Annotated in this window: 33 protein-coding genes; 16 read left to right on the top strand and 17 right to left on the bottom strand. The window is 71.5% G+C overall.

Annotated features, from left to right (window positions below; genetic code table 11):
- Positions 1-269: 269 nt before the first annotated feature.
- The 3 genes from ABZ621_RS35945 to thyX all read right to left on the bottom strand — a co-directional run bounded on the left by ABZ621_RS35945 (position 270) and on the right by thyX (position 3,902).
- Entirely contained in the window at positions 270-1,955 is a 1,686-nt protein-coding gene (locus tag ABZ621_RS35945; protein ID WP_360611145.1) for a ribonuclease J, read from the bottom strand.
- A 129-nt stretch (positions 1,956-2,084) separates the two neighbouring features.
- Positions 2,085-2,984, bottom strand: a complete 900-nt coding sequence (gene dapA / locus ABZ621_RS35950) for a 4-hydroxy-tetrahydrodipicolinate synthase (RefSeq protein ID WP_360611146.1) — start codon at positions 2,982-2,984, stop codon at positions 2,085-2,087.
- A gap of 177 nt (positions 2,985-3,161) precedes the next feature.
- The gene (gene thyX, locus ABZ621_RS35955) at positions 3,162-3,902 is read right to left on the bottom strand and encodes an FAD-dependent thymidylate synthase (protein ID WP_360611147.1); all 741 of its coding nucleotides are present in this window, start codon (positions 3,900-3,902) and stop codon (positions 3,162-3,164) included.
- 158 nt (positions 3,903-4,060) lie between these two features.
- Here thyX and ABZ621_RS35960 point away from each other — a divergent pair, with 158 nt between their 5' ends.
- Together ABZ621_RS35960 and ABZ621_RS35965 are read left to right on the top strand one after the other, a co-directional pair.
- On the top strand, positions 4,061-4,300 hold the full coding sequence (locus ABZ621_RS35960) for a hypothetical protein (protein ID WP_360611149.1): 240 nt from the start codon (positions 4,061-4,063) through the stop codon (positions 4,298-4,300).
- A 54-nt stretch (positions 4,301-4,354) separates the two neighbouring features.
- Positions 4,355-4,903, top strand: a complete 549-nt coding sequence (locus ABZ621_RS35965) for a hypothetical protein (RefSeq protein WP_360611150.1) — start codon at positions 4,355-4,357, stop codon at positions 4,901-4,903.
- Here the strand turns inward: ABZ621_RS35965 and ABZ621_RS35970 are convergent.
- The 6 genes from ABZ621_RS35970 to eccD form a co-directional block, all read right to left on the bottom strand.
- Positions 4,893-5,345, bottom strand: coding sequence for a hypothetical protein (locus tag ABZ621_RS35970; RefSeq protein WP_360611152.1), 453 nt, complete (start codon positions 5,343-5,345; stop codon positions 4,893-4,895). The genes ABZ621_RS35965 and ABZ621_RS35970 overlap by 11 nt on opposite strands.
- A 5-nt stretch (positions 5,346-5,350) precedes the next feature.
- Positions 5,351-6,103: a 4-hydroxy-tetrahydrodipicolinate reductase gene (gene dapB / locus ABZ621_RS35975; RefSeq protein WP_360611154.1), complete on the bottom strand. Its 753-nt coding sequence runs from the start codon at positions 6,101-6,103 to the stop codon at positions 5,351-5,353.
- Positions 6,104-6,126: 23 nt separating this feature from the next.
- A complete protein-coding gene (locus ABZ621_RS35980; RefSeq protein ID WP_360611156.1) occupies positions 6,127-7,506 on the bottom strand; it encodes a pitrilysin family protein in 1,380 nt (459 codons plus the stop codon).
- Positions 7,503-9,713: a polyribonucleotide nucleotidyltransferase gene (locus ABZ621_RS35985; protein ID WP_360611158.1), complete on the bottom strand. Its 2,211-nt coding sequence runs from the start codon at positions 9,711-9,713 to the stop codon at positions 7,503-7,505. The genes ABZ621_RS35980 and ABZ621_RS35985 overlap by 4 nt, the downstream gene beginning before the upstream one ends.
- A 273-nt stretch (positions 9,714-9,986) precedes the next feature.
- Positions 9,987-10,277, bottom strand: a complete 291-nt coding sequence (gene rpsO / locus ABZ621_RS35990) for a 30S ribosomal protein S15 (protein WP_128976159.1) — start codon at positions 10,275-10,277, stop codon at positions 9,987-9,989.
- 166 nt (positions 10,278-10,443) lie between these two features.
- Positions 10,444-11,949 carry a type VII secretion integral membrane protein EccD gene (gene eccD, locus ABZ621_RS35995; protein ID WP_360611161.1) on the bottom strand — a complete coding sequence of 502 codons (1,506 nt, stop codon included), beginning with the start codon at positions 11,947-11,949 and terminating at the stop codon, positions 10,444-10,446.
- Between the two features lie 272 nt (positions 11,950-12,221).
- Here eccD and eccCa point away from each other — a divergent pair, with 272 nt between their 5' ends.
- From eccCa to ABZ621_RS36020, 5 genes are all read left to right on the top strand, one after another.
- Complete coding sequence (gene eccCa / locus ABZ621_RS36000; protein WP_360611163.1) at positions 12,222-16,187, top strand: type VII secretion protein EccCa; 3,966 nt, start codon at positions 12,222-12,224, stop codon at positions 16,185-16,187.
- A 143-nt stretch (positions 16,188-16,330) separates the two neighbouring features.
- Complete coding sequence (locus tag ABZ621_RS36005; protein WP_360611165.1) at positions 16,331-16,522, top strand: hypothetical protein; 192 nt, start codon at positions 16,331-16,333, stop codon at positions 16,520-16,522.
- A gap of 332 nt (positions 16,523-16,854) precedes the next feature.
- Positions 16,855-17,355: a hypothetical protein gene (locus ABZ621_RS36010; protein WP_360611196.1), complete on the top strand. Its 501-nt coding sequence runs from the start codon at positions 16,855-16,857 to the stop codon at positions 17,353-17,355.
- A 17-nt stretch (positions 17,356-17,372) separates the two neighbouring features.
- Positions 17,373-19,640 (top strand): hypothetical protein, encoded by a 2,268-nt coding sequence (locus ABZ621_RS36015; RefSeq protein ID WP_360611167.1) that lies wholly within the window; start codon positions 17,373-17,375, stop codon positions 19,638-19,640.
- Between the two features lie 32 nt (positions 19,641-19,672).
- Positions 19,673-20,215: a hypothetical protein gene (locus ABZ621_RS36020; protein ID WP_360611168.1), complete on the top strand. Its 543-nt coding sequence runs from the start codon at positions 19,673-19,675 to the stop codon at positions 20,213-20,215.
- Positions 20,216-21,125: 910 nt separating this feature from the next.
- On the opposite strand, the gene ABZ621_RS36025 is transcribed toward ABZ621_RS36020, so the two are convergent.
- The 7 genes from ABZ621_RS36025 to eccB all read right to left on the bottom strand — a co-directional run bounded on the left by ABZ621_RS36025 (position 21,126) and on the right by eccB (position 28,538).
- The gene (locus tag ABZ621_RS36025; protein ID WP_360611170.1) at positions 21,126-21,422 is read right to left on the bottom strand and encodes a WXG100 family type VII secretion target; all 297 of its coding nucleotides are present in this window, start codon (positions 21,420-21,422) and stop codon (positions 21,126-21,128) included.
- 62 nt (positions 21,423-21,484) lie between these two features.
- Positions 21,485-21,847, bottom strand: a complete 363-nt coding sequence (locus ABZ621_RS36030) for a WXG100 family type VII secretion target (protein ID WP_043230526.1) — start codon at positions 21,845-21,847, stop codon at positions 21,485-21,487.
- Between the two features lie 86 nt (positions 21,848-21,933).
- Positions 21,934-23,238 (bottom strand): S8 family serine peptidase, encoded by a 1,305-nt coding sequence (locus ABZ621_RS36035; protein ID WP_360611173.1) that lies wholly within the window; start codon positions 23,236-23,238, stop codon positions 21,934-21,936.
- A gap of 25 nt (positions 23,239-23,263) precedes the next feature.
- Positions 23,264-25,078 carry a hypothetical protein gene (locus ABZ621_RS36040; RefSeq protein WP_360611175.1) on the bottom strand — a complete coding sequence of 605 codons (1,815 nt, stop codon included), beginning with the start codon at positions 25,076-25,078 and terminating at the stop codon, positions 23,264-23,266.
- A gap of 6 nt (positions 25,079-25,084) precedes the next feature.
- A complete protein-coding gene (locus ABZ621_RS36045) occupies positions 25,085-25,531 on the bottom strand; it encodes a hypothetical protein (RefSeq protein WP_360611177.1) in 447 nt (148 codons plus the stop codon).
- A 215-nt stretch (positions 25,532-25,746) separates the two neighbouring features.
- The gene (gene mycP / locus ABZ621_RS36050; protein ID WP_360611179.1) at positions 25,747-27,018 is read right to left on the bottom strand and encodes a type VII secretion-associated serine protease mycosin; all 1,272 of its coding nucleotides are present in this window, start codon (positions 27,016-27,018) and stop codon (positions 25,747-25,749) included.
- Positions 27,015-28,538: a type VII secretion protein EccB gene (gene eccB, locus ABZ621_RS36055; protein WP_360611181.1), complete on the bottom strand. Its 1,524-nt coding sequence runs from the start codon at positions 28,536-28,538 to the stop codon at positions 27,015-27,017. The genes mycP and eccB overlap by 4 nt, the downstream gene beginning before the upstream one ends.
- 181 nt (positions 28,539-28,719) lie before the next feature.
- Here eccB and eccE point away from each other — a divergent pair, with 181 nt between their 5' ends.
- The 9 genes from eccE (at position 28,720) to ABZ621_RS36100 (ending at position 40,730) form a co-directional block, all read left to right on the top strand.
- On the top strand, positions 28,720-30,084 hold the full coding sequence (gene eccE / locus ABZ621_RS36060; RefSeq protein ID WP_360611183.1) for a type VII secretion protein EccE: 1,365 nt from the start codon (positions 28,720-28,722) through the stop codon (positions 30,082-30,084).
- The gene (locus ABZ621_RS36065; protein WP_360611184.1) at positions 30,084-30,800 is read left to right on the top strand and encodes a hypothetical protein; all 717 of its coding nucleotides are present in this window, start codon (positions 30,084-30,086) and stop codon (positions 30,798-30,800) included. The genes eccE and ABZ621_RS36065 overlap by 1 nt, the downstream gene beginning before the upstream one ends.
- Before the next feature lie 151 nt (positions 30,801-30,951).
- Entirely contained in the window at positions 30,952-31,185 is a 234-nt protein-coding gene (locus ABZ621_RS36070; protein ID WP_189949914.1) for a DUF397 domain-containing protein, read from the top strand.
- Positions 31,186-31,609: 424 nt separating this feature from the next.
- Positions 31,610-34,759 carry an SCO5717 family growth-regulating ATPase gene (locus ABZ621_RS36075; protein ID WP_360611185.1) on the top strand — a complete coding sequence of 1,050 codons (3,150 nt, stop codon included), beginning with the start codon at positions 31,610-31,612 and terminating at the stop codon, positions 34,757-34,759.
- A gap of 200 nt (positions 34,760-34,959) precedes the next feature.
- On the top strand, positions 34,960-36,843 hold the full coding sequence (locus ABZ621_RS36080; protein ID WP_360611198.1) for a peptide ABC transporter substrate-binding protein: 1,884 nt from the start codon (positions 34,960-34,962) through the stop codon (positions 36,841-36,843).
- A gap of 2 nt (positions 36,844-36,845) precedes the next feature.
- A complete protein-coding gene (locus ABZ621_RS36085) occupies positions 36,846-37,907 on the top strand; it encodes an ABC transporter permease (protein ID WP_360611187.1) in 1,062 nt (353 codons plus the stop codon).
- Positions 37,904-38,788 (top strand): ABC transporter permease, encoded by an 885-nt coding sequence (locus ABZ621_RS36090; RefSeq protein WP_360611189.1) that lies wholly within the window; start codon positions 37,904-37,906, stop codon positions 38,786-38,788. The genes ABZ621_RS36085 and ABZ621_RS36090 overlap by 4 nt, the downstream gene beginning before the upstream one ends.
- Positions 38,785-39,753 (top strand): ABC transporter ATP-binding protein, encoded by a 969-nt coding sequence (locus tag ABZ621_RS36095; protein ID WP_360611191.1) that lies wholly within the window; start codon positions 38,785-38,787, stop codon positions 39,751-39,753. Before ABZ621_RS36090 ends, ABZ621_RS36095 begins: the two co-directional genes overlap by 4 nt.
- Positions 39,750-40,730, top strand: a complete 981-nt coding sequence (locus ABZ621_RS36100) for an ABC transporter ATP-binding protein (RefSeq protein WP_360611193.1) — start codon at positions 39,750-39,752, stop codon at positions 40,728-40,730. The genes ABZ621_RS36095 and ABZ621_RS36100 overlap by 4 nt, the downstream gene beginning before the upstream one ends.
- A gap of 90 nt (positions 40,731-40,820) precedes the next feature.
- Here the strand turns inward: ABZ621_RS36100 and ABZ621_RS36105 are convergent, their stop codons facing one another.
- Positions 40,821-41,756, bottom strand: a complete 936-nt coding sequence (locus tag ABZ621_RS36105; RefSeq protein WP_360611195.1) for a hypothetical protein — start codon at positions 41,754-41,756, stop codon at positions 40,821-40,823.
- Positions 41,757-41,961: the final 205 nt, after the last annotated feature.

A 41,961-nucleotide genomic window follows, 5' to 3' on the forward strand; every position in this document is an offset into this window, starting at 1 on the left:
GCTTCCTTCGTTTCCGACTCTATCAGATCTTTCCGATCCGATTTCCTCGGTGCTTTCCGGTCCCGATTTGTTTTTCTCGGGGCCTTCCGGCGCTTTCCGACTTTATCAGATGATCTCGGTCGGATTTTCCACCTCCCGTTCCGCCGTCCGAGCGCACTGCGGCGCTGGGGCTTCCCGTTCTGGTGGAGCCGTAAACGTACTGGAGCGGGGCGCCCCGATGCAAATCGAGGCGCCCCGCTCCGTGACGCTGCTGGTCAGGCCCTTCGGGCTCAGACCTCGACGACGACCGGGAGGATCATCGGCCGGCGGCGGTAGGTGTCGGAGACCCACTTGCCGACGATGCGGCGGATCAGCTGCTGGAGCTGGTGGGGCTCGACGACGCCGTCCTGGGCGGACTTGTTCAGCGCCTGCTCGATCTTCGGGAGCACCGCGTCGAACGCGGAGTCCTCGATGCCGGAGCCGCGCGCGTGGACGTGCGGGCCGCCGGTGATCTTGCCGGTGGAGGAGTCCACCACCAGGAAGACCGAGATGATGCCCTCCTCGCCGAGGATCCGGCGGTCCTTCAGGGAGGACTCGGTGACGTCGCCGACCGAGAGGCCGTCGACGTACACGTACCCCGCCTGGACCTTGCCGGTGATGCGGGCGCGGCCGTCGACCAGGTCGACGACGACGCCGTCCTCGGCGATGACGATGTGGTCCTTCGGGATGCCCGTCATCGCGCCGAGCTCGGCGTTGGCGCGCAGGTGGCGCCATTCGCCATGGACCGGCATGAGGTTCTTCGGCTTGCAGATGTTGTAGAAGTACAGCAGCTCGCCGGCCGAGGCGTGGCCCGAGACGTGGACCTTGGCGTTGCCCTTGTGGACGACGTTGGCGCCCCAGCGGGTCAGGCCGTTGATCACGCGGTAGACCGCGTTCTCGTTGCCCGGGATGAGGGACGAGGCCAGGATGACCGTGTCACCGGGGACGATCCGGATCTGGTGGTCGCGGTTGGCCATCCGGGACAGGGCCGCCATCGGCTCGCCCTGGGAGCCCGTGCAGACCAGCACGACCTCGTCGTCCGGGAGGTCGTCGAGGGTCTTCACGTCCACGACGAGGCCGGCCGGGACCTTCAGGTAGCCGAGGTCGCGGGCGATGCCCATGTTGCGGACCATCGAGCGTCCGACGAAGGCGACCCGGCGGCCGTACTCGTGGGCGGCGTCGAGGATCTGCTGGATGCGGTGCACGTGGCTGGCGAAGCTCGCCACGATGATCCGCTTCTGGGCGTTGGCGAAGACGTTCCGCAGGACGTTGGAGATGTCCCGCTCGTGCGCCGTGAAGCCGGGGACCTCGGCGTTCGTCGAGTCCGTGAGCAGGAGGTCGATGCCCTCCTCGCTGAGGCGCGCGAACGCGTGCAGGTCCGTGAGGCGGTTGTCCAGCGGCAGCTGGTCCATCTTGAAGTCGCCGGTGTGGACGACCATGCCCGCGGGGGTGCGGATCGCGACCGCCAGGGCGTCCGGGATGGAGTGGTTGACCGCGATGAACTCGCAGTCGAAGGCGCCCAGGCGCTCGCGGTGGCCCTCGGCCACTTCGAGGGTGTACGGGCGGATGCGGTGCTCCTGGAGCTTCGCCTCGATCAGCGCGAGGGTCAGCTTGGAGCCGATGAGGGGGATGTCCTGCCGCAGGCGCAGCAGGTACGGCACGCCACCGATGTGGTCCTCGTGGCCGTGGGTCAGGACGATGCCGACGACATCGTCGATGCGGTCCTGGATGGTGGTGAAGTCGGGCAGGATCAGGTCGACGCCGGGCTGCTCCTCCTCGGGGAAGAGGACGCCGCAGTCGACGATCAGCAGCTTGCCGTCGTACTCGAAGACGGTCATGTTGCGGCCGATCTCGCCCAGGCCGCCGAGCGGAGTGACGCGCAGGGCGCCCTGGGGGAGCTTCGGCGGGGCGCCGAGTTCGGGATGCGGATGGCTCAAAAGACTCTCCTCACCACACGCGCCACGTACCGGTCGGCACGTGGCGCGCATGACAATCGTGCACTTGCTGTTGTCGGTTTTCAGTTGTCGCGGTCTTGAGTTGTCACTGTTCAGTTGTGAAGTCGGATGTCAGAGGTCTACCCCGCCCGCGGCCAGGTCGACCTTGAGCTGCTCGGTCTCCTGGTCGGAAAGCTCGACGAGCGGGAGGCGCAGCGGACCCGCCGGGAGGCCCTGGAGGGCGAGCGCGGCCTTGGTGGTCATGACGCCCTGGGTGCGGAACATGCCGGTGTAGACCGGGAGCAGCTTCTGGTGGATCTCGGTCGCCTTCTCGTGGTCGCCCGCGAGGTGGGCGTCGAGGAGGGCGCGCAGCTCCGGGGTGACGACGTGGCCGACGACGGAGACGAAGCCGACGGCGCCGACCGACAGGAGCGGCAGGTTGAGCATGTCGTCGCCGGAGTACCAGGCGAGGCCGGAGCGGGCGATGGCCCAGCTGGCGCGGCCGAGGTCGCCCTTGGCGTCCTTGTTGGCGACGATCCGGGGGTGCTCGGCGAGCCGGACGATGGTCTCGGTGTCGATCGGGACGCCGGAGCGGCCGGGGATGTCGTAGAGCATCACCGGGAGGCCGGTGGCGTCGGCGATCGCGGTGAAGTGCCGGTACAGGCCCTCCTGCGGGGGCTTGTTGTAGTACGGCGTGACGGCGAGGAGGCCGTGGGCGCCGTCGCGCTCGGCGGCGCGGGCCAGCTCGATGGAGTGGTGGGTGTCGTTGGTGCCGATGCCGGCGACGACGTGGGCGCGGTCTCCGACCGCCTCCAGTACGGCGCGTACGAGCTCCGATTTCTCCGCGTCGCTGGTGGTGGGGGACTCGCCGGTGGTGCCGTTGACGACGAGGCCGTCGTTGCCTGCGTCCACCAGGTGGGTGGCGAGTCGCCGGGCGCCGTCGAGGTCGAGAGCGCCGTCCGCCGTGAAGGGCGTGACCATGGCGGTGAGGACCCGCCCGAAGGGGGTCTGCGGAGTGGAGATCGGAGCCATGGGTAACACGCTACTCGCTGCTCAGCGCCGGGTGTCCCCTCGGGGGACGTGAGAAGTGGAGCCCGGCACTGCCTGCTCGGGGGTTCAAGCAGTGCCGGGTCCGTTTGATCAGCCTAGATGAACTTCACGAAACGTCGCAATACGGACACTTCATGAGAGTGGACGAACATCTGTGCCCTACGGCGCGACGCGGCCGTTCTTGTTGAAGGCGGCGTGGGTCAGCGGCATCAGCCGGGCCCAGTGCTCCTCCATCTTCTCGCCGACCATCTCGATCTCCCGCTGCGGGAAGGACGGCACCGCGGCCAGCTCGTGCTGGGTGCGCAGGCCGAGGAAGTGCATCAGCGAGCGGGCGTTGCAGGTGGCGTACATCGAGGAGTAGAGGCCGACCGGGAGGACCGAGCGGGCCACCTCGCGGGCGACGCCGGCGGCGAGCATCTCCTGGTAGGTCTCGTACGCCCGGCGGTACGAGTCCTCCATCGCGCGGCCGGTCAGCTCGTGCTGGGCCTCGGTGCCCTCGACGAAGACGTACTTGCCCGGACGGCCCTCCTGGACCAGCTTGCGGGAGGCGTCGGGGACGTAGAAGACCGGCTGGAGCTCCCTGTAGCGGCCCGACTCCTCGTTGTACGACCAGCCCACCCGGTGGCGCATGAACTCGCGGAAGACGAAGATCGGGGCGCTGATGAAGAAGGTCATCGAGTTGTGCTCGAACGGGCTGCCGTGGCGGTCCCGCATCAGGTAGTTGATCAGGCCCTTCGAACGCTCCGGGTCCTTCTGGAGCTCTTCGAGGGACTGCTCCCCCGCCGTGGAGACCCGGGCCGCCCACAGGACGTCGGAGTCGGCCGCGGCGCTCTTGACCAGTTCGACGGTGACGTCGCTCCTGATGTCGATCTTCGCCGGCTCGGTGGGGGTGTCGGTCACCAGGAGTACCTTCCAGTCGTCTGTGGGGCGGGCCCAGGTTAGCGCGAGTCCGTCTGAAGGATGAGATTGGGCTGCTTCGGTGAAAAACGGCACCAAACCCTCTGTTCCCTCGTCTGTACCTCTGAGGCGCACGACGACCCATGAGGAGAGTGACACCCATGTACAGGCGGGACGAGGCCGTACCGTTCGCGTTCGTGGCGGAGGCCGACGATTTCCGCAGTAACGTCACTCCACCGCCTCGGGAGCGGCTCAGGCCCGGGCAGGTCGTCGGACGTACGCTGCTGGGACTGACCGTGGCCGCCGGACTCGTCGGCTCGCTCGTCCTCGGGATGCCCTCCCTCGACAGCACGGACTCGACCGCGCGCCAGCAGCAGTCCGAAGCCTCCGACAACCGCTGAGGTAGCCTCACCGGGCACTGCCCCTTCGAGCGTGCTTGTGAGTGAGGAACCGCCGTGCCCCTGCCCTTCCTGACGGCCGACCGTGCCTTCGACGCCGACGACGCCGTCGCGCTGCCGTTCGACGACCACGACCAGTGGCGCCGTCCGTACCGTCCGGGGCCCTACCGGGTCGGTGCGGCGGCGCTCGCGCTGCTGCTCGCCTCGTTCGTGCTGCTCGCCGCGGTGATCATCGCCGCCGCGGGCGCCGTCGGCGGGGCCGGCGTCACCTTCGGCTTCGCCGTGCTGATCATCCTGGCCGCGCTGCGCCTGCTGCGCATGGGCACCTGGGTGAGCCGCGCCGGCGTGCGCCGCGTCGCCTTCCTCGCCACCCACACCACCCCCTGGCCGAAGGTGGCCGCGGTCCGCACCGTGCAGCAGCCGGTGCGCTGGCTGAACTTCCCCCGGACGGTCCAGGGCCAGGCCCTGCTCCTCGACCGGACGGCCGGCGAGCAGCTGGTGCTGCTCACCGACCACAACGCCGACTTCCTCTCCCGGATCGAGGCCTTCGACCGGGCCGCCGACACCGTCGAGGCCTGGTACGCCGAGTACGGCGTCAGGCGCTGACCGTCCGGCCCTCGTGGAGGGCGATGGCCCGCTGCATCGCCTTGCGGGCCCGGGGGGTGTCGCGGGCGTCGTGATAGGCGACCGCGAGCCGGAACCAGCAGCGCCAGTCCTCCGGGGTCTCCTCCGTCTCGGCCTTGCGCCGGGCGAAGACCTCGTCCGCGGAGTCGCGGTCGATCCGGCCGCCCTGGGTGCGCTCCAGCTCGTCGACGGGCAGTCCGCCCTCGGCCTCCAGCTCCGCTGCCAGCCGGTTGGCCCGGCGCGCGAAGCTGGTGTTCTTCCACAGGAACCAGCCGCCGACGCACGGCAGCAGGAACGCCACCGCGCCCATGCCCATGGCCACCGGCTCGCCGGTCAGGAGGAGCAGGACGCCCTCCATCGCCACCACCCCGAAGACGAGCACGAGGACGGTGGCGAGGAAGACGTACGTGATCTTGCCGCCCATGACCGTCAGCCCAGGTCCAGGAAGTGCTCCAGGCCGAACGTGAGGCCCGGGGTGCTCACCACGCGGCGGGCACCGAGCAGCACGCCCGGCATGAAGCTGGAGTGGTGCAGCGAGTCGTGGCGGACGGTCAGCGTCTCGCCCTCGCCGCCGAGCAGCACCTCCTGGTGGGCCAGCAGGCCCCGGAGCCGTACCGCGTGGACCGGCACGCCGTCCACGTCGGCGCCGCGGGCCCCGTCGAGGGCGGTCGCGGTGGCGTCCGGCTGAGCGCCCAGACCGGCCTCGGCGCGGGCCTTGGCGATCAGCTGGGCGGTACGGGTGGCGGTGCCGGAGGGGGCGTCCACCTTGTTCGGGTGGTGCAGCTCGACGACCTCGACCGACTCGAAGTACGGGGCCGCGAGCTGGGCGAACCGCATGGTGAGGACCGCGCCGATGGAGAAGTTCGGGGCGATGAGCACGCCGGTCTCCGGGGAGGCGGCGAGCCAGCCGTTCAGCCGCGCGAGGCGGTCCTCGGTCCAGCCGGTGGTGCCGACGACGGCGTGGATGCCGTGGCCCACGCAGTACTCGAGGTTGGCCATGACCGAGTCGGGGGTGGTCAGCTCGACGACGACCTGGGCGCCCGCCTCGGTGAGGGCCGTCAGCTCGTCGCCGCGGCCCAGGGCCGCGACCAGTTCCATGTCCTCGGCGGCCTCGACGGCCTTCACGGCCTCGGAGCCGATACGGCCCCGGGCGCCGAGGACCGCCACGCGCAGCTTGCTCATCGCACTTCTTCCTTAGGGGGTGGTCAGGAGACGGCCTGGTGGAGGCGGTCCGCCTGCTTGTCCTTCAGCGGGCCTATCACCGAGAGCGACGGCCGCTGGGTCAGCACGTCCCGGGCGACCTCCCGGACCTCGTCCGGGGTGACGGCCGCGATCCGGGCGAGCATGTCGTCGACCGACATCTGGGTGCCCCAGCACAGCTCGCTCTTGCCGATCCGGTTCATGATCGCGCCGGTGTCCTCCAGACCGAGGACGGTGGAGCCGGAGAGCTGGCCGACGGCGCGGGTGATCTCCTCGTCGGTGAGGCCCTCGGCGGCGACCTTGGCGAGCTCGTCCCGGCAGATCTTGAGCACGTCGTGGATCTGGCCGGGGCGGCAGCCCGCGTAGACGCCGAAGAGGCCGCAGTCGGCGAAGCCCGAGGTGTACGAGTACACGCTGTAGGCGAGACCGCGCTTCTCCCGGACCTCCTGGAAGAGGCGGGAGGACATGCCGCCGCCGAGGGCGGTGTTCAGCACGCCGAGCGCCCAGCGGCGGTCGTCGGTGCGGGCCAGGCCCGGCATGCCGAGGACCACGTGCGCCTGCTCCGTCTTCCGGCCGAGCAGCTCGACCCTGCCGGCCGTGCGGATGGCCTTGCGGCCGTCGCGCGGGGCGACCGGGGCAGCGTCGGTACGGGTGAGGGCGCCGGCCTTCTCGAAGGCGCGGCGGACCTGGCGTACCACCGTGGCGTGGTCCACGTTGCCCGCGGCGGCGACGACCAGGTGGGTCGGGTCGTAGTGCTTCTTGTAGAAGCGGGCGATCTGGCCGCGGGAGAGCGCGTTGATCGTGTCGACGGTGCCGAGGACCGGGCGGCCCAGCGGGGTGTCGCCGAACATCGTCTGCGCGAACAGGTCGTGCACCACGTCGCCGGGGTCGTCCTCGGTCATCGCGATCTCTTCGAGGATCACGCCGCGCTCGGCGTCCACGTCGGAGTCGAGGATGAGCGAGCCCGTGAGCATGTCGCAGACGACGTCGATCGCCAGCGGCAGGTCGGTGTCGAGGACCCGGGCGTAGTAGCAGGTGTACTCCTTCGCCGTGAAGGCGTTCATCTCGCCGCCGACCGCGTCGATCGCGGACGAGATGTCGAGGGCCGAGCGCTTGGCCGTGCCCTTGAAGAGGAGGTGCTCCAGATAGTGGGTGGCGCCGTTGAGCGCCGGCGTCTCGTCGCGGGAGCCGACGTGGGCCCAGATGCCGAAGGTCGCCGAGCGCACCGAGGGAAGGGTCTCGGTGACGATCCGGAGGCCGCCGGGGAGGGTCGTGCGGCGGACGGTGCCGATGCCGTCCTTGCCCGGGAGAAGCGTTTGGGTACGGGCGACGGCCCGCCCCTCGGAAGAGGGGCGGGCCGTCGTCGCGGAACTACGGGACGTCACGAGGAGGCGTCGTCCTTCGTCTCGTCCTCGCCCTCGATCACGGGGATCAGGGAGAGCTTGCCGCGCTGGTCGATCTCGGCGATCTCGACCTGGACCTTGGAGCCGATCGCGAGCACGTCCTCGACGTTCTCCACGCGCTTGCCACCGGCGAGCTTGCGGATCTGCGAGATGTGCAGCAGGCCGTCCTTGCCCGGGAGCAGGGAGACGAAGGCACCGAAGGTGGTGGTCTTGACGACCGTACCCAGGTAGCGCTCGCCGACCTCCGGCATGGTCGGGTTGGCGATGCCGTTGATCGTGGCGCGGGCGGCCTCGGCGGCCGGGCCGTCGGCGGCACCGATGTAGATGGTGCCGTCGTCCTCGATCGTGATCTCGGCGCCGGTGTCCTCCTGGATCTGGTTGATCATCTTGCCCTTGGGGCCGATGACCTCGCCGATCTTGTCCACGGGGATCTTGACGGTGATGATCCGCGGGGCGTTGGGGGACATCTCGTCCGGGGTGTCGATCGCTTCCATCATCACGTCGAGGATGTGGAGGCGGGCGTCGCGGGCCTGCTTGAGGGCCGCGGCCAGGACGGAGGCCGGGATGCCGTCCAGCTTGGTGTCGAGCTGGAGGGCGGTGACGAACTCCTTCGTACCGGCGACCTTGAAGTCCATGTCGCCGAAGGCGTCCTCCGCACCGAGGATGTCGGTGAGGGCGACGTAGTGCGTCTCGCCGTTGATCTCCTGGGAGATCAGGCCCATGGCGATGCCGGCGACGGGGGCCTTGAGCGGCACACCGGCGTTCAGCAGCGACATGGTGGAGGCGCAGACCGAGCCCATCGACGTCGAGCCGTTGGAGCCGAGGGCCTCGGACACCTGACGGATCGCGTAGGGGAACTCCTCGCGGGTCGGGAGGACCGGCACGATCGCGCGCTCGGCGAGCGCGCCGTGGCCGATCTCGCGGCGCTTCGGGGAGCCGACGCGGCCGGTCTCGCCGACGGAGTACGGCGGGAAGTTGTAGTTGTGCATGTAGCGCTTGCGGGTCACCGGGGAGAGGGTGTCCAGCTGCTGCTCCATGCGGAGCATGTTGAGGGTGGTGACGCCCAGGATCTGGGTCTCGCCACGCTCGAACAGGGCGGAGCCGTGCACGCGCGGGATGGCCTCGACCTCGGCGGCGAGCGTACGGATGTCCGTGACGCCGCGGCCGTCGATGCGGACCTTGTCCTTGATGACGCGCTCGCGGACCAGGGCCTTGGTCAGGGAGCGGTAGGCGGCGGAGATCTCCTTCTCGCGGCCCTCGAAGGCCGGGAGGAGCTTCTCGGCGGCGAGCTCCTTGACGCGGTCGAGCTCGGCCTCGCGGTCCTGCTTGCCCGGGATGGTGAGGGCCTGGGCCAGCTCACCGCGGACGGCGTCGGAGAGGGCGGCGTACACGTCGTCCTGGTAGTCCAGGAAGATCGGGAACTCGGCCTCGGGCTTGGCGGCCTTGGCGGCCAGGTCCGCCTGGGCCTTGCACAGGACCTTGATGAACGGCTTCGCGGCCTCCAGGCCGGCGGCGACGATCTCCTCGGTCGGCGCCTCGGCGCCGCCCTTGACGAGGGTGATGGTCTGCTCGGTGGCCTCGGCCTCGACCATCATGATCGCGACGTCGCCGTCCTCCAGGACGCGACCGGCGACGACCATGTCGAAGACGGCGTCCTCGAGCTCGGTGTGCGTCGGGAACGCGACCCACTGGCCCTTGATCAGCGCGACGCGGACGCCGCCGATCGGGCCGGAGAAGGGCAGGCCGGCCAGCTGGGTGGACGCGGACGCGGCGTTGATCGCGACGACGTCGTACAGGTGGTCGGGGTTGAGCGCCATGATCGTGGCGACGACCTGGATCTCGTTGCGCAGGCCCTTCTTGAAGGACGGGCGCAGCGGGCGGTCGATCAGACGGCAGGTGAGGATGGCGTCCTCGGAGGGACGGCCCTCACGGCGGAAGAAGGAGCCGGGGATCTTGCCGGCCGCGTACATCCGCTCCTCGACGTCCACCGTGAGGGGGAAGAAGTCGAGCTGGTCCTTGGGGCGCTTCGAGGCGGACGTCGCCGACAGCACCATGGTGTCGTCGTCCAGGTAGGCGACAGCGGAGCCGGCGGCCTGACGGGCCAGACGGCCGGTCTCGAAGCGGATGGTACGGGTGCCGAAGGAGCCGTTGTCGATGACGGCCTCGGCGTAGTGGGTCTCGTTCTCCACTATGGGTTTCTCCTACGTTCGTCTTTGGTCCGGGCGCCCGTGTGGCGCGGGACGGGTGCGGGAGAAGCGGTGAAGTGGCGGGCCGGTCTTCGATCGAAGCACCCGGGGACTTTGCCCGGGGGCCACTACCGAGGACCGGCGGCGTGCCGGCTGCTTCTCGCGCGGTCGTGCTTGTGGTGTTCTGCGACCAGAGTAATTGCCGGTCGGTACTTCGCGCACGTACAGCAAAGGGAGCGGCCCCCTGAAAGTGGGAACCGCTCCCTCCACGGCGTCTTACTTGGCGCCGCCGGCCGCACCGCGGCGGATGCCGAGGCGGTCGACCAGCGTACGGAAGCGCTGGATGTCCTTCTTGGCCAGGTACTGCAGCAGACGGCGGCGCTGACCGACCAGGATCAGCAGACCACGACGGGAGTGGTGGTCGTGCTTGTGGGTCTTGAGGTGCTCGGTCAGGTCCGAGATGCGGCGGGACAGCATGGCGACCTGGACCTCGGGGGAGCCGGTGTCGCCCTCCTTGGTGCCGAACTCGGCCATGATCTGCTTCTTGACGGCGGCGTCGAGAGCCACGCGGTTCTCCTCAGGTTTCGTGCCCACGAGTGCCCCTGGTCTACATCTCAGGGGAGCTTCCGTGACTCGGGAGCGAAGGTCCGATGAGCGCTGCTCCCCGAGGCGGGATCTCGCCTGCTTCCGGGAGGGCGCACACAAACGGCCGTCACACAGCGTACCAGGCGACTCAGGAGGTCAGCGCCCGGATGGAGTGGTAGACGTCGAAGACCGCGAGGCAGAGCGGCAGCAGCGTGAGCAGCACGAACGTCTCGGCGATCTCCAGGAAGCGGCCCCAGAAGGGGGTGACGCCCTTGCGCGGGACGATCAGGCCGATGGCCGTGAGGAGCGCGGCGACGGCGGCGATGGCGGCGGAGAGCCAGACGGTGCGGATGTCGAGCGCGGTGCCGTCGCCCTTCAGGGCCTCCAGGAGGAGCTCGACCGGCGGGTTCAGGGCGAGGCCGAGGCCCAGCAGGACGAGGGAGCCGAGGCCGGCCGCGAGGGCGCAGCCGACCTGCGCGGTGTAGCGGAAGAGGTGGGCGCGCATCAGCATCGCGACGCCGGTGGCGAGGGCGAGGAGCTGGCCCCAGACGGTGTCGGAGAAGCCGAGGACGGCGGCGGAGCCGACGGCGACGAGCGCGCAGCCGCCGACCAGGCCGACGAGCAGCTCGTGGCCGCGGCGGGCCTGGGCGGCGATCCGGGCGGCGTCGACCGGGCCCTGGGGCTCGGCCTCGGAGCCGTATCCGCCGACGGTGGTCCGGGGCGGTTCGAAGCCGATCGGGAGGCGCGCGAAGCGGGTGGAGAGGCCGGGCAGGAAGGCGAGCGCGCCGACCGCGAAGGGGGCGCAGACGGCGGCGGTCTCGGCCGGGGTGAGCGCGGTGAGGATGGCGGCGAAGGCGACCAGCATGCCGACGGCGGAGGCGAAGACGAAGGCGACGAAGGGGCCGTCGCCGCTCGGCGACACGATCGTGAGGATGACGGCGCAGACGAGGACGGCGGTGCAGGCGAGCAGGAACTGGAGCTTGCCGATGCCCTGGCCGGAGGCGAGGGCGAGCACTCCGGAGCCGGCGACGGCGGCGTTCGCCATCGCGCCGGTGCCGAGGGCCACGGCCGAGCCGCGGTCGTCGTAGACGCGGGCGCGGACGGCGGCGAGCGCCAGCAGCAGGACGGCGGTGACGCCGGCCAGGACGCCGGGCAGGCCGTGCATGTCGTGGCGGGGCTCGGACGTCCACAGGACGAAGGCGAGCAGGACGAGGAGGATCGCGCCGCCGAAGAGGCCGGCGCCGCGCATCAGGGCGTCGGACCACAGGGTGCGGTCCTTGGCGACGGCGGAGGCGACCGCGTCGGAGACGTCGTCGAAGACGGCCGGGGGCAGCGACTCGGCGAAGGGGCGCAGCGACAGCAGCTCGCCGTCGAGGATGCGCTGGGCGGCCAGCGAGCGGCTGCCGTCGAGGACGGTGCCGTCGCGGCGCACCAGGTGGTAGCCGACGGGGGCGCCGGGCGCCGGGGTCTGGCCGGAGAGGCGGAGCACCTCCGGGTAGAGGTCGGCGAGGGCGACGTCCTCGGGGAGGGCGACGTCGACGCGGCCGTCGGGCGCGACGACGGTGATCCGGCAGAAGCCGGTGCCGCCGTGGAACACGGTGGTGGGAGCCGACTGGCCGGCTCCGCCGGCCGTGGCTGGGGCCGTCATACTCACCTGCTGCTTCCCCTCGTGGTGATCCTGGCCGGCGGGTCCGGCCGCCGGTGCGCGACCGCGGAGCGGCTCGTGGACCGTGGTCCGGGAGCTGCGGATATTGCGCTCCGAATGACCCGATTTTTGCGATAGTTCATGGCCACGCAAATATTTCGGGCCACCCTACCGCCCACCCGTGACCCCGCACCAAAGTAGGATCCCTCCCCGCGGATGGATCCCGTCGCCACGGGGGCGTCTAGAGGAACTTTCCGTCCGGCAACGGAAATTGGTGAGCTGTGAGCCAGATCGTCGTCAAGCGCCCACCGCGGGCCCTGCCGTCCGAAGTGCCTGACGAGCAGGTGCAGTTGCAACCCCCTCCGGAGCTGCCCCGCGGGCAGCAGGAGGGTGCCCTGATGCAGCTCCTGCCGATGCTCGGCATGGGCGGCTCCGTGGTGTTCTTCTTCATGACGCCGAACCCGATCATGCGGATCATGGGCATGGTGATGATCGCGTCGACGGTGGCCATGGCCATCGCGATGCTGGTCCGCTACCGGCGCGGGACGCAGGGGCAGCTCGCGGACCTGCGGCGCGACTACCTGAAGTACCTGACGCAGACGCGGCGCGCCGTGCTGCGGACGGCACGGCTCCAGCGGGACGCGCAGTACTACCTGCACCCCTCGCCCGAACAGCTGTGGGCGCTGGTCGCCGAGGGCAGCCGGGTCTGGGAGCGGCGCATCGGGGACGGCGACTTCGGCCAGGTCCGGGTCGGTCTCGGCAGCCAGCAGCTGGCGACGCCGCTGATCGCCCCCGAGACGGCGCCGGTGGACGAGCTCGAACCGCTGACCGCCGGGGCGATGCAGCAGTTCCTCCACGCGCACGGCACGCTGGACGGCCTGCCGATGGCCGTGTCGCTGCGTGCCTTCTACCACCTCACGGTCGGCGGCGAGCCGGAGGCGGCCCGGTCGACGGCCCGCGCGATGGTGGGTTCGCTGGCGGCGCTCCACTCCCCCGAGGACCTGGTCGTCGTCGTCGCCACCGGCGACGGCGCGGCCCCCTCCTGGGAGTGGACGAAGTGGCTGCCGCACGTGCAGGCCCCGGGCGCCGGCGACGGGGCGGGCAGCCGGCGGCTGATCACGACGGACGCGCGGGAGCTGGAGGACCTGGTCGCCGAGCGCCTCGACGGGCGGCCCCGCTTCCAGGGCCCCAACCACCCGCTGCTCGACTTCCCGCACCTCGTGGTGGTGCTCGACGGACAGTCCGTGCCGCAGACCTCGCCGCTCGCCTCGCCGGAGGGCATCCAGGGCGTGACGATCATCGAGGTCGTGGACGGCCGGGGCACCGGCGCCCGCGGCGACCTCTCCGTGATCGTGGAGGGCGGGACGCTGCGCCTCGAATCCGGGCACGGACACGTGTACGACGGCGCCCCGGACGCGCTGAGCCTGGACGCGGCCGAGGCGCTGGCCCGGCAGCTGGCGCCGCTGCGGATGGCGGGCGGTTCGGACGACGACGAGCCGCTGCTCGCCAACCTCGACTTCACCGACCTGCTGAACCTCGGCGACGCGGCCTCCGTCGACGTGAGCCGCACCTGGCGGCCGCGGTCCCGCTCCGAGCGGCTGCGCGTGCCGATCGGCGTCGGCGAGGACGGCGTGCCGGTGATGCTCGACCTCAAGGAGGCGGCGCAGGAGGGCATGGGCCCGCACGGCCTGTGCGTCGGCGCGACCGGTTCCGGCAAGTCGGAGCTGCTGCGCACGCTGGTGCTCGGTCTCGCGGTGACGCACTCCTCGGAGACCCTGAACTTCGTCCTCGCGGACTTCAAGGGCGGTGCCACCTTCGCCGGCATGTCCCAGATGCCGCACGTCGCCGCGGTGATCACCAACCTGGCGGACGACCTCACGCTGGTGGACCGCATGGGCGACTCCATCCGCGGTGAGCTCAACCGGCGCCAGGAGATGCTGCGCGACGCGGGCAACTACGCGAACATCCACGACTACGAGAAGGCGCGCGCGGCCGGCGCGCCGCTGCAGCCGATCCCCTCGCTCGTCCTCGTCATCGACGAGTTCTCCGAGCTGCTGACGGCGATGCCCGACTTCATCGAGATGTTCGTGCAGATCGGCCGCATCGGCCGGTCGCTCGGCGTCCACCTGCTGCTGGCCTCGCAGCGCCTGGAGGAGGGCCGGCTGCGCGGCCTGGAGACGTACCTCTCCTACCGGATCGGTCTGCGGACCTTCTCGGCGGCCGAGTCGCGGGCGGCGATCGGCGTGCCCGACGCGTACTCGCTGCCGAACGTGCCGGGCTCCGGCTACCTCAAGTACGGCACCGACGAGATGGTGCGGTTCAAGGCCGCGTACGTCTCCGGCACCTACCGCGCCAACCAGCACACGGCGCTGCCCGGCGGGCCGCTGCCGGTGGACCGGCGGCCGGTGCCCTTCACCGCCGCGCCGGTTCCCGTGCGCTACCTGGAGCCGGAGGCGCAGGCACGCGTACCCGAGGCGCGGGAGGCGGAGGACGACGCGCTGGCGGACTCGGTGCTCGACGTCATCGTGCGCCGTCTCGAAGGGCGCGGCGTCGAGGCGCACCAGGTGTGGCTGCCGCCGCTGGACAACCCGCCGGCGCTCGACTCGGTCCTGCCGGGGCTCGCGGGCGTCGAGGGCCGGGGGCTCACCCAGCCCGGTTACGAGGGCGCGGGCCGGCTCGTCGTCCCGCTCGGCGTCGTCGACAAGCCGTACGAGCAGCGCCGCGACACGCTCTACCGGGACTTCTCCGGCGCGGCCGGTCACATGCAGATCGTCGGCGGCCCGCAGTCCGGCAAGTCGACGCTGCTGCGGACCCTGATCTCGGCCTTCGCGCTGACCCACACCCCGCACGAGGTGCAGTTCTACGGCCTCGACTTCGGTGGCGGCGGCATGGCCTCGGTGGCGGGCCTCCCGCACGTCGGCGGCGTCGCCTCCCGGCTCGACCCCGAGCGGGTGCGACGCACGGTCGCCGAGGTGTACGGCATCCTGTCCCGGCGCGAGGAGTACTTCCGCGCCGCCGGCATCGACTCCATCGCCACCTACCGCCGGCTGCGCGCCCGCGGCGACATCTCGGTGACCGAGCAGCCGTGGGGCGACGTCTTCCTCGTCATCGACGGCTGGGGCAACTTCCGCACCGAGTACGAGGGCCTGGAGCCGGCCGTCGTGGACATCGCGGCCCGCGGTCTCGGCTACGGCATCCACGTGGTCATCACCGCCTCGCGCTCGATGGAGGTCCGCGCCAACCTCAAGGACCACCTGATGAACCGCCTGGAGCTGCGGCTCGGCGACACGATGGACTCCGAGCTGGACCGCAAGATCGCGGCGAACGTGCCGACGGGCGTCCCCGGCCGCGGTCTCACCCCGGAGAAGCTGCACTTCATGGCGGCCGTGCCGCGCATCGACGGCATCAGCTCCGACAGCGACCTCGCCGAGGCGACGGCCGCGATGACGCAGGAGGTCACCCGGCACTGGACGGCGCCGGGCGCGCCCGAGGTGCGGCTGCTGCCGCGCGAGCTGGACGCGCGATCCCTTCCGGCGGGCCACGCGGAGCCGCAGCGCGGCGTCGCCTTCGCCATCGACGAGAACAACCTGGAGCCGGTCTTCGTCGACTTCGACCGCGACCCCTTCTTCCTCGTCTTCGGCGAGAGCGAGTCGGGCAAGTCGAACCTGCTGCGCCTGATGATCAAGCAGATCACGGAGCGGTACGACGGGGCCTCCGCGAAGTTCTTCGTCATCGACAACCGGCGCGCGCTGCTCGACGTCACGCCGGCGAGCCACCTCGCCGAGTACGTCCCCATGTCCAACAACATGGAGCACCACGTCGACGCCCTCGCCGACCTGATGCGCCGCCGCTCGCCGTCCGCGGACGTCACCGCCCAGCAGCTGCGGGACCGCAGCTGGTGGTCGGGCCCGAACCTCTTCGTGGTCGTCGACGACTACGACCTGGTCTCCACGTCGAGCGGCAACCCGCTGGCCAAGCTGACGGAACTGCTCCCCTTCGCCCGGGACGTGGGCGTCCGCTTCATCATCGCCCGCAGCGCGGCGGGCGCCAGCCGCTCCGCGTACGAGTCCTTCATGCAGCGCATGATGGAACTCGGCGCCCAGGGCGTCCTCCTCTCCGGCGACCCCCAGGAAGGCGACGTCCTCGGCGGCGTCCGCATGCGCCCGATGCCCCCGGGCCGCGGCATCTACGTCTCCCGGCAGCGGGGGAATCCGCTGGTGCAGACGGGGCGGATGCCGGAGTTGTAGGGGGTGGAGTGACGGCGGTGCCGACCGGTGGGTGCCGGCGGGTGCCGGCGGGTGCCGCGGATGGTGGCGGGGATGGCTACGGGGATCGTGGTGCGGATGATGGGGGGTCGGCGGTGCGCATGATGGCGCTCCTGTTCGGGGGCATGGCAGCGCTGTGCGTCATCGTGGCGTGCGGGGGCCTGGAGAAGCTGGACACCTTCTTCAGACGCCCCCGCACCGCCGAAACCCGAGCCACCCTCCGGGCCCGCCACCGCGGCGCGCGATGGGTCTTCGCGGTCCTCGCCCTGGTGTCGGCCTGGCAGTGTGTGGAGTCGTTCCGGCTCGTGGCGCAGTGAGAGTGAGGGGGAGGACCACTCCTCGGCACTCCGGCTGGTGCTGACTCGAAGGTGGCTTGGCCCTCCCCCGCAGGAATTCGTCAACGATGTCGCCGATAGGTCGAACGAACAGATCTCGGGGTCGGCGAGCGGAGTTCATGTCGCGCTGAGCCAGAAATTCAGGAAAGCCCCGTCCCCAGGGTGCGGAATCGCGCCAGATAGTGGCCGAATTCGCCTACTGGCTGGCTCGTCGTGCGCGCGGGGCCGGAGAATGTCAAGAGCCTCGGGGATTTCCCGACGAGCTTCCTCGAAGCGGGTCCGATGAATGCGACCCGCAAGGAGTGATGACGTTCATGGCGTGGGACGAATGGGAGCGGCTGAAGTCCTCGGCGGCCGGGCAGGACTCGGGTCGGATGCACTTGAACGGGGTGCCTCCCGAGGATCGGCCGAACGCGGGCAGCCCCTCGGGCGGGTTCCTCAAGGTGAACCAGCAGGACCTTGCCGCGATCGGCGACGAGGCATTCAAGCTGTACAACCGGCTGTGGAAAGAAGCCCGCGTCACCTCCACGGACTCGGCGGCCTCCGACCTCAGCGGGCAGGGGTTCGCGCTCGGCGCCGCGCTGTCGCACGTGTCGACGCGATGGGAAAAGCAGCTCGGATCCGTCATGGACGCCTGCGCGCTGATCTCGAATCACATGGACTTCACACAGAACGCGCACGCCGGGGACGAGATCTTCATCGGGCGACACGTCAGCAGCATCGCCACTCTCGACGCGGGTTTCGACGAGGACTGGGCCAAGCCCGGAAAGCCTAACGAGATCTACAAGCCGGACGAGAAGGACAAGAAGGACTGAAGGCGGGGGAAGAGCTGATGAACTTCGAAGGCCTCTATTCGGCGAACTTCAAGCTTCTCGACGACACGGTCAGCGACTGGACGAACCTGCTGACCAAGCTGACGGCATTGAAGAAGGACGCGCACGACGGACTGCACAAGAAGGCGCTCACGGCCGACTGGGCGGGCGACAACGCGGAAATCTCGCGCGAGTTCGTCGGCAAGACCGCCGGCGAGTTCGGTGACGCGCTCACCCAGGCCACGTCGATCCGGAACATCATGCAGGACACCCGGGACGACCTGAAGGCACAGCAGCGTCGGCTCAAGGACGCGATCGAGCGCGGCCGAAGCAAGAACCTCACCGTCACCGTGTCCGGCGATTCCTTCACGGTCAGCGAGAACCCCGACAAGAAGGCCCCGAACGGCCAGAGCGACGTCAACGCGCTGCGCGACGAGCTCGACGGCATCGTCAGCGCGGCCACCGACATCGACACCACCGCCTCCGCCGCGCTGAAGGCGCTCGTCGACCTCACGGACCACGGCTTCTCCGACGCGTCGTACAAGGACCGCGACTCGGCGGTCCGCGCCGTCAAGGAGGCCGAGAAGCTGGCGGGGCTGGCGAAGAAGGCGCCTGGGGACCTGACGACGGCGGACTTCGACGCGCTCAACGCCGGGCTGAAGAAGTACGCCGGCGACCCGCTCTTCGCCGAACGCTTCGCGACGCGGCTGGGCGCCAAGCAGACCCTCGACTTCTGGTCGGGCATCAGCCAGCCCTACGAGCATCCCGGGCTGAACCACGACCGGCAGAAGCAGTTCGCCGAGCTCCAGAAGAACCTCGGCCTCACCCTCGCCACCGCGACGCAGGCGGACACCCCCGAGATGTCGCGCTGGAAGAGCGACATCGTCAACCTCGGCGACCAGCCGGTCGGGAAGAACAACCTCTCGCAGGGCTTCCAGGTGATGAGCAACCTGATGCGCTGGGGCAACTACGACGACCAGTTCCTCACGAGCTACGGCACGAAGCTGATCGAGGCGGAGAAGAAGTACTCGCTCAACGGCCGTCAGGTCCCCATGGCGTGGCAGAGCCTCGGCATCGACCCGAAGCTGAACCACACGGGCACCGACTCCGGCTCCGACCCCATGACCGGCTTCCTGGCCGCGCTGTCGAACAGCCCCGGTGCCGCCACGGACTTCTTCAACGCGGACTTCGTCACCAAGGACGAGGACCACGAGTTCAAGGAGGAGGACGGCAAGAAGGAGAAGCGGGAGCTGACCAACTTCGACTACCTCTTCGAAGAGCGCGACTGGCCGAAGGAGAGCACCGACAAGGGCACGGACAGCACCGAGGGCCGCAACAACCTCGCGATGGCACTGGAGGCCGCGACGACCGGCCATCCGGCCGGCCAGATGCCCACGGAGGAGACCCCGCCGCACAACAAGGACCAGGCGGAGCTCATGCAGAGGCTCGTCGCGTCGGTCTCCGACGATCCGGGGCGGCTGACGAAGCACAGCTACATGTCGGACAGCATCGGGCAGATCACCTCGGAGTACCTTCCGGACATCAACCGCGCCGTTTCCGACGACATCGGCGACGACACCAACAAGCTCTTCCCCATCGCCGGTACCCCTGCGGAGCTGAAGCACTCGGACGTCACCCGGCTCCTGGTCACACTGGGGCAGGACCCCAAGGCCAACGCCGCCGTCGAGGTCGGCCAGGCCGCCTACCTGGGCAGTCTCATGGACCACCACCTCAACCCGAACACACCCGCCGACATGAAGTACCCGCATCCGCCGCAGGACACGATCGAAGAGATCACACGGCGCTCCTCGGAGGTCGGCGGCACCTTGGCCGTCGGTCGACAGGAAGCGATCGTGGGTCCGGCGGCCAAGGAGGCCAAGGACTTCGCGGACTCCGTCTCCCAGCAGAAGAACGCCTGGTCCGGCGCGATCGGCACGGGCGTCGGCGTCGGCGTCAGTTTCATCGCCACCCCGGTCGGCGGAGCCGTGGCCAGCGGTGTCGCCGGCACGGTCAGTTCGATGGTCCTGGAGCACATCTTCCAGCAGTCCGAGACGGACGTGGCAAAGGACGCGGGCAAGGAGGCGGGACCGCTCTGGGAGGCCAGCAAGGTGATGAACGTCGACATGGGCCAGATCGCGGCACAGGAGGCAGCGAAGGCCCACCACCTCCCGTACCACGATCAGGTCGACCGCTGGGCTCTGACCGGCGCATCCAACGGTTTCTCGGACGCCAACGCCAACACGGCCCGCATGGCCGATGACCTGCTGTCCGATATTCAGCCCGGCTGATCCCGCGGCTCCCTCCCCCGATCAGGAACCACATGATGAAGTACGCAAAGACCGTGGCCTCCCTCGTGCTCGTCCTCCTCGCATCGGGATGCTCCCAGCCGGCAGAAGAGGAGACGAGGGCGTTCGGGGTGCCTGACTCCCTGTGCGGTACGCCGGTCCCCGTGGATCTGCTGTCGACGGTGCTCCCCGCGGGTGGGGAGAGGATCACGGAGGAGAAGAAGGACGGGAAGGGATACTTCACCTGCACGGTCTTGGTGGACGGCACGGATGTGCTCCACGCTTCCTGGTCCTGGTGGGAAGGGGGAACCGGTGCGACGAAAGTGGCCGCAGCCATGCGGGGAGTCGATCTCGACGAGCATGTGAGCGAGGACGGGGCGTACACGTACGCCGACAAGGGCGGCGTCGGCCGCGTCTCCTGCCCCGAGCCGAGCGTTCCCACGTTCAAGGGCGAAATGGAGTTGTTCGCGCAGATCTTCCTCGCGAACAACGGCAGGCCCGACGAGGCGGCGATGGAAAAGCTCATCCAGGCGTACGCGCAGGGCGTTTCGGCGTCGCCGGAGTGCGTGCGGACGTAGCGGCCCGGTGGGCGCCGCGACCGATGCGACGCCCCCACCTCCGCCTCCCCGGACTCCAGGAAGCACGTGACATGAAGCGCGCGCAGGCCACGGCCGCCCTCACTCTCGCCCTTCCCGCCTCCGGATGCTCCCAGGCGAACGAGCTGAAGCGGGCCTTCGACGACCCGAACTCCCCTGTGCGGCACACCGGTCCCCACGGCTCTGCTGTCGCCCCTGCCTTCCGTCGAGCGGCGAAAAGATCACGGAGAATCGGAAGGCAGGGCACGGCTACGTCAAGGGCATGGTCTCGGTGGACGACAGCAGTGTCCTGAACGCCAAGTGGGAGTGGTGGCAGAGGGGCACGAAGGCAACGAGGGTCGCCGCCACCGAGTGGGGCGTCAAGCTCGACGAGCACGTGAGCGAGGACGGGACGTACACCTACGCCGACAAGGAGCGGCGTCAGCCACGTCCCCTGCCCCGCATCCCGCATCCCGCATCCCGCATCCCGCATCCCGCATCCCGAACAGCAAGGCCGAGAACGAGCTCTTCGTCCAGGTCTTCGCCTCGGACGACGGGGCCGTCCGACGCAGCGGCCGTGGAAATGCTCGTCCTGGCGTACGCGATGGCATTGTCGGCGTCACCCGAATGAGTACAGAAGGAGCAGCACGCTACGGGGCCTCGCGAGCCCGAGGACGTGACGGCGAAAGGCCGGCCCTGACAGCGAGGTGGGAGTAGCTGGGGGTGGGAAGGTCGTCGAGGTCCGTGGCGTACAGCAACCCTTACGGCAGCTGGAGATGTTGGTGACGGCCGTCTCCGGCGCCTCGAGGTGTGTTCCGGAGTAGGGCGAGCAGTCGGCGCCGGTCCCGGGAACGCGACAGGGTGGGCGCCTCCCGTGCACGCCCACCCTGTGTTGCCGTCGTTCGGCTTCGGTTTAGAAGAAGCCGGCCGCGCGCTTGTCGCCCGCCTGGTAGGCCGGGGCGGCCTGGCGGACGGCCTTGGAGATGCCCTGCAGGGCCTGGTGGATCGCGCGCGTCTCCTGGTCCCACTTGGCGTGGGCGCCGTCGGCGGCGGTCTTCGCCTCGCCCTCCCAGGTGTTGGAGACCGAGCGGATCTTCGTCTGGATGGCCTCCAGGGCCTCGTCCAGGCGCTTCGCCTGCGCGTCGATCTGGTTCGCCGCGTCGTCGAGCGAGGCGTACGTGACGAGCATGATGCCGTCGTTGCCGGCCATGTTCCCTCCGTTTTTCGGTGGTGTCGTTCAGGTGGGGTTGATGCGTGGCTCCGACCCGGAGGTCAGAGGCCGGCGATGCCCGAACGGGCGGCCTTCTCGGCGCCCGCGTCGCCGGAGAAGCCCGCGGTCACGTCGACGCCGCGCAGGGCCGCCTCGACCTCGTCGTCCGTGTTGCTGGACGTCGTCCGGGTGACCTGGATGGCCTCCTGGAAGTTCAGCATCAGCTTGGCGATACGCACCATGCCCTGGTTGATCTCGGTCTGCTTGGCGTCGAACGCGCCGGCGCCGATGCCCTTCCAGCGGCCTTCGAGGCTGTCGATGACGCCCTGGAGGGCCGTCAGCTGGCCCTTCACGTCATCGAACTTGCGGGTGAGCTCGTCCTGGAAATCCTTGAGACTCTGATCGCCAACCTTCAAGACTGACATGTGTCGCTCTCCCTTTCTCGGGTTCTCTGTTGAGGCTGCGCCCGCAAACTCGCGCGGACGCAGGGAGGTTTGTGTGGGTGGTGCTGTCAGGCGGTCGCGCGCCGTCGGCGTGCGATGACCACTCCTGCGGCCGCTACGACGACCACGACCGCCGCGGCGACGCCGATGACGAGACCGGTGCCGCTGCCGCCGTCCGCGTCCTCGGACGCGCTCCCGTTGGAGCCTGCCACAGGCGCGCCGGACGTCTGCTTGCCGTCGGGAGCTTGTGTCGAAGCTGTTGCGGAGGGGGCGGCCGACCCGGACGGCGTACCCGCGGACGCGGTGGCCGAAGGAGCCGTCCCGTCGGCGGAGCCGCCCGTCGGCATGTTGGTCAGGGGGCTGATGTTCGGGTCGCCCGGCTTGCCGATGCCACGGTTGATGTGGGCGTTGGGGCGGACGACTCCGTGTCCGGCCTTGGTGCTGACCGTACCCGGCTTCCAGTCGTCACCGCGACCGGCCGACTCCAGCATGGCGCGGAGCACCTGATTGCCCGTCCAGTCGGGGTGCGCGGACCAGATGAGGGCGGCGGAGGCGGAGGCGATGGCGGAGGAGAAACTGGTGCCGCTGTCGACGCAGTACTTCTGAAGCGTCTTGTCGCAGTATCCGGGAATCTTGCTACCCGGCGCGGCGAGGTCGATCGTCTCGCCATGCTGGGAGTAGTCGGCCACGACGCCGTCTTGAGTCGTCGCCGCCACAGCGACAACTTCGGGGTAACTCGCCGGGTACTGCTTCTTGTTGCCCTTCTCGGCGTTGTTGCCTGCGCCCGCGAAGACCAGCTTGCCCTTGCCCAGGGCGTACTGGACGGCTTCGCGAGCCTCCTCGAGGTAGTAGTCGCTGGCCATGGAGATGTTGATGATCCGGGCGTCGCTGTCAGCTGCGGCCTTGATCGCCTCCGCCATGTCGAAAGCGTTGACGGACTGCTCGTTCTGCCGCTCGGTGTCGGCGATGCGGTACGGGATCACCTTGGCGTCCGGCGCCAGGCCTCTGAGGCCGCCACCCGCTCCCGATCCGACGATGACCTCGGCGAGAGTCGTGCCGTGGCCGGTGTAGTCATCCGTCTCGTCGCCCTTGCTTTCGGACGCGTCCCATCCCTTCAGGACCTTGCCCTTGAGCGAGGGGGTGTCCGGATCGACGCCGGTGTCGATCACGGCAACGGTGATGCCCTTGCCGGTCGTCTTCTTCCAGATGTCCTCGGCACCCATGGCGTCGAGGTACCACTGCTGCGACCGTGCGTCGGCGGCGACTGCCGTCGGGGCGAGCCCGACGAGCGACGTCGTCAGCACCGCGATCGCCGTGGTGCCGAGGAGCGCCCGCCGGAGCCTTCCGCCGCTCTCGATCATTCGTGCCGTCATCCTGACTTCCGAGCCTTCCGAGTGGTTAGTCGATCACCGGCGGGACGGCGCCGCGCCGACGGTTCGTCCAGGTCTCTTCGTCTTCCGTCAGGTAGTCGGGACGCGAAGAGCCGTCGCGGTCCTGTTCGTCGCGGTCCGGGCGCTGGCTGCCGCGGCCGGCCATGCCACGGGGCGTCCCGACCACTCCGTTGGAGCTGGGGGTGCCTCGTCCGGCGGGGCGCGGCGCCGCCTTGGCGTTGTTGGCGCCGACCACGCCGGCCTGGCTGGGACGTGCCCCCGCCGTGCGGCCCGCGGCCGGGCCCTCGCTGCCGACGACCGTGCCCCTCGGGATCCGCGCACCCGTGTTCCCGCCGGTGGGGCGCTGCTGGGTGCCACCCATGATGGGGTTCGCCTTGCCGCCGGCCGTACGGCCCGTCGCGGGCTGCCCGGGGCGGCCCGTCTGCGGCTGGTTGCGGCCTGCCTGCGTGGACTGGGACGTGGCCGGCGGTCCGCCTGAGCGCCCCACGGGGCCGTTGGTACGGCCCGTCGTCGGGGAGTTCGTCGGACTGCCCGGACGGCCCACCATGGGAGAGTTCGTGGGACCTCCCGGGCGCCCCACCATCGGGGAGTTCGTCGGGCCGCCCGAGCGTCCGAACGCCTGCGGGCCGACCGGTCCCTTCGGTCCGCCCGTGCGGCCGACGGCCGGCGAGGTCGTCGGGCCGACCGGACGGCCGAAGCCGGTCCGGCCGGGGGCCGTACGCGGCACAGCCGGGTTCCCGGTGATCTTGGGTCCGCCGGTGCGCGGCGGCGTGCCGAGCGTGAGCGGCGGAGGCATCCCGGGGCCGGTCGGCGGCGGGGTGTTCGTGGGCGCGGTCGGGATGGGAGGCGTGTGCGGGAGGGTGGGCGCCGGCGGCGTCTTGACCGTGTCGATCTGGACCCTCGTGTCGTCCGAGGGCTTCTCGCGGATCGGGTCGGAGCCGTCGAGCTGATCGCCGGTGCGGGGCATCGTCGGGGAGGTGCGGTCCTCGACGGAGCTGATGTGACCGGACGACGCCCTCGACAAGCCGTCGCGAGAGGAGCCCGAACCGGAAACCCCGAACTCCTCGGCTCCACCGACCTTGCCGGTGGGCGGCGGCACCGCCGCCTTGTACGCCTCCGGCGGCTTCGGCATCTCCTGGCCCGCCAGCGTGCTCTGCGACACCGCGTAGAACGACGCCAGGCGGTTCATCTGGTTGATGGCCTCCTGGCGGTCCTTCTCGACCTGGAGGGCCTTCTGGTACTCCTCTTTCTTCTCGGTCTTCTCGACCTCGGTGAACTCCGTGGGCTTCTTCTGGACGGCACGGGTGTCGCGCGGCGGCTTGGCGTTGCGGACGGAGGTCAGGCCGGTGCTGGCGACCTTCATCTGGGAGCCGGCCGCGTTGGCGACCTTGCCGATGTCCCAGGCGTAGGTGGCGACCTCGGAGCCGTAACGCTGGAACTCGACGGCGGCGTCGCCCTTCCACTCGACGCTGCCGACGAAGCTGGTCAGCTCCTTGGCGGCGGCGTTGAGGGACTTCGTGGCGGCTTCCAGGGCCTCGCCCGCCTGCTCCAGCGCGGACGGGTTCGCGCTGTCGAGGAGGTCGAGCATGTCGTTGAGACGGGCTCCCTCGAAGGACGTCGAGCCGTAGACGCTGCCCTTGGGCCTGAGGCGGACATCGCCGCCGAAGGGGAAGGGCAGGCGGATGTCGTCCAGCTTCTCCAGGAATTCCGTGGTCTGGTGCTTGGCCTCGATCTGGGCCGTGTCCTTCGCCTGCTCCTGCTCCTGGGGCGTCAGCTCCGGCTGCGGGGGCTTGCTCGGGTTCGGGTTCTTCTCGTCACTCATCGATCGTCACCTCATGTCCTTCGCAACGCTGCCGGAGTCCTGGCTCTCCTTCGCGGGCTGCGCCGGCTGCTTGCTCCGCGCCTGCTGCTCGCGCTGGATGGCCTCGGCGCGCTCCTCGCTGAGGCGGGTGCGGATCTCGTAGAAGCGCCTGCGCTGGTCCTCTTCGACGTTGCTGTAGCCGACGTCGGCGGCGTGCACGCCGATCTGGAGCAGCTCGATCTGGCCGCTGAGCGACTTCGACAGGGCGACGAGCGAGGAGTGGACCTGCTCGTACGCGGTGAAGAACCCGTCGGCCTCGGCGAAGGCGATCCCCGTGCCGAACGACGAGCGCGTCACGCGGTTCTGTCCCAGTTGCGAGGCGCCGCCGGCGCCGGTCTCCAGGTCCTTGATGACTCCGTCGACCTTGTCCCGGAACTTCTTCAGCGCACCGACGCCGGTCTGAAGGTCACCCACGGTCACCACCCCCGTCACCCGTCACGTGAAACACGAGCCAATCCTCCCCGTTTGCTCCTGCTGTCCTGCATTGCGATCGTGGAGACTCGCCATCCCCGTTCGCGCGCCTACCACTCTAGTGATAGCTACTGACGGCCCCAAGTCTCTTGTTCGTCACGAGACTTCTACAATCGCCCTGCTCACCGGACGCTATCAGGCGTGTGCGTCTGCAATGATCACCGGCCTGGCGCTGCGGTGGCGCGTCTGCGGCGGTGGTCCCGGACGGCGACCGCGGAGCCGGCGATGACCGCGACCAGGACGCCTCCGCTGACGACGACGTAGGTGGCCAGGCGGGCGGCGCGCTGTTCCGGGGTCTCGCCGATGTGGACGGCGGCGGGGGTGGGGGCCTCGGCGCGGGTGACGCCTTCGCGGGCGACGGGCTTCTCGATGGGCTTGTCGTCCTCGGTGAGGGCCCTGACCGGGTCGACGACGCCCCAGCCGACGAGGCGGTCGTGGCCGGCCACGGAGCGTTCCGCGGTCTGCTGGATCTGGGCGACGATCTGCTCCTGGGTCCAGTCGTCGTGCTCGGACTTGATCAGGGCGGCGAGACCGGCGACGTAGGGGGCGGAGAAGCTGGTGCCGTTGTCGGCGCAGTGGCCGCCGAGGGGGACCGTGGAGACCATGTCGACGCCGGGCGCGGCGACGCCGACGAAGTCGCCGGACTGGGAGAACGCGGCGCGTTCGTTGTTGCGGTCGGAGGCGGCGACGGCCAGGACGCCCTCGTACGAGGCGGGGTAGGTGGCCTTGACGTTGCCGCCGAGGCCGTCGTTGCCGGCCGAGGCGACGACGACGATGTCCTTGTCCAGGGCGGCCTTGACGGCCTGCTCCAGGAGCGGGGTGGGCTTGACCGCGTCCGCCGTGTCCTGGGAGATGTTGATCACGTCCGCGCCCTTGGCGATGGCGTGGCGGATCGCGGCGGCCAGGGTCGTCGTGGTGCCGTGGCCGTCGGCGTCGTTCTGCTGGATGGGGATGATCACGGCGTCCGGGGCCAGGCCGACGAAGCCGGTGCCCTTGGCGGGGCGGGCGGCGATGATGCCGGCGACCTTGGTGCCGTGGCCGACGGTGTCGGTGGTGCCGTTCTCCTTGCCGCGCTTCAGCTTGTAGCCGTTGGCGTCCTTGGCGTCCTTCGGGATCAGGTTGATCCCGCTCTTGGCGTCGACGGCCTTGGCCAGCTGGGGGTTGCGGACGTCGACGCCGGTGTCGATGACGGCGACGCGGACGTTCTTGCCGGTGGACTGCGCCCAGAGTTCGTCGAGTTGGACGCGCTGGAGGGACCAGGGCCGGCCCTCGTACTTCTTGTTGGGGAAGTTGCACTGGCCGCCGTCGTCCGCCGCCGCCGTGGAGGCGGTGGAGAGCGGCAGGCCGAGGGCGCAGAGCGTCGTCGCGGCCGCGAGGAGCGGGACGCGCGTGAGCGGCAGGCGCCGGGGCCGGCGCGGCGGCGTGCTCATGAGCCCTGGGGCTGGCGTGCGCCGCCGGTGGAGAGACGGGGGCCGGTGGGGAGGAAGGTGGACCACTCGGCGGGTACGGGCAGCGGCTCGATGTTCTTGTAGCCGAGGCGGTTCTGCGCCTGCTGGGCCTCGGCCTGACGGGCCTGCTTCTCCTCCTCGGAGCCGGAGGAGCCGATGCCGGAGTCGTCGGTGGCGGTGTCGCCGTTGGACTGCATCGCGTACCGCAGGCCGGTGTCGGTGACGAGGAAGAGGAAGCCGGTCGTGGTGGTGGAGCCGGTGAACTGGCGGAAGAGCTGGCCGGAGCCGGGGGTGACGTAGGCGCTGCTGGAGCCGGTCGGCAGGGTGGCGGGGAAGTCCTTGCCCGCCCAGGTGCTGAGGGTGGTGCGGCCGTTGTCGGCGTCGACCCCGCGGAGCACGTTGCAGACGGTGTTGCGGCTGCCCTCGCCGGTGCCCGCCTCGTTGACGGGGACGGGCTCGGCCTTCGGCCACTTCTTGTCCTGGCCGAAGGCGGCGCCCGGCTGGAAGGCTCCGCCGCTGAGCTTGGTGGCCTGGCCGGCCTGGCCGAGCTCGACGAGCTGGCGGCTGTTGAGCAGCAGCTTGGCGGTGAAGTCGGTGATGGGCGCGACCCGGTCCTGGAGGACGACGTACATCTTCCAGCCGGTGCCGTCGGTCGCGGTGAGCACCATGCCGACCTTGGCGAGCTCGGGCGACAGGCCGCTGACCCGGGCGGCGGCGCCGGGCTCGCCGGGGAGCTTCGGGAAGGAGATGGTGTCGCCCTTGTGCAGGGTCTTCAGCCAGGCGTCGGAGACGCGCTGGGCGACGCGGCCCTGGCCGACGAGCTGGCGGAGCAGCAGTTCGTCCTTCTCGACGGGGTACGCGGTCCCCTTGGCGTCGACGACGTAGCGGGTGCGGTCCGGGCCCTCGACGTAGAGCAGTTCTCCGCCGGTGAGGCGTTCCGCGCCGTCGGTCCTGGCCTCCTCGCGGGCGGCGAGGACGAAGGCGGCCTTCTGGATGGCGCGGCCGCCCTCGCCGGGGCGTTCGCAGACGGCCCAGCGCTTGGCGGCGCCGGCCTCCTTCGGCTCGGGGAGGCGGTCGGGGGCGTACGGGATGCCGAGGGTGGCGCCGTGCGGGATCTTGCCGCTGTCGAGCACCGACTCGGCGACCGTGATGATCTTCTCCTTGTCGGGGTCGAGGAGGAGCCTCGCCGACGACATGTTGAGGACCGGGTGGAGCTGGAGCTTGTCGCCGGTCTTGAGGACCACGTACCGGGTCGTCGACTTGTCGGCGATGATCACGTTCTGCCCGGGCTTGTCCCAGTCCTTGGGGGCGACGGGCTTGAACATGCCCCAGGCCCCGAAGACGGCGAGGACGACCGCGCCGACGATGGCGCCCGGCACCACCGCGCGCAGCGGGCGCGGCGCGCCCTCCTCGGAGCCCGTCGAGTTCGGCTGCACGAACTGGGCGACCAATCTCCGCTTCGCGAAGGTGTAGGCGTTCAGTTCGTCGCGTCGTGATGCCATCTGTTGTGTCGTCCCTCTCCCCGCCGGCCGACCAGGTTGCCACACTCGGCGGGTCCTTCCGCCGTCCCGCCGCCCCCTACTATGCCTGGCGGCACCCGTGTCTCACCGCTCAGGTAGGGTGATCGCCCGGTCAACGCCCAGGGGAATTCGGCTATTACGGACACGAGGGGGCAACGCGGCGATGGGTACGGCGACGCGTGCGCGCGACGGGCGGCGGACCAGCGGCCGAGCGCCTCAATCTTCCCGACGGCAACGCAGCAACGAGCGCGGTGAAGCGCGGCGCGGCGCACCGGCGCAGGGGGCCGCGCAGACCGTCGTCCCGGCGACGACGACGCTCCGCCCGCTGTCGCGCACGAGCCGCGTCGGGCCCGTCCATCTCCGTCAGCTCGTGCTGGTGGAGGCGGCGCTCGCGCTGGTGGCCGTCGGTTTCGTGATGGGCGGGCTCTGGCTGGTCCCGACGTGTGTCGTGGCCGGCGTCCTCGTGCTCCTCGCGGTGATACGCCGTCGCGGCCAGGCGGTGCAGGACTGGATGGGGACGGCGCTCGCGCTGCGTTCGCGACGGCGCGACACCGCGCCCTCGGCGCCGGACGCGGACCCGGCGCTCGCCCCGGTCACCGAGAGCGTGCGGGGCTTCGGCGCCCGCCCGTACGTCGACCGCAACCACCGCACCGTCGGCATGCTGGGCGACGGCACGTTCCTGACCGCCGTGCTGCGCGTCGAGGCGAGCGGTTCGGCGCTGCGGCCGGTCTTCGGTGCCCGCGCCTTCCCGCTGACCCTCCTCGGCGAGGCCCTGGAGGTCGACGACATCGTGGTCGAGTCGGTCCAGCTGGTGCAGCAGGTCCGCCCGGCCCCCGCGCCGCACCTCCCCCAGCAGGCCGTGGCCCGCCTCTCGTACACCCCCCTCCAGGAGCGGACCGGGGCGCCCGCGCTACGGCTGACCTGGGTGGCGGTGAAGCTGGACCCCGAGCGCTGCAAGGAGGCGGTCGCGGCGCGCGGCGGCGGCCTGGAGGGCGCGCAGCGCTGTCTGGTCCGGATCGCCGACCACCTGGCGAGCCGGATCACCGGCGCCGGCTTCCAGGCGGTCGTCCTGGACCAGGAGGAGGTCAACTCGACGATCGCGACCGCCGCCTGCACGAGTCCCCACGCGGCCGCGCGGGCGGGCCGGGCGGACGCGGCGCCGCAGCGGCGGACGGCAGAGACCTCCCGCGTCTGGCGGTGCGACGACCGCTGGCACACCACGTACGCGGTCGGGCGCTGGCCCGAGCTGGGCCGGGGCGCGGCGCCGCTGCCGCGCCTGGTCTCGCTGCTGACCTCGGTTCCCGCGTACGCGACGACCTTCAGCCTCACCGTCCGGCGCGGGACGCGCCAGGGCACGATGGAGGTCGGCGGCCACGTCCGGGTCACCGGCGGCTCCGACAACGAACTGGTCCGGGTGCGCCGGACCCTGGAGCAGGCGGCGCGCACCGCGAAGGTCGGCCTGCTGCGACTGGACCGCGAGCAGCTGCCGGGCGTGCTGGCGACGATGCCTCTCGGGGGTGCTCGATGATGGGCCGTGGTGGAGCGGTGAAGGGGCTGCGCGGTCTGATCGGCCCGCGGCACGCGGGGCACACCGTCCCGGCGGCCGAACTCGGCGCGCTCTCCCTCCCGGTGGGCGACGACGGCGTGGTGATCGGCGAGGACTCCGAGGGCCGCTCGCAGCTGGTGGGCTTCCACCGCTCGACGCCGTACGACGTCCTGCTCATCGGCGGTCTGTGGACGGCGCAGGTGCTGGCGCTGCGCGCCGCCGCCACCGGCTCCCGGGTCGTCGTCGAGACCGGCCGCCCGCACGCGTGGGTGGGTCTGGCGCAGGCGGCGGGCGCGGGCCTGGAGTGCATCACCCTCCACGACGTGGGCCGGGTCCCGCCGCTGGGCGCGACCGTCGGCAGCCCGGCCGTCGTGGTGCGGGACTGCGGCATGCGGCCGCCGCGCGGCCGGGTCGTCTCCTCGCCGTGGCAGTCGGTGCTGACGCTCCTTCCGTACCTCAGCCCGGTCGCCCCGCGGCTGATGCGCGCGGCGACCCTCGTCGGAGTCCAGCGGGTCTCTCCGCAGGAGGCCCAGCAGACCGGGCGCATCCTGGGCCTGACGCGGACCGAGGTCGACGCGCTGCCGACGCTCGCGGACGGCGTGACGCTGTGGTGCGCGGGCGGCGAGCGGCACTGGGTCATCACCAACGCCACGGACGCGGAGTCGGGCCTGCTCGGCACGGCCCGGCGCATGGACTGAGAGGAACGGCCCGGCGCGACGGTTCGTCGAAGCGGCCCCCGCGCGGGAGCCGGTGTCCCTAGTATTTCCCCTGGTGGCACGGGTGGGGCCCAACTCCCCCGCGCCACGGGACACATGGTCCGCCGACTGGCCGTGAACGAAAGGAACTCCCATGGGGAGCGCGCAGGAGAAGGACGAGTTGTACGCCCTCGACATCTCGGACGTCGAGTGGATCGGCGCCCCCGGCACGAGCCCGGACGAGGAGCGCGTCGAGATCGCCCATCTACCGAACGGCGCCGTCGCCATGCGCTCCTCGCTGGACCACGGCACCGTGCTGCGGTACACGGAGGCGGAGTGGACGGCCTTCGTGCTCGGCGCGCGGGACGGCGAGTTCGATCTGAAGTGAGCCCACGGCCCCGCCCTCCGGTGGCGGGGCGCGTGTCGGACCGGCGGTCGGGGGCCCGGAAACGGGTACCCGGCCGCCGGTTCGTCGCATCACCCGTTCGGGCAAGGGACAGACGTCGGCGCAAGGCCGGCAAGGCGGCACGCAATACCCCCTGTTGCCCCGGCTCGTACGGTTTCGCCCCCGGCACCTCCTCACGCTCCGCCGCACCGGCGTCACCCTGGCCGCGCTCCCGGACGGAACCGGGGCCTCCGGGGGAGGACGGGCCTGCCGCCCTGACGGCGGGGGCGTTTAGGGTGGGTGGGGGCGCGGCGGAGTATCCCTCGGAACGGTCGCCGGGTCCGAGGGGGAGAGCCGCCCGACCGGCAGCGAACGGTGGCCCCGACGCACGACGGCACAAGGGTGCTCGACCACACCAGGAGGCAAAGTGAACGGCGATCGTGACGAGATCCGCGGGGGCTGGAACGTGCCCGCCGACGAGTCCGACGCGGATCCCGCCGAGATGACGGGTGAGTTCACCATCGACTACACCCCGCCGGCCTGGTACACGCAGAACGCGCCGGGTGGTTCGGGAAGCGTCGGTGCCACTCCCCCGCCGCCGACGGGTGCGCCGCTCCCGGTGCCCGGGACGCCCCCGGCCGGCCTCCAGCCCGGCTGGACGCAGGCTCCCCAGCAGACCGCGCCGCAGACCCCGCCGCAGACCCCGCCGCCGGGGCCCTACGGGGCGTACGGCTCCGAGGCCGGCGCCCCCGGCACGCCGCCCGGCTACCCGGCGGCCCCCGCGCCCGCGCCCCAGGGCGGGTACGCCCCCGAGGCCGGTGCCCCGGCCGCGTACCCCCCGGCCGCGCCCGTGCCGGGCCGGATCCCGGGGCAGGCGCCCGCGCCCGGACCGTACGAGGGGTACGGCTCCGAGCCCGCCGCGCCCGGCGTGCCGCCCGCGTACCCGGCGCCCGCGCCCGCGCAGCCGGCCCCGGCGGCGCCCTTCGGCGGCGGCGATCTGGAGAGCGGCTCCACCATGCGCTTCAACCCGGCCGCGCTGCGGCAGGACGACGCCGCCGCGCAGCCCGTGCCCGACGCGGCGGCCGGCCCCCTGCCGGGCTCCCCGGAGGCCGCGGGCCTGGCCCGCGCGGACGTCCCGCCGGTCCCGGCCGCGGACGGGTCGGCCCCCGCCGCCGAGGCGGAGGACCCGCGCGCGGCCGCGGAGCCGACGCCGGAGGTTCCGACGGCGGAGGTCGCGGCCGAGCCGACGACGACCGAGCCGGAGGCCGAGCCCGAGTTCGAGTTCGATTCCGAGTCCGAGGCGGTGGTCGCGGCCGACGTCACCGACTCCGCCGACGCCGACACGGACCGGGAGACGGAGACGGAGACGGAGACGGACGAGTCCGCCGCCGCCGTGGAAACCGACGCCGACTTCGAGGTCGCGCCCGCCGACGCCGTCCCCGCGGCCGCTCCGCTGCCCGCCGAGGGCGCCCCGGTCGAGGCCGCCGCCCCGGCCGACGCCGTCGTCCCGGCCGACGCGGGCGGTGCCCTGCCGCCGCTGCCGCCGGACTTCCCGCCCGCCTCCCCCGAAGCACCGCAGGCCCCGCAGGCCCCGGCGCCCGCGCAGCAGTGGCCCGGGCAGCCGGTGGCCGGCGCGCCCGGAGCCGTACCGCCGCAGGGCGGGTACGGGTACCCCCAGGGCGCCGCCCTGCCTCCGCAGGCACAGCCGCACGCACAGCCGCCGGCCCAGCCGCAGGCACCGGCTCCCGCCCCCGGCGCGCCCGCCGGCTACGGCTATCCGCAGCCGCCGGCCGCCGCGCAGGGCGGTTACGGCTACCCCCACCCCGGCCGGCACCCGCAGCCCCAGCCTCAGCCCCAGCCGTCCGCTCCGACGCCCGCCGGGCAGGGAGTGCCGCCGCAGGCCCCCGTCCCGGGCGGATACGGCTACCCGCAGGGGCCCGGCGAGCAGGCGCCGCAGGGGCCGGAGGGGTACGGCTACCCGCCGGGCGGCGTCGACCCCCGGACCGGGGCGGCCTGGCCGCAGTCGGTCACCCACGACCAGCGCGAGCGGTCCGTGCCGGGCGCCCCGCTCGGGTACACGGCCGCCGTCGAGCTCTCCTCCGACCGGCTGCTGCGCAACAACAAGCAGAAGCCGAAGTCGAGCCGGAACCCCGGCGCGGCCTCCCGCTTCAAGCTGGGCGGCAAGAAGGAGGAGCAGGAGCGGCAGCGGAAGCTGGACCTGATCCGCACCCCCGTCCTCTCCTGCTACCGGATCGCGGTCATCTCGCTCAAGGGCGGTGTCGGCAAGACCACGACGACGACCGCGCTCGGCGCGACCCTGGCCACCGAGCGGCAGGACAAGATCCTGGCGATCGACGCCAACCCGGACGCCGGCACGCTCGGCCGCCGGGTGCGGCGCGAGACCGGGGCGACCATCCGCGACCTGGTGCAGGCGATCCCGTACCTCAACTCGTACATGGACATCCGCCGGTTCACCTCGCAGGCGCCGTCCGGCCTGGAGATCATCGCCAACGACGTGGACCCGGCCGTCTCGACGACCTTCAACGACGAGGACTACCGGCGGGCCATCGACGTCCTCGGCAAGCAGTACCCGGTGATCCTCACCGACTCCGGCACGGGTCTGCTCTACAGCGCCATGCGCGGGGTGCTCGACCTCGCCGACCAGCTGATCATCATCTCCACGCCGTCCGTGGACGGCGCCTCCAGCGCCTCCACGACGCTGGACTGGCTGTCGGCGCACGGCTACGCGGATCTGGTGCAGCGCTCGATCACGGTCATCTCGGGAGTCCGCGAGACCGGCAAGATGATCAAGGTCGAGGACATCGTGCAGCACTTCCGCACCCGCTGCCGGGGCGTGATCGTGGTGCCCTTCGACGAGCACCTGGCGGCCGGCGCCGAGGTGGACCTCGACATGATGCGGCCCAAGACCCGGGAGGCGTACTTCGACCTCTCGGCGATGGTGGCCGAGGACTTCGCGCGGGCGCAGCAGGCGCAGGGCCTGTGGACCGGCGACGCCCAGGGCGGCATGCCGCCGCACATGGCGCCGCCGATGCCGGGCCAGTACGCCCCCGGTCAGCCGATGCCCGGTCAGCCCTCCCCCGGTCAGCCGTACGGCGCCCCGCCGGTACCGGGCCAGCCGTACCCCGGGCAGCCGATGCCGGGTCAGCCGATGCCGGGCCAGGCCGCGGCCGCGCCCGGACAGCCGGGACAGCCCGCCCCGGGGCAGCCGTACGGCGCTCCGCCCGCGCCCGGACAGCCGTACCCCGGGCAGCCGGTGCCGGGGCAGTACGCCCCCGGTCAGCCCGCGCCCGGTCAGCCGTACCCGCCGCAGGGCCAGCCGCAGCCGTACCCCCAGCCCGGCCAGCCCGGAATGCCCGGTCAGGGCGGATATCCCGGTCAGCCGTACGGGCAGCAGCCCTATCCGCCGGCGGCGACTTCCGGCCAGCCGGGGCAGCCCGGGCAGCCTCCGCAGCCGTACGGGCAGCAGCCCGATCCGGGGCAGCCGTTCGGTCAGCCGCTGCCTCCGCAGGCCCCGCCGCAGGCGCCCCCGCAGGCGCCGCCAGCCCCTCAGCAGTAGGGCGTCACAGGAGTAGACCAATGAGGCTCCGTACCGGTTCACCGGTACGGAGCCTCCTTGCATTCCCGCAGTCCACACGGGGTTTGAGTCATCGTTGACGACGGCAGACCACCGCTGATACATCTTCGCTTCACTTGACGTCAGCCCAAGATCCACGACTCCACGACAGATCCCCCGACGCGAGGTCACGTCCCATGGTCATGGTCACGAAGGTTCCCTCCCGCCCACTCTCCCGCCGGCCGGACCGGCCCCGCCGGACCGCACGTCTCCTGCTCGCCGCCGCCCTCGCCACCGCCTCGCTCGCGGCCCTCCCCGCCACCGCGACCGCCACCGCGGCCGCCGCTCCGGCCGCCGCCGGGGACGAGAAGTCCGGCGGTACGACGCTCACGGTGGCCGTCTCGCAGAGCATCGACTCGCTCAGCCCGTTCCTGGCCCAGAAGCTCACCTCGACCAGCATCCACCGGCTGGCCTACGAGTACCTCACCAACTACGACGCGAAGGACGCGAGAACCGTCCCGGCCTTCGCCACCGAGTGGTCCGCCTCGGCGGACAAGCTGACGTGGACGTACAAGATCCGCGAGGACTCCACCTGGTCCGACGGGAAGCCGGCCACCGCCGAGGACGCGGCCTGGACCTTCAACAAGATGATGACCGACCCGAACGCGGCCACCGCCAACGGCAGCTTCACGGCCAACTTCGCCGAGGTCACCGCCCCCGACCCGCGCACCCTCGTCATCCGGCTGAAGAAGCCGCAGGCGACGATGACCGCCCTCGACGTGCCGATCGTGCCGAAGCACGTGTGGGAGAAGGTCGGCGACTTCTCGAAGTTCAACAACGACCAGCAGTTCCCGATCGTCGGCAACGGCCCCTTCGTCATCACCGACTTCAAGGTCGACCAGTACATCAAGCTGAAGCCGAACAAGACGTTCTGGCGCGGCGCCCCCAAGTTCGACGAGCTGGTCTTCAAGTACTACAAGGACGGGGACGCGGCCGTCGCCGCCCTCCAGAAGGGCGAGGTGTCCTTCGTACCGAACCTGACGCCCGCCCAGGCCGCGGCGCTGAAGACGCAGAAGGACATCAAGGTCAACGACGCCCCCGGGCGCCGCTTCTACGCGCTGGCCACCAACCCCGGCGCCCGCGCCCAGGACGGCAAGACCTTCGGCAACGGCCACCCGGCCCTCCTCGACCCGGCCGTGCGCAAGGCGCTCTTCCTCTCCGTCGACCGCGCCACCCTCGTCGACAAGGTCTTCCAGGGGCACGCCGTCGAGGGCGAGGGGTACATCCCGCCGCGCTTCGGCTCGTACTTCTGGAAGCCGGGCCCGGAGCAGAAGCGGACGTACGACCCGACCGGCGCCGACAAGCTGCTCTTCGCCGCCGGGTACAGGAAGGACGGCGAGGGGAAGCGGCTCGGCAAGGACGGCAAGCCGCTGAACTTCCGGATCCTGTGCCACGCCACCGACCCCAACGACAAGGCGGTCGGCAAGTACCTCCAGGAGTGGTGGGGCGCGCTCGGCATCGGCCTGACTGTCGAGTGCCTGGACAGCGTCTCCGACCCGTGGGTCAAGGGCGACTACGACCTCGCCTTCGACGGCTGGTCGGTCAACCCCGACCCGGACTACGTCCTCTCCATCCACACCTGCGGCACCCTCCCGGCCACCCCGAAGGACACCGGCGCCACCGACAACTTCATCTGCGACAAGGAGTTCGACGCGCTCTACGCGCAGCAGGCGGTGGAGTACGACACCGCCAAGCGGGCGGACCTGGTCAAGCGGATGCAGTCCCGGCTGTACGACACGGGGTACATGAACATCATGGCCTACCCGAACGCCCTGGAGGCGTACCGCACCGACCAGATCGCGTCGATCACCACCATGCCCGAAGCGGCGGGCAACCTCTGGGGGCAGGACGGCTACTGGTCCTGGTGGTCGGCCGTGCCGGCCGCCTCCGCCGGCGGCTCCGGGGACGGCTCCGGCTCCTCCTCGACCGGCGTCCTGATCGGCGTCGGGGCGGCCGTGGTCGTCGCCGCCGGCGGACTGCTCCTCTTCCGGATGCGCCGGCGCGCCACCGCCGACGACCGCGAGTAGCGATGACGACGGCAAGCACCCCCGCCGGCGTGGCGCGGGCCGAGGAGGCCCGCGCCACGGACGGCGCACCCCGCACCGGCGTCGCCTCCGGCTATCTCCGCCACGCGGCGGGGAAGCTGGGCGGCGCGCTCGTCTCCCTCTTCGCCGTCCTGGTCACCAGCTTCTTCCTCTTCCGGATCATCCCCGGTGACCCGGTGAAGGCGATGACCCACGGCATCCCCACCTCCGCCGAACAACTGGCCACCCTGCGCCGCCAGTTCGGCCTCGACCTGCCGCTGTGGCAGCAGTTCACCGACTACTGCGCCAAGGCGCTCACCGGCGACCTCGGCACCTCCTTCCAGTTCCGCGCCCCGGTCGGCGAGCTGATCGCGGCGAAGCTGCCCGCGACGCTGCTGCTCACCGGCGTCGCCGTGGTGCTCTACTCGGCGCTCGGGCTGTGGCTCGGCACCCGCTCGGCGTGGCGGCACGGCCGCCTCGGCGACAAGGTGAACACCGGCATCGCGCTCACCCTGTGGTCGGTGCCGTCGTTCTGGCTCGGACTTCTGCTGATCATCGTCTTCTCGGTGGGCATGGGCCCGGTCCCGGGGCTCTTCCCGACCGGCGGCATGGAGTCGGGGACCGGCGAGACCGGCTTCGCGTACGTCCTCGACGTCGCCCACCACCTCGTCCTCCCGGTGGTGACCCTGGTCGCGGTCGGCTACGCGCAGACGCTGCTCGTGATGCGCTCCTCGCTGCTCGACGAGATGGGCGGCGACTATCTGACGACCGCCCGGGCGAAGGGGCTCAAGGACGACGAGGTGCGGCGCCGGCACGCGGTGCCCAACGCGCTGCTGCCGACCGTCACCATGGTCTTCATCAACCTGGGCCACGTGGCGGCCGGTTCGATCCTGGTGGAGACCGTCTTCTCCTGGCCGGGGCTCGGCGGACTCTTCTACCAGGCGCTCAGCGTGCCCGACCTCCCGCTCGTCCAGGGCCTGTTCGTCGTCTTCGCCGGAGCGATGATCCTGATGAACCTGATCGCCGACCTGCTCTATCCGCTGCTCGACCCCCGGGTGGGCCGATGACCTCTCTCACATGGGAGCGCCGCAGGGGCTCCGCGGCCCGCTTCTGGAAGGCGTACCGGAACCACCGGGCGGGCCTGTACGGGCTCGCCGGCCTGGCCCTGATCGCGCTGCTCGCGCTCACCGCCCCCTGGACCGTCGGCGCCGACGTCCAGTCGGTGACGAACGCCCCGGGTACGGCCCTGGAGCCGCCGAGCGCGGAATTCCCGCTCGGCACCGACCAGTTCGGGCGCTCACTGCTCGGCCTGCTGGTCTGGGGCGCGCGGATCTCGCTGCTCGTCGGACTGCTCGCGGCGACGCTGTCCGTCGCCATCGGCACCCTCGTCGGGGTCCTCGCCGGCCACTACGGCGGCTGGCTCTCCACGGTCGTCATGCGGATCACCGACTGGTTCCTGGTGATGCCGACCCTGGTCCTCGCGATCGTGCTCGCGACGGTGATGTCCCGGTCGATGTGGACGGTGGTGCTCGCCATCGGCGTCACCTCCTGGCCGACCACCGCCCGGCTCGTGCGGGCGCAGACGATCGCCGTCGAGTCCCGCCCGTACATCGAGCGGGCCACCGCGCTCGGCGGCGGCCACCGGCACGTCATGGCCCGGCACGTGCTGCCGAACGTGATGCCGCTGGTGCTCGCGCAGACCACCCTCGGCATCTCCACCGCGATCCTCACCGAGGCCACCCTCGCCTTCCTCGGCCTCGGCGACCCGACGGTCGTCTCCTGGGGCGGCATGCTCCAGGACGCGCGCGAGGCGGGCGCGGTCTCCTCCGGGCACTGGTGGTACCTGGCCCCGCCCGGGATCGCGATCGCGCTGGTCGCGCTCGCCTTCACGCTCTGCGGCCGGGCCGTCGAATCCGTGCTCAACCCGAGGCTGGGGGTGGGGCGTTGAGCCTCCTGGAGATCAGGGACCTGAGGGTCACCTACGGCTCCGGGGCCGGGGCCGTACCCGCCGTGCGCGGGGTCGACCTCAGCCTGGAGGCCGGGTCGAAGCTGGGCGTGGCCGGCGAGTCCGGCTGCGGCAAGTCGACGCTGGCGCTCGCCCTGCTGCGGCTGCTGCCGACGACCGCCCGGCTCGAAGGGGAGATCGTCCTCGACGGGGAGGACGTCCTCGCCATGAAGTGGGGCCGGCTGCGGGCGGTCCGCTGGGCCGGCGCCTCGATCGTCTTCCAGGGCGCGATGCACTCGCTGAACGCGGTGCGCAGGATCGGCGACCAGATCGCCGAACCGCTCCTGGTGCACCGGCGGGCCACCCCCGCCGAGGCCCGCAAGCGGGTCGCCGCCCTCCTCGAACAGGTCGGCCTCCCGGCCTCCCGGGCCGCCGGCTATCCGCACGAGCTGTCCGGCGGACAGCGCCAGCGCGTGATGATCGCGATGGCGCTCGCCTGCGAGCCGCGCCTGATCGTCGCCGACGAGCCGACCACCGCGCTCGACGTGATGATCCAGGCGCAGATCCTGCGGCTGATCGAGCGGCTCGTCGCCGAGGAGTCCATCGGCCTGATGATGATCAGCCACGACCTGGCGGTGCTCGCCGACACCTGCGACCGGCTCGCCGTCATGTACGCGGGCCGGATCGTCGAGGAGGGCCCGGCCCGCGAGGTGTACCGGGCGGCCGCCCACCCCTACGGGCGGGCGCTGTCCTCGGCGTTCCCCCGGATCGGGGACCCGGCCTCGCGGCGGGCGCCGCGCGGCCTGCCCGGCGACCCGCCGGACCCGGCGGCGCTGCCGGACGGCTGCGCCTTCCACCCGCGCTGCCCGGTGGCGGTGGCGCGGTGCGCCGAGGACGACCAGGAACTGCGGACGGCGGGCGCCGGGCACCGGGCCGCCTGCGTCCACGTGGGGAAGGAGAGCCGATGACGGAGGCGCTGCTGACGGCGAGCGGGGTGCACGTCGCCTTCCCCGGGCGGCGCGGCGCGCCGCCCTCCCGGGCCGTCGACGGGGTGGACCTGGAGATCGGCGCGGGCGAGATCGTGGCCCTGGTCGGCGAGTCCGGCTGCGGCAAGACGACCCTGGCGCGGACCCTGCTCGGCCTGGTGAGGCCCGGGGCCGGCACGGTCTCCTTCGCCGGGCGGCCGCTCGCGTACTCCGGCAAGGCGCTCAAGGCCTACCGCCGGCGCGCCCAGCTCGTCCTCCAGGACCCGAGCGGCTCCCTCAACCCCCGGCACACCGTGTACGAGGCGGTCGCCGAGGGCCTGCGGATCCACGGCCACGAAGGCGACGAGCGCGCGGCGGTCGCGGAGGCCCTCGCCCGGGCCGGACTGCGCCCGCCCGAGCGCTTCTTCCTGCGCTACCCGCACGAGTTGTCCGGCGGGCAGCGCCAGCGGGTGGTGATCGCCGGGGCGCTCGTCCTGGAGCCCGAACTCATCGTCGCGGACGAGCCGGTGGCCTCCCTGGACGCCTCGGTACGCGGCGAGATCCTCGCCCTGCTGCTCCGGCTGCGCGACGAACTCGGCCTCTCGGCCCTGGTGGTGACGCACGACCTGGGCCTGGCGTGGAACATCGCGGACCGGGTGGCGGTGATGTATCTGGGCCGGGTGGTGGAGACGGGCCCGGTCGAGTCGGTGCTGACCGCGCCCCGCCATCCGTACACCCGCGCGCTGCTCTCGGTGCTGCCGGAGTCGGAGACGGCCCCGGTGGTGCTCGCCGGCGAGCCGCCGGACCCGGCCCGGATCCCCGGCGGCTGCCGCTTCCACGCCCGCTGCCACGTCCTGGCCTCGGGCGAGGCGGCCCCGGTCGCCGACCGCTGCCGTACGGAGCCCCTGCCGGTCCTGCGCGCGGGCGGCGGGGAGCGCGGCGTGGCCTGCCACTGGGCGACGGCCCGGGACGACGGCTGACCCCCGCGCGACCGCCCGGCGACCCTGGGGGGCGGCGGGTCGCCGGGCGGTGGTGCGGGGGGTGGGGGGTGTCCGATGCGCGGGTGGGGATCAGCCGGCCGGCGGAGCTCCCACCGGAGCCGCGTGCTGGGCGCCCACCGGCGCGGCCGGCTTGGCACCCACCGGGGCCGCCGGCTTCGTGCCGGACGGGGCCTGCGGCTTCGTGCCGGACGGGGCGGCCTTCGGCAGCACCTCGCAGGCGCTGATCGAGGTCCGCGTCGAGACCGACTTCACCGTGCAGGTGTCCTTCCCGACGCCCGCGTCGACCATGCCCCAGTGCGGCCCGACCGTGAGGATCGCGCCGCCGGGGCCGCTGATCGTGTCGTCGCCGGGGCCCGCCTGGATGAGGCCGCCCGACTCGGGGCCGAGGCCCGCGGCCTCGATGGTGTCGGCCTCGCTGCCGCCGAGCACCCGGCCGGAGAAGTCGACGACCCCGACCTTGATGGTGTCGGCGCCGTCGTTGCCGGTGACGATCCCGCCGCCCCGGTTGAACTTGCCGGGCGCGCCGCTCACCGAACCGGTGGTGATCTTGTCGTCGCCGTCGTCGCCGTGCACGACGGCCCCGTGCTCGGCGCCCTCGCCGACGACCGTGGCCACCTTGATGACGTCGTTGCCGCGGTTGCCGCGGACCATGCTGGAGGCGTTCTGCGGCACCAGGTGCTTGGCCCGGATGACGTCGTCGCCGTCGCCGCCCATGACGGCCGAGTCGATGACCAGGCCGCGCACCTCGATCATGTCGTTGCCGCCGCCGCCCCAGACGGTGACGTTCTCCAGGTCGCTGTCGCAGAAGATGTTGTCGTCGCCCGAGGTGCCGTTGACGAGCTCGCCGGGCGGGGCGGACACGCCGTTGACCCAGCACTGGTGCATCGGCACCCGGGCCGCGGCCTGGGCGGGCGCGGCGGTGTACGAGGCGGCGGCTGCTCCGGCGAGCAGCGCGGCGAGCACCGCGGGGCCGCGCGGGCGGCGGGAGGGCGGCGTGGATGGCATACGACTCTCCTTGCAGGACGACAACGAACTACGACGGACGACGACGGACGACGACTGCGGACTGCGACTGCGGACCGCGGCCCCGGGGCGGCCCCGGGGGCGGGCCGGGGTCAGGCCCGGCTGCGGGGGGGCTGGGAGCGCGGCGCGAGGTCGGAAGAGCGGGGGGGTGGGGAAGAGTGTTAGAGGAAAGGTGTTGTTTTAGGGG

The organism is Streptomyces sp. NPDC007863, from assembly GCF_040633895.1.
Classification (GTDB): Bacteria; Actinomycetota; Actinomycetes; order Streptomycetales; family Streptomycetaceae; genus Streptomyces.

Excerpts from the sequence above, each read along its gene's own strand:
- ABZ621_RS35970 (WP_360611152.1), bottom strand. The coding sequence starts at position 5,345 with ATGGGCGGCAAGATCACGTACGTCTTCCTCGCCACCGTCCTCGTGCTC.
- ABZ621_RS36040 (WP_360611175.1), bottom strand. The coding sequence starts at position 25,078 with ATGAGTGACGAGAAGAACCCGAACCCGAGCAAGCCCCCGCAGCCGGAG.
- ABZ621_RS36085 (WP_360611187.1), top strand. The coding sequence starts at position 36,846 with ATGACGACGGCAAGCACCCCCGCCGGCGTGGCGCGGGCCGAGGAGGCC.
- ABZ621_RS36010 (WP_360611196.1), top strand. The coding sequence starts at position 16,855 with ATGGCGTGGGACGAATGGGAGCGGCTGAAGTCCTCGGCGGCCGGGCAG.
- ABZ621_RS36005 (WP_360611165.1), top strand. The coding sequence starts at position 16,331 with ATGGCAGCGCTGTGCGTCATCGTGGCGTGCGGGGGCCTGGAGAAGCTG.
- ABZ621_RS35960 (WP_360611149.1), top strand. The coding sequence starts at position 4,061 with ATGTACAGGCGGGACGAGGCCGTACCGTTCGCGTTCGTGGCGGAGGCC.
- ABZ621_RS36025 (WP_360611170.1), bottom strand. The coding sequence starts at position 21,422 with ATGGCCGGCAACGACGGCATCATGCTCGTCACGTACGCCTCGCTCGAC.
- ABZ621_RS36100 (WP_360611193.1), top strand. The coding sequence starts at position 39,750 with ATGACGGAGGCGCTGCTGACGGCGAGCGGGGTGCACGTCGCCTTCCCC.
- eccE (WP_360611183.1), top strand. The coding sequence starts at position 28,720 with ATGGGTACGGCGACGCGTGCGCGCGACGGGCGGCGGACCAGCGGCCGA.
- ABZ621_RS36065 (WP_360611184.1), top strand. The coding sequence starts at position 30,084 with ATGGGCCGTGGTGGAGCGGTGAAGGGGCTGCGCGGTCTGATCGGCCCG.
- ABZ621_RS36030 (WP_043230526.1), bottom strand. The coding sequence starts at position 21,847 with ATGTCAGTCTTGAAGGTTGGCGATCAGAGTCTCAAGGATTTCCAGGAC.
- ABZ621_RS36015 (WP_360611167.1), top strand. The coding sequence starts at position 17,373 with ATGAACTTCGAAGGCCTCTATTCGGCGAACTTCAAGCTTCTCGACGAC.
- ABZ621_RS36020 (WP_360611168.1), top strand. The coding sequence starts at position 19,673 with ATGATGAAGTACGCAAAGACCGTGGCCTCCCTCGTGCTCGTCCTCCTC.
- dapA (WP_360611146.1), bottom strand. The coding sequence starts at position 2,984 with ATGGCTCCGATCTCCACTCCGCAGACCCCCTTCGGGCGGGTCCTCACC.
- ABZ621_RS36080 (WP_360611198.1), top strand. The coding sequence starts at position 34,960 with ATGGTCACGAAGGTTCCCTCCCGCCCACTCTCCCGCCGGCCGGACCGG.
- ABZ621_RS36090 (WP_360611189.1), top strand. The coding sequence starts at position 37,904 with ATGACCTCTCTCACATGGGAGCGCCGCAGGGGCTCCGCGGCCCGCTTC.
- ABZ621_RS36070 (WP_189949914.1), top strand. The coding sequence starts at position 30,952 with ATGGGGAGCGCGCAGGAGAAGGACGAGTTGTACGCCCTCGACATCTCG.
- mycP (WP_360611179.1), bottom strand. The coding sequence starts at position 27,018 with ATGAGCACGCCGCCGCGCCGGCCCCGGCGCCTGCCGCTCACGCGCGTC.
- ABZ621_RS36105 (WP_360611195.1), bottom strand. The coding sequence starts at position 41,756 with ATGCCATCCACGCCGCCCTCCCGCCGCCCGCGCGGCCCCGCGGTGCTC.
- eccB (WP_360611181.1), bottom strand. The coding sequence starts at position 28,538 with ATGGCATCACGACGCGACGAACTGAACGCCTACACCTTCGCGAAGCGG.
- dapB (WP_360611154.1), bottom strand. The coding sequence starts at position 6,103 with ATGAGCAAGCTGCGCGTGGCGGTCCTCGGCGCCCGGGGCCGTATCGGC.
- ABZ621_RS36035 (WP_360611173.1), bottom strand. The coding sequence starts at position 23,238 with ATGACGGCACGAATGATCGAGAGCGGCGGAAGGCTCCGGCGGGCGCTC.